50 protein-coding genes and 3 tRNA genes (2 of these 53 only partly in view) are annotated in these 57269 nt (G+C 66.9%); 16 read left to right on the forward strand and 37 right to left on the reverse strand.

Annotated elements, in window-relative coordinates; translation table 11 throughout:
- The 5 genes from HNR11_RS12180 to HNR11_RS12200 form a co-directional block, all read right to left on the reverse strand.
- Window positions 1-331: the start of a nucleotide sugar dehydrogenase gene (locus tag HNR11_RS12180; protein WP_179442608.1), read on the reverse strand. The gene continues 947 nt to the left of window position 1, outside the view; only the first 331 of its 1278 coding nucleotides appear in the window; its start codon is at window positions 329-331; its stop codon lies off the left edge, out of view.
- A 135-nt stretch (window positions 332-466) separates the two neighbouring features.
- A complete protein-coding gene (locus HNR11_RS12185; protein WP_179442609.1) occupies window positions 467-1720 on the reverse strand; it encodes an ATP-grasp fold amidoligase family protein in 1254 nt (417 codons plus the stop codon).
- Between the two features lie 7 nt (window positions 1721-1727).
- On the reverse strand, window positions 1728-2873 hold the full coding sequence (locus HNR11_RS12190) for a hypothetical protein (protein WP_179442610.1): 1146 nt from the start codon (window positions 2871-2873) through the stop codon (window positions 1728-1730).
- Between the two features lie 44 nt (window positions 2874-2917).
- Entirely contained in the window at window positions 2918-4138 is a 1221-nt protein-coding gene (locus tag HNR11_RS12195) for a hypothetical protein (RefSeq protein ID WP_179442611.1), read from the reverse strand.
- 37 nt (window positions 4139-4175) lie between these two features.
- Window positions 4176-6302 (reverse strand): acyltransferase family protein, encoded by a 2127-nt coding sequence (locus tag HNR11_RS12200; protein WP_179442612.1) that lies wholly within the window; start codon window positions 6300-6302, stop codon window positions 4176-4178.
- Between the two features lie 166 nt (window positions 6303-6468).
- Here HNR11_RS12200 and HNR11_RS12205 point away from each other — a divergent pair, with 166 nt between their 5' ends.
- From HNR11_RS12205 to HNR11_RS12215, 3 genes are all read left to right on the forward strand, one after another.
- Window positions 6469-8595, forward strand: a complete 2127-nt coding sequence (locus HNR11_RS12205; protein WP_179442613.1) for an SGNH hydrolase domain-containing protein — start codon at window positions 6469-6471, stop codon at window positions 8593-8595.
- Between the two features lie 145 nt (window positions 8596-8740).
- Entirely contained in the window at window positions 8741-9679 is a 939-nt protein-coding gene (locus HNR11_RS12210) for an ABC transporter permease (protein ID WP_179442614.1), read from the forward strand.
- Window positions 9676-10695 (forward strand): ABC transporter ATP-binding protein, encoded by a 1020-nt coding sequence (locus HNR11_RS12215; RefSeq protein ID WP_179442615.1) that lies wholly within the window; start codon window positions 9676-9678, stop codon window positions 10693-10695. Before HNR11_RS12210 ends, HNR11_RS12215 begins: the two co-directional genes overlap by 4 nt.
- A gap of 139 nt (window positions 10696-10834) precedes the next feature.
- Here the strand turns inward: HNR11_RS12215 and ndk are convergent, their stop codons facing one another.
- The 4 genes from ndk to ileS form a co-directional block, all read right to left on the reverse strand.
- Window positions 10835-11248 carry a nucleoside-diphosphate kinase gene (gene ndk / locus HNR11_RS12220; protein ID WP_058889049.1) on the reverse strand — a complete coding sequence of 138 codons (414 nt, stop codon included), beginning with the start codon at window positions 11246-11248 and terminating at the stop codon, window positions 10835-10837.
- On the reverse strand, window positions 11241-11720 hold the full coding sequence (locus tag HNR11_RS12225; RefSeq protein ID WP_058889048.1) for a DUF4233 domain-containing protein: 480 nt from the start codon (window positions 11718-11720) through the stop codon (window positions 11241-11243). Before HNR11_RS12225 ends, ndk begins: the two co-directional genes overlap by 8 nt.
- An 82-nt stretch (window positions 11721-11802) precedes the next feature.
- Complete coding sequence (locus HNR11_RS12230) at window positions 11803-13179, reverse strand: bifunctional folylpolyglutamate synthase/dihydrofolate synthase (RefSeq protein ID WP_179442616.1); 1377 nt, start codon at window positions 13177-13179, stop codon at window positions 11803-11805.
- Complete coding sequence (ileS, locus tag HNR11_RS12235) at window positions 13176-16550, reverse strand: isoleucine--tRNA ligase (RefSeq protein ID WP_179442617.1); 3375 nt, start codon at window positions 16548-16550, stop codon at window positions 13176-13178. Before ileS ends, HNR11_RS12230 begins: the two co-directional genes overlap by 4 nt.
- A gap of 668 nt (window positions 16551-17218) precedes the next feature.
- On the opposite strand from ileS, the gene HNR11_RS12240 reads away from it, so the two are divergent.
- From HNR11_RS12240 to HNR11_RS12245, 3 genes are all read left to right on the forward strand, one after another.
- Window positions 17219-18958: a sodium:solute symporter family transporter gene (locus HNR11_RS12240; RefSeq protein ID WP_179442618.1), complete on the forward strand. Its 1740-nt coding sequence runs from the start codon at window positions 17219-17221 to the stop codon at window positions 18956-18958.
- Entirely contained in the window at window positions 18955-19086 is a 132-nt protein-coding gene (locus HNR11_RS13895; protein WP_218849701.1) for a putative transporter small subunit, read from the forward strand. The genes HNR11_RS12240 and HNR11_RS13895 overlap by 4 nt, the downstream gene beginning before the upstream one ends.
- 81 nt (window positions 19087-19167) lie before the next feature.
- A complete protein-coding gene (locus HNR11_RS12245) occupies window positions 19168-19875 on the forward strand; it encodes an MgtC/SapB family protein (protein WP_179442619.1) in 708 nt (235 codons plus the stop codon).
- A 113-nt stretch (window positions 19876-19988) separates the two neighbouring features.
- Here HNR11_RS12245 and valS read toward each other — a convergent pair whose 3' ends face one another.
- Window positions 19989-22676 (reverse strand): valine--tRNA ligase, encoded by a 2688-nt coding sequence (valS, locus tag HNR11_RS12250; protein WP_179442620.1) that lies wholly within the window; start codon window positions 22674-22676, stop codon window positions 19989-19991.
- An 81-nt stretch (window positions 22677-22757) separates the two neighbouring features.
- On the opposite strand from valS, the gene HNR11_RS12255 reads away from it, so the two are divergent.
- Window positions 22758-23522 carry an SDR family oxidoreductase gene (locus tag HNR11_RS12255; RefSeq protein WP_058889041.1) on the forward strand — a complete coding sequence of 255 codons (765 nt, stop codon included), beginning with the start codon at window positions 22758-22760 and terminating at the stop codon, window positions 23520-23522.
- 120 nt (window positions 23523-23642) lie between these two features.
- Here HNR11_RS12255 and HNR11_RS12260 read toward each other — a convergent pair whose 3' ends face one another.
- Both HNR11_RS12260 and HNR11_RS12265 read right to left on the reverse strand, forming a co-directional pair.
- Window positions 23643-24245, reverse strand: coding sequence for a mycothiol-dependent nitroreductase Rv2466c family protein (locus HNR11_RS12260; RefSeq protein ID WP_179442621.1), 603 nt, complete (start codon window positions 24243-24245; stop codon window positions 23643-23645).
- Between the two features lie 249 nt (window positions 24246-24494).
- Window positions 24495-25943, reverse strand: coding sequence for a mycothione reductase (locus HNR11_RS12265; protein ID WP_179442622.1), 1449 nt, complete (start codon window positions 25941-25943; stop codon window positions 24495-24497).
- Window positions 25944-26103: 160 nt separating this feature from the next.
- On the opposite strand from HNR11_RS12265, the gene HNR11_RS12270 reads away from it, so the two are divergent.
- Both HNR11_RS12270 and HNR11_RS12275 read left to right on the forward strand, forming a co-directional pair.
- On the forward strand, window positions 26104-26433 hold the full coding sequence (locus tag HNR11_RS12270; RefSeq protein WP_179442623.1) for a putative quinol monooxygenase: 330 nt from the start codon (window positions 26104-26106) through the stop codon (window positions 26431-26433).
- Between the two features lie 65 nt (window positions 26434-26498).
- Window positions 26499-27284, forward strand: coding sequence for a ParA family protein (locus HNR11_RS12275; protein WP_058889458.1), 786 nt, complete (start codon window positions 26499-26501; stop codon window positions 27282-27284).
- 91 nt (window positions 27285-27375) lie between these two features.
- On the opposite strand, the gene HNR11_RS12280 is transcribed toward HNR11_RS12275, so the two are convergent.
- The 14 genes from HNR11_RS12280 to HNR11_RS12345 form a co-directional block, all read right to left on the reverse strand.
- Entirely contained in the window at window positions 27376-27981 is a 606-nt protein-coding gene (locus tag HNR11_RS12280) for a MerR family transcriptional regulator (protein WP_343050675.1), read from the reverse strand.
- A 192-nt stretch (window positions 27982-28173) separates the two neighbouring features.
- Window positions 28174-28677 carry a bifunctional nuclease family protein gene (locus HNR11_RS12285; protein ID WP_179442624.1) on the reverse strand — a complete coding sequence of 168 codons (504 nt, stop codon included), beginning with the start codon at window positions 28675-28677 and terminating at the stop codon, window positions 28174-28176.
- A gap of 14 nt (window positions 28678-28691) precedes the next feature.
- The gene (gene ftsR, locus HNR11_RS12290; RefSeq protein WP_083504901.1) at window positions 28692-29450 is read right to left on the reverse strand and encodes a transcriptional regulator FtsR; all 759 of its coding nucleotides are present in this window, start codon (window positions 29448-29450) and stop codon (window positions 28692-28694) included.
- 91 nt (window positions 29451-29541) lie between these two features.
- On the reverse strand, window positions 29542-29985 hold the full coding sequence (locus HNR11_RS12295; RefSeq protein WP_179442625.1) for an FHA domain-containing protein: 444 nt from the start codon (window positions 29983-29985) through the stop codon (window positions 29542-29544).
- A gap of 36 nt (window positions 29986-30021) precedes the next feature.
- Complete coding sequence (gcvH, locus tag HNR11_RS12300; RefSeq protein WP_058888990.1) at window positions 30022-30408, reverse strand: glycine cleavage system protein GcvH; 387 nt, start codon at window positions 30406-30408, stop codon at window positions 30022-30024.
- A 143-nt stretch (window positions 30409-30551) separates the two neighbouring features.
- Entirely contained in the window at window positions 30552-31799 is a 1248-nt protein-coding gene (locus HNR11_RS12305) for an ABC transporter ATP-binding protein (RefSeq protein ID WP_058888989.1), read from the reverse strand.
- Between the two features lie 21 nt (window positions 31800-31820).
- Window positions 31821-32672, reverse strand: a complete 852-nt coding sequence (locus tag HNR11_RS12310; RefSeq protein WP_058888988.1) for a carbohydrate ABC transporter permease — start codon at window positions 32670-32672, stop codon at window positions 31821-31823.
- Between the two features lie 2 nt (window positions 32673-32674).
- Window positions 32675-33685, reverse strand: coding sequence for an ABC transporter permease subunit (locus HNR11_RS12315; RefSeq protein ID WP_179442626.1), 1011 nt, complete (start codon window positions 33683-33685; stop codon window positions 32675-32677).
- Window positions 33682-34992, reverse strand: coding sequence for an extracellular solute-binding protein (locus HNR11_RS12320; RefSeq protein ID WP_179442627.1), 1311 nt, complete (start codon window positions 34990-34992; stop codon window positions 33682-33684). The genes HNR11_RS12315 and HNR11_RS12320 overlap by 4 nt, the downstream gene beginning before the upstream one ends.
- Before the next feature lie 136 nt (window positions 34993-35128).
- Window positions 35129-36421 (reverse strand): ATP-dependent Clp protease ATP-binding subunit ClpX, encoded by a 1293-nt coding sequence (clpX, locus tag HNR11_RS12325; RefSeq protein WP_179442628.1) that lies wholly within the window; start codon window positions 36419-36421, stop codon window positions 35129-35131.
- Between the two features lie 124 nt (window positions 36422-36545).
- A complete protein-coding gene (locus HNR11_RS12330) occupies window positions 36546-37214 on the reverse strand; it encodes an ATP-dependent Clp protease proteolytic subunit (protein ID WP_179442629.1) in 669 nt (222 codons plus the stop codon).
- A 66-nt stretch (window positions 37215-37280) separates the two neighbouring features.
- Window positions 37281-37889, reverse strand: coding sequence for an ATP-dependent Clp protease proteolytic subunit (locus tag HNR11_RS12335; protein WP_058889456.1), 609 nt, complete (start codon window positions 37887-37889; stop codon window positions 37281-37283).
- Between the two features lie 205 nt (window positions 37890-38094).
- The gene (gene tig / locus HNR11_RS12340) at window positions 38095-39495 is read right to left on the reverse strand and encodes a trigger factor (protein WP_179442630.1); all 1401 of its coding nucleotides are present in this window, start codon (window positions 39493-39495) and stop codon (window positions 38095-38097) included.
- Between the two features lie 40 nt (window positions 39496-39535).
- A tRNA-Pro gene (locus tag HNR11_RS12345) sits at window positions 39536-39609 on the reverse strand.
- Between the two features lie 292 nt (window positions 39610-39901).
- Here HNR11_RS12345 and HNR11_RS12350 point away from each other — a divergent pair.
- A tRNA-Lys gene (locus HNR11_RS12350) sits at window positions 39902-39974 on the forward strand.
- A gap of 105 nt (window positions 39975-40079) precedes the next feature.
- On the opposite strand, the gene HNR11_RS12355 is transcribed toward HNR11_RS12350, so the two are convergent.
- Complete coding sequence (locus HNR11_RS12355; RefSeq protein WP_179442631.1) at window positions 40080-40598, reverse strand: hypothetical protein; 519 nt, start codon at window positions 40596-40598, stop codon at window positions 40080-40082.
- Between the two features lie 88 nt (window positions 40599-40686).
- On the opposite strand from HNR11_RS12355, the gene bcp reads away from it, so the two are divergent.
- The 5 genes from bcp (at window position 40687) to HNR11_RS12380 (ending at window position 45544) form a co-directional block, all read left to right on the forward strand.
- Window positions 40687-41154, forward strand: a complete 468-nt coding sequence (bcp, locus tag HNR11_RS12360) for a thioredoxin-dependent thiol peroxidase (protein ID WP_179442632.1) — start codon at window positions 40687-40689, stop codon at window positions 41152-41154.
- A gap of 179 nt (window positions 41155-41333) precedes the next feature.
- Window positions 41334-41417 (forward strand) — tRNA-Leu (locus HNR11_RS12365).
- A gap of 58 nt (window positions 41418-41475) precedes the next feature.
- Complete coding sequence (locus tag HNR11_RS12370) at window positions 41476-43122, forward strand: ABC transporter substrate-binding protein (RefSeq protein ID WP_179442633.1); 1647 nt, start codon at window positions 41476-41478, stop codon at window positions 43120-43122.
- A gap of 118 nt (window positions 43123-43240) precedes the next feature.
- A complete protein-coding gene (locus tag HNR11_RS12375) occupies window positions 43241-44752 on the forward strand; it encodes a malate:quinone oxidoreductase (protein WP_179442634.1) in 1512 nt (503 codons plus the stop codon).
- Window positions 44753-44755: 3 nt separating this feature from the next.
- Window positions 44756-45544 carry an alpha/beta fold hydrolase gene (locus tag HNR11_RS12380; protein WP_179442635.1) on the forward strand — a complete coding sequence of 263 codons (789 nt, stop codon included), beginning with the start codon at window positions 44756-44758 and terminating at the stop codon, window positions 45542-45544.
- A 7-nt stretch (window positions 45545-45551) separates the two neighbouring features.
- On the opposite strand, the gene HNR11_RS12385 is transcribed toward HNR11_RS12380, so the two are convergent.
- From HNR11_RS12385 to HNR11_RS12395, 3 genes are read right to left on the reverse strand one after another with little or no spacing between them, the layout of a single operon-like run.
- The gene (locus tag HNR11_RS12385; RefSeq protein WP_179442636.1) at window positions 45552-46934 is read right to left on the reverse strand and encodes a hypothetical protein; all 1383 of its coding nucleotides are present in this window, start codon (window positions 46932-46934) and stop codon (window positions 45552-45554) included.
- Window positions 46931-50119 carry an AAA family ATPase gene (locus tag HNR11_RS12390; protein WP_179442637.1) on the reverse strand — a complete coding sequence of 1063 codons (3189 nt, stop codon included), beginning with the start codon at window positions 50117-50119 and terminating at the stop codon, window positions 46931-46933. The genes HNR11_RS12385 and HNR11_RS12390 overlap by 4 nt, the downstream gene beginning before the upstream one ends.
- Window positions 50116-51303, reverse strand: coding sequence for a metallophosphoesterase family protein (locus HNR11_RS12395; protein WP_179442638.1), 1188 nt, complete (start codon window positions 51301-51303; stop codon window positions 50116-50118). Before HNR11_RS12395 ends, HNR11_RS12390 begins: the two co-directional genes overlap by 4 nt.
- Window positions 51304-51370: 67 nt before the next feature.
- Here HNR11_RS12395 and HNR11_RS14135 point away from each other — a divergent pair, with 67 nt between their 5' ends.
- Window positions 51371-52285 carry an ADP-ribosylglycohydrolase family protein gene (locus HNR11_RS14135; RefSeq protein ID WP_179442639.1) on the forward strand — a complete coding sequence of 305 codons (915 nt, stop codon included), beginning with the start codon at window positions 51371-51373 and terminating at the stop codon, window positions 52283-52285.
- A gap of 1 nt (window position 52286) precedes the next feature.
- Here HNR11_RS14135 and HNR11_RS12405 read toward each other — a convergent pair whose 3' ends face one another.
- The 7 genes in view from HNR11_RS12405 to clpS are tightly spaced (at most 18 nt apart) and all read right to left on the reverse strand, a layout consistent with a single transcriptional unit that may run on beyond the window.
- A complete protein-coding gene (locus HNR11_RS12405; protein ID WP_179442640.1) occupies window positions 52287-53372 on the reverse strand; it encodes an exonuclease domain-containing protein in 1086 nt (361 codons plus the stop codon).
- Entirely contained in the window at window positions 53369-54007 is a 639-nt protein-coding gene (gene rdgB / locus HNR11_RS12410; RefSeq protein ID WP_179442641.1) for an RdgB/HAM1 family non-canonical purine NTP pyrophosphatase, read from the reverse strand. The genes HNR11_RS12405 and rdgB overlap by 4 nt, the downstream gene beginning before the upstream one ends.
- Complete coding sequence (gene rph / locus HNR11_RS12415) at window positions 54004-54744, reverse strand: ribonuclease PH (protein WP_058888972.1); 741 nt, start codon at window positions 54742-54744, stop codon at window positions 54004-54006. The genes rdgB and rph overlap by 4 nt, the downstream gene beginning before the upstream one ends.
- Entirely contained in the window at window positions 54741-55574 is an 834-nt protein-coding gene (locus tag HNR11_RS12420; protein ID WP_058888971.1) for an MBL fold metallo-hydrolase, read from the reverse strand. The genes rph and HNR11_RS12420 overlap by 4 nt, the downstream gene beginning before the upstream one ends.
- 18 nt (window positions 55575-55592) lie before the next feature.
- A complete protein-coding gene (gene murI / locus HNR11_RS12425; protein WP_058888970.1) occupies window positions 55593-56480 on the reverse strand; it encodes a glutamate racemase in 888 nt (295 codons plus the stop codon).
- The gene (locus HNR11_RS12430) at window positions 56477-57151 is read right to left on the reverse strand and encodes a DUF2017 family protein (protein ID WP_179442642.1); all 675 of its coding nucleotides are present in this window, start codon (window positions 57149-57151) and stop codon (window positions 56477-56479) included. The genes murI and HNR11_RS12430 overlap by 4 nt, the downstream gene beginning before the upstream one ends.
- 3 nt (window positions 57152-57154) lie before the next feature.
- On the reverse strand, window positions 57155-57269 hold the final stretch of the coding sequence (gene clpS, locus HNR11_RS12435; RefSeq protein ID WP_179442643.1) for an ATP-dependent Clp protease adapter ClpS. 197 nt of this gene lie beyond the right edge of the window; 115 of the gene's 312 nt are visible here — the last part of the coding sequence; its start codon lies off the right edge, out of view; it ends in the stop codon at window positions 57155-57157.

Here is a 57269-nt window from a genome sequence, read left to right on the forward strand (position 1 = left end):
CGAGAGCACGTGCAGCGGCCTCCACAGCCCGAAGGTCAGGGCCTCCGCCGTCGTCAAGGGGAGTGGGAACTGCGATGATGGCGAAGTCGGCGGCGCCGAGTACGGCCGTATCGGCGGAAGCTTCATAGCCTGCTGCCAGCATCGACTTGAGCTGGTCGTCACTGAGATCATCGATATGTGACTGGCCGTTGTTTATCGTCTCGACTCGAGCGGGATTAATTTCGAAGCCATAGACCTTTGCTCCGCTTTCGACCACCGCCTCGGCCAGGGGCAGACCCACGTACCCCTGTCCCAGCACGACGACGACGTCGCGTCCTTCTGTTGAATTCATTGCAGCTCTTCCAATTCGGGGTAGGTGTCGGATTCGAGTGCCGGGACCAAAGATCCGGCGACACCGCAGACTTGAAATTCTATAAAGGACTAACGCCATTCTCGGGCTGAAATCGCCGAGCCTTGCTGATCTCGTTCAGGAAACGTCGAGTGCTCCCGGGCCGCGATCACCATGAGAATCAGCAGCGCACCACTGGGAGCATCGCCCCATCCGTCTCGTCCAATTATCGGGATGATGCATATTTGTTTTGTCCTGCGCTTCGGGATACATCCAGGCGAAGTCAGCGTCGCCGTAGAGGGTTCCGAACGGACGTCCCAGCATCAGATCTCGTTCGAGAGCCGCGGCGGCGTTCACCCAGGCCTGACCCATCAGCTGATCATGGTCCTGCGTGTAGCTCTGCTTGCCTCCGCTGGGCACAGAAGTCAGCTCGCCCAGGACTGGCCCATTGCGGGTGGCGTACATGTCTACGCGAATGAAGGGCAGTCCGACGGCGCATGAGAGATGCCGCGCGGCCTCGACCAGCTCTGGAAGCTGCCTCGGCGCATCGATCCCAGTGTCATACCGGAGCCCCCGACGGATCTCATCGAATGGCTCTCCGTCCGCGTCGAAGAAGCGACTCGAGAAGTTCTGGCGCACCATATTGCCGTCGCTGGAGGACCTCATCACGTAGACCTGCAACACCTGCCCGTACGCGCAATAGAGCTTCACGTCCTCAGGGATGGTCCACCCACTGGGGCTCTCCAGGAACTCCTCCGCAAAGAAGGGAGCGCGGGCTCTGCCCAAGGGTCCCAGGACCTCCGGAGGTGGAACGTCGCCGGTGAAGCGGATTCCGCCGTCCAAGGATCGCCATCCATCGCTGGTGCGCTCAAGCGGAAAGACTCCCTGGGCGCTGTGGCCACCATCTCCCTTGAGCACGATGCGCTCCGAGGAGACTTCGCTGAGCGTGACCTCGTTCGCGACGCTCCATACACCCGAGATCCTAGGCGTGCGGACCCCGTGGCTTTGAGCGAGGGAGTAGTTGCGCAGCTTGTAGGGGACCTGCGCCATCGGGCTGTGGCTGCGGTCGCCGAGCCTGAGCGCTGCCTTGTGCTGGGCCGCGTATGCAGAGAGAAGTGCCTCGAAGGAGGGAGCACGACGTCGCAGCCGTTCCTCCCGGGACAGCTGCTCGGCCGCTTTCAGCTCCTCTGAGAGGCGCGCCGCTCGAGACACCGCCTCGGCCGTCCCGCCGCGACTTCTCGCAACCTGATCGCGCGCGTCGTCCAGCTGCTGCGTCAACTTCCTGCGCTCGGCCTCTACGCCGGCGAGTCTGGTTTCCAGGAATTCAAGCTTGCGGTCTCGCCAGGAGATTCCTGGGACTCGTTGCAGCATCTGGCTGCGCAGGTTCTTCATATGCTCCCTAGGCTCTCTGGATGAACTGATCGACGATCCCCCGGGCGAGGTTCCGCGAGGCGCCGAAGGTCGGGTAGAGGTGTAGGTGCTGACTGGCCCGGTCATTGACTCCGATGACGACGCCCGTCGAGGACGAGATCCTGGGCACCGAGATGTCGATGCCAGCTGCAAACATGGCAGGAATGGCCCATCGGGCTTCGACCGCGAGCTCCCGGATAGCCGGGTCCAGCCGGTCGGTGACATCCAGGCTGAGCCCACCACGCTGCACGCTCGGCCCCTCTTGAAGTCGGCATACCTGGCCCTGCGTCAGGATTGTCTCCGGGGTGAGTTCGAGTCGTCTGAGGCGTCCTTCCATGACACTCTCTCGCGGTGTCAGACGCCTGAGCAGCACGTGCCGGTCTCGCCAAGTGTTCAGCTCCTCGATGAGCTCACCCAACGAGTGAATCCCGTCCCCCACGACGAACATCGGCAGTCGGACCACCGCTCCGAGGACGCTCTCTCCCGTCACGAACACCCGAAGCGCGAGTCCGGCGTCATGCGGCTCCACCAGTATCTGGTCACCAGACTCCCCTGCCGGTGACGCTGGATCCCAGGGACGCGGCGGTTCGGCTTTGGTCGCGGCAGCCACCGCCGAGCGCCAAGCGGCGCGAAAACGACTCTCGTCGTGGACTTCGGTGGAGACGCCTGCGCCTGAGGTACGCCCGTTGGGCTTGACCACGGCGGGACCCTGAAGCGACTTGGCGTACGCCAAAGCGCCATCCCCGTCCCCGGCTGCGAAGACGCGTCCGTCAGGCACCGGAAGCCCGGCACTCGCGAGATGCTGTTTGACAGAGCTCTTCGTGAGCAGTATTCGCTCGGCCAGGTCACTGGTCAGCGAAGTCGCATCTCCGTCCCGGCCGCCGATGACCTTACCCTCCCGGGTATATATTCGGCATCGGTCACTCACCTTGGCTCCCTTGACACCGCGACTCTTCAGCGGCGTCCAGAAGATTCCCGACGTGTCCAAGGTCTTGGTCGGGCGATTGACCGCGGAGAGTCTCGGCAGGATCTCGTCTGCGATGACCGTCTCCAATGGACTGTGTCCAGCTGCGCCTGACGCGGCCACGAAAGCGGGCCAGGACAGTGCGGGCTCATCGGTGAGGGTCTCGGGCATGGGCTCCATGCTAGTTGCCTGAGCGCCTGAGACCGGGAACCGGCTCAGTGTCTCCGGCCAGGGAATCCAAAGCGGCGCTTCCACGAAGGCCGCTCTTCGGCTCCATCAGCAGCAGGCACCAGTTCGGGAGATCCGTTCTGCTGCGCCTGCGAGGAATTCTGGGCGGACAATGCCCGGACCAGGAGGGCCGCCGTGTGCCGTGGCCTGCCGTAGGCCGGGGCGTCGTGGACCAGAAGATTGGGGCTCGTATTGACCTCGATGACGCTCGCACTGTGCGCGGTCCGCAGGTCCGGCATCAGTACATCGACGCCGGCGAAGTTCAGTCCAGGGACCGCCGCGGCGGCGGCTTCCGCCAGCGCGAGTGCATCTGCGGGGATCGTGTCTGTGAGATCCACAGCCACACCGCCCTGCGACAGGTTGGCGGTCCCATTGAGGAACTGTACGCTTCCAGCGGCTGGCACATCACTGAGGGCGGCATGACAGCGCTGGAGATAACGGTCGTCCACCTTCAGCGCTCGGTCCCTGAGGTACACATGTCCTTCCCGGGCGAGCTGCAACTGGTCGATCAGTTCCTGGATAGAGCGTTCGCCGTCGCCTATGACGAAGGGCGGGATCCTTGTCGCCGCAGCCACCGCACGACCGGCGACGATGAGAATACGTACATCCACCCCGGGCACTTCTTCTTCGATGAGGACGCGCCCGCTCTTGGAGTGTTCCATCGCGCGGGCCCACGCGGTTGAGAGATCTTCCGGGGTGACGACTCCGGTGGTGATGCCAAGCCCCTGACGCCCGTCCGCGGGTTTGACCACCTGGCGCCTGCGCGCTTGCGCCTCAAGGTAGGCCAGGGACGGGGTCCAGTCCGATGCCCCGAACTGTTTCGCTGGCGGAGTCGGCAGCCCCGCCCGGCACAGGACAGATTTGGTGAGGTTCTTCGAGGCTGCGACCAGCTGTGCGAAGCTGCTGTTCATCGAAGGAGTCGCGCCCATGAGACCACCGACGCAGCGCCCGCCATCGAAGAGCAGCACGTTCTTGCCCGAGCGCTGGGAGACGAGACCTTGTTCGGCTGCGGCCGCAAGAATCGCTTCCGTGTGGGCCAGCGGCTGTCCACCTTCACTGAACTGCAGCCATCGATCCCGAAGGTGCTCCTCCACGAAGGTCACGTTGACCGACTCGGGGGTCGCTCCTTCGATGTCAGTTGCGTGATCCATATCATCCCTCCTGAGGATCGTTGCCGGTGCAGACTCCGTGAGCTGGGTCCGGTTCAATCGATGAGTCTTGATGAACGCTGTCTGGACGCAGTCGTCAGTCTCTGCGGAACCGAAGTTCGTCTCCTTGCCGGAGCTCTTCTTCCATGTGGGAGGAGAGAGAGCGGGCATAGGTCGCCGTGAGATGATGCGAGTCCCTGTAGACCAGGACCGAACCGATGATCGGCGCACACTGCTGCTCCGGGCAGATCGCCTCGTTGAGATCCACGGGAGTCGCCCCGCTGGACTCCGCGGCCGCTCTCTGTTGGCCATAGCCGCTCGCGTCGATCGCCTGTTCACGGTCAACGGCGCACTCCTGAAGCTGTTCAGGGTGCTCTGCGACGCATTCGGGAAGGTCAATCTGGATTCGGGGAGCATCCAGCAGCACGGTCACCGGGATGGCGGCCTCTTCCAGATCCCGCCACACCTGCGAGTACCCATCTTCCACGCTCCCCGTAGGCACAGACTCCGGTGCGTCTTCCGCGGGGTTGTACCGAGATGCGCTCACGATGACGTGGTCCAGGTCGGAATGTTCGCGCAGCGTCTCCATCATCCGCTGTCCCCACTCATGACACTCCTCATAGAAGCCCTCTTCACCTGCCAGGGCAACCCCATTCAGTGAACATGCAGATTTCGTGTAGGTCTCCAGTCGCCAGCCGTTCGTCTCCGCTATCGGCAAGAGTCCGGGCAGCCAATGCGCGGCGTGGGAATCGCCGACCAGTGCAACGACATAGTCGGAGTCTGCGTCACCGAAGACACATGGTTCTACGCCAACTTCGCTCTGTTCTTGGTGGCACCCGCCGTCGTATAACGAGGGGATGTCGTCGACAGCCTCCTCGACACGGGGCTCGAAGGAATCCACTGCGCTGACCACCGCTCCCGCCGAGCTATCTGTCCGCAACGCTTCGGCCCCGAGCGCGGGGGAAGAACCTTCTGCGTCGTCGTCGCTCAATGAGCTCACTGCCACCAGGAGCGCGACGCCGAGCGCGGCAGACGCGAGCATCATGGCGAGGCCCACCTTGATGGCCCGCCAGGGCTTGCTCGCCACGTAATTCCACTGCCTGAATGGGGTCTCGATATAGGTGTAGCTCAACCACGCAGGAACCAGCGCGAAGACGAGGATCAGGAGCCCATACCGGAATCGCAGCTCATCCCCCAGCAGCTGCGTGCCTAGGACGATCAACGGCCAGTGCCACAGGTAGAGCGAGTAGGACACGTCTCCCACCCAGGTCATGGGTTTGAGCACAAGAAGCTTCGCGGCCCCCGACTCGGCGCGTCCTGCCATCCCCCCGACGATGACCGCTGCGGCACCCAACGTCGGCAGCATGGCCGCGATCCCGGGGAAAGGCGTGGCGCTCGAATACACCACCGCCGCAGTGCCGATGCACAACAGGCCACCGAGCTGCAGGCCGGAGCGCACCTGCGAGGGAAGACGTTCCAGGTAGACCGCGAAGACCGCGATGCCCGCCCCGATGCCGAGCTCCCACAGGCGAGTGGTGGTCACAAAATAGGCGCGTGCCGGTTCAGCGGCGGTCCAGTAGACGGACCAGGCGAGCGAAGGCAGGATCATCAGGGCAACGCCGAGCTCCAGCGATCTGCGGATTCTTCGCTGATCCAGCTCTGAGGACTGCGGCAGTGCGCTCACATCACGAAGCTTCTTGACTGCGAAGAGCAGGCCCACGATCAGCAACGGCCAGAGGATGTAGAACTGCTCCTCCACCGCAAGGGTCCAGAAGTGCTGCAGCGGGCTGGCCACGGTTTCCGCATTGAGGTAATCGGTGTTGGCCGCGAACACCCAGTTCGCGTAGTAGAGGGCGCTCCCGATGAGATCGTGTCCGATGTCCTCCCAACGGGTTCTGGGAAGGATCAGCAGTGTCGCGATTGCGGTGAACACGAGAACGACGGTCGCTGCTGGCAGGATCCGACGGATACGACGCGCGTAGAAGTCCGCAAGATCGACACGACCGGTCTCGATGCTCTGACGCAGAAGCATGCCCGTTATGAGGAACCCGGAGATGACGAAGAAGACGTCTACCCCGACGAAACCTCCTCCGAGAAAGGGAGCGCCGGCGTGGTAAAGCAGGACCAGACAGACGGCGATGGCCCGCAGACCCTGTATGTCGGGCCGATACTTCGAGGGGGCGTGCGCCATTGGTGCGACCGGTGTGATCACGGCTGCGGTCATCGGATTGCTCCTTGAACAAGTTCTAGCAAGAGAGCCTCCGGTCGGCAGGCATCGGTTCGGGTCGCTGCGCCAGGTCCAGCCTGGCGTCCATCGGATAGCCTAAAGCACGATGTCTCGAACGTTCCCCACCCCGCCTCCGCGCGCCTCCAGAGCAGGCGGCCCTGTCGTGGGCGCACTCCCCGAGCGTCGCTACCGCCCCGAGCTGCACGGGCTGCGCGGACTCGCGATCGCCGGCGTCGTGCTGTTCCACCTCTTCGGTGCGGGCCGGGTCTCCGGGGGGATCGACATCTTCCTGGCGGTCTCGGGCTTCCTGTTCACCGCCATGCTGCTGCGCGAGGCCGGCACCACGGGCACGATCGATTTCCTGCGCTACTTCTCACGCCTTGTCAGGCGGATCCTGGCGCCTGCGGCCCTGGTCATCGCGGTCACCACGCTCGTGGGCCTGATGGTGCTGCCGCTGACCCGGCACGCCCAGCTCATCACCGAGGCGCGAGCCTCGCTGCTGTACTTCGAGAACTTCGAGCTGGTCCGCTCCCAGCTCTCCTACGAGGCGGCCGGGGCGGAGACGAGTCCCTTTCAGCATTTCTGGTCCCTCTCCGTCCAGGGGCAGTTCTACCTGATCTGGCCGGCGGTGGCGCTGCTCGCCGTCGGCCTGGCCCGACGATCCCGGCTCTCTCCCACCGCCGCCATGGCGGCCCTGATCGGGCTGCTGATGCTGGCGTCCTTCGTGACGGCCGTGCTGCTGCAGCAGCACAACCAGGCCGAGGCGTACCTGCTCACCCAGACCCGGATCTGGGAGCTCGGTTTCGGCGGCCTGCTCGCCCTGCTGGGAGCAAGGCTCACGCTCCCGCGCCGGCTGCGCACTACTGCTGGCTGGCTGGGCCTCGGGCTGATCATCAGCTGCGGCTTCGCACTGGACGGCGCGGCGCTCTTCCCGGGCCCCTGGGCGCTCTGGCCGCTGGCCGGCATGGCACTGGTCCTCGCCTCGGCCACACCCCAGGAAGCAGGCCAGAGACCAACCCGCCCGGATCCATCTGGGGCGGGTTCAGCACACCACCCTCCTCGGCGCCAGAGTCCAGAAGGTCCCGGCTCTGCGGCCGGTCTGCTGGCCACGGCGCCGTTCACCAGACTCGGTGACATCGCCTACGGCCTCTTCCTCTGGCACTGGCCGCTGCTGATCTTCACACTTGAACTCCGAGGCACCACCGACCTGACCCTGCCCGATGCCGTCCTGGTGCTCGCCTCCTCGCTGCTGCTGGGGTGGCTGACCTTCCGCTTCCTGGAACGTCCCCTGGCCCGCGTGCCGACCACTGCCGCCCGTCCCCAGCCGGGCCGCGCCGGACGCATGACGCTGCGCCTGGCCGCCGGGACACTGGTCATCGGCGGCGTCGGCTCCACGGTCTATGTGCAGATGACCACCGCCCCCCAGCAGGACGGCTTGGCGATGGCGGGGGTGGACCGCGCGCTCTACCCCGGCGCGGACATCATCCGGGCTGAAAGCTCGACCCGCGAGGTCGAGTTCTATCCCGAGCTCAGCGGAATATCGCACCGCGTTCCGGCATACGCCCGGACCGACTGTCATCAGCCCACCGGGGATCAGCCGGGCTCCGGCGAGGTGCTGGTCTGCGAGGATGCCGCCTCCCCCAGCGACCCTGAGGAGACCATCATGCTCGCCGGCGGCTCCCATGCCGGGCACTGGCACAACGCGTGGATCATCCTGGCCGAGAGGCACAACTGGGAAGTCCTCGTGTCCACCAAGGGGGGCTGCGTCTTCCGAGCCAACGACCCGGATAAGCCCTCGACCTGCGACGAATGGAACGACGCGTTCCCCGAGATGCTTCAGGCGCGCGGACCTGACCTGGTGGTCACCCCTGGCACGGCGATCCCCCGGGAGGATGGAGAAGAAGAAGTCCACGACGGCGCGCCGAAGCGTTGGGAGGAGATCACCCGGACCGGGACTGATCTGCTTCTGCTGCGCGGGACCCCGCGAACAGAGTCCAACATCCCGGACTGCCTGGCAGAGGGCGGAGACGAGCTCTCATGCGCCCCGGACGTCGGAAAATACGCAGAGCGTGACCCGTTGAGCCAGCTGGACCTCCCGGAGAACACCTACAGCATGGACCTCACGGAGCACTTCTGCCCCCAGCAGCAATGCTCGGCGATCATCGGCAACGTGCTGGTCTACCGGGACAGTCATCATCTGACCAACGAATACGTCGAGACCATGGTCCCGCATCTGGAGCAGGCGCTGCAGGAATCGCTCCCACACCTCTTCACACCCCAGCCCAGCTAGCCGAACGACACCCGGTGGCACCCATGGACGCTGATAGACTCGCAGGCGCTCAGCCGGTATTCATCCTCCTGCGGATCGAGGGAGGACCGGCAGCGCAAGCGAGACGGCATTCCCGCCGGATCGATGCACCAGGAAGGAAATGACCATGGCCGCACCTGCTCTAGAGCGCGCCGATGAGTCCCCCGAGTCCGGTGAGGCCCGACGGGTTGCCCAGCTTGATGGCAGCAACCTGATCCGGGTCGGCGCGCGTCCCGGCCTCTTCCGCTACATCCGCGAAATCTGGGACTTCCGGCATTTCCTGTACTACGACTCCCACTCGCGGGTCTCCTCCGCCAACAGCTACGACTCGCTGGGCCGAGTGTGGATGATCCTGAACCCGGTCCTCTTCGGGACCGCGTACTTCTTCGTCTTCGGATTGATCCTGCAGACCGGTCGCGGGATCGACAACTTCATCGGCTACCTGATCATCGGCGTGTTCACCTTCCGCTTCTTCACCGCCGCCGTCACCGGCGGCGCGAACGCCATCGCCGGCAACCAGAAGGTCGTCCAGGCGTTCAACTTCCCCCGGGCATGTCTGGTGATCTCCACCACGGTCCGGGAACTCTTCTCCAGCATCCCGATGTTCTTCGTGATGGCCCTTCTGGTCCTGACCATCGGTGACATGCAGCTCGGCGACGCTGAAGAGGTGCCGATCAACCTGACCTGGCACTGGCTGCTCTTCTTCCCCTGCATCCTGCTCGCCCTGATGGTGATGCTGGGGTGGTCCCTGGCCCTGGCGCGCGCGGTCAACGCGCATAACGACATCAAGCATCTGATCAGCTTCAGCACCCGGATCCTGTTCTACACCTCCGCCGTCTTCTTCTCCGCAGATCGCTACTCCGACCTCGGGGTGAACTGGCTGGACACCGTGATGAGCCTGAACCCGCTGTTCTGCGTCCTCGACATCCTGCGCCATGCCTGGCTCTACGACGCCGCCGCCGATCCCTCCCGGTGGATCGTGCTGGGCTCCTGGGCGGCGGGTTCCATGCTCATCGGGTTCCTGATCTTCTGGCACGGTGAAGAGAGCTACGGGAAGGAACGATGAGCACCTCGACGTCCCGCGTCTCGCCCCGGCAATCCGCCTCGGAGTCTGACCTGATCGCAGAAGACCTCGCCATCGCGTTCGACGACGCCGAGCAAGCTCCTCACGACGACGACGGCGACGACCGCTCCTTCACTCAGCCGGCCCCCGTGGTGCACAGGATCGACCCCGAGAACGTGTGCATGGTGGTCGACGATGCCTCGATGACCTACCGAGTGCGCTCCTCCTCGGGGAATCGGGACTCCGGGGGTCGCATCGCGCGCGGCCTCAAGCGGATCACCGGGTCCGGGTGGGCTGAGGTCCATGCCCTCTCCAACCTGAGCTTCATCGTCAATCGGGGTGAATCGGTCGGCGTGATCGGCACCAACGGGTCCGGCAAGTCCACCTTGATGAAGCTGCTCACCGGGAAGGTCCGCCCCACCAGCGGCGAGGTCTACGCGACCTCAACCCCGGTCATGCTCGGGGTCAACGCGGCCCTGGTCAAGGAGATCTCCGGGCGGGAGAACATCCGCCTGGGCTGCCTGGCCATGGGGCTCTCCCCCGAGCAGACCGCGGCGAAGTACGATCAGATCGTCGAGATCTCCGGGCTCTCCGATGCCCTGGAGATGCCGCTGAAGACCTACTCCTCAGGCATGTCCTCACGCCTGCAGTTCGCCATCGCGACGTCCGTGGACCCAGACATCCTGCTGATCGACGAGGCGCTGAACACCGGTGACGCGCAGTTCCGGGCGCGCACCAAGCAGCGCCTGGATGAGGTGCGCGCCAATGCGGGCGCAGTCTTCTTAGTCTCACACTCCCTGGGCACCATCAAGCAGATGTGCACCCGAGTGATCTGGATCGAGCAGGGCGAGATGCTTGCCGACGGGGACCCGCAATGGGTCTGCGAGCAGTACGAGGAGTACACTTCGCACAAGTCCAACGGGCGGATGCGCGCGGCCAAGGTGGTCTACGAGCGCACCCGACTGCAGCTGGATCCGGTGACCATCGATTTCACCGGAGGATCCCGGCCCAAGAAGTAGCGGGTAGGCAGTCATCGCCGCGCCCAGTACAACGGCGGCCCCAGCACAACGGCGGCCCCGGGATCATCATCCCGGGACCGCCGTTGCTGTCTCAGCTCACCTGCTGGGCTGATCAGCCCTGATGAGCCACTGATGTGGTTCAGCCGAACCAGATGCCGATCTCGCGCTCGGCGGACTCCACCGAGTCCGAGCCGTGGACCAGGTTCTTCTGCACCTTCTCGCCCCAGTCCCGGCCGAGGTCTCCGCGGATTGTGCCTGGCGCCGCCGTCGTCGGCTCGGTAGTGCCGGCCAGGGAGCGGAAGCCTTCGATGACCCGCTCGCCCTCCAGGACCGCCGCGACCACCGGGCCGGAGAGCATGAAGTCCACCAGCGGCTGGTAGAACGGCTTGCCCTCATGCTCGGCGTAGTGCTGCGCCAGCTGCTCGGTGCTCGCGCTGAGCTGCTGCAGCGCGGTGACCCGGTAGCCCTTGGCCTCGACGCGCCGCAGGATCTCACCGGTCAGTCCTCGTGCAACACCGTCGGGCTTGACCAGGATCAGGGTACGTTCAGTCATTCTTGTTCTCCTCACTTGTGGGGTTCTCTGCCAGGGCCTCCTCGGCCCGGAATCTGTCGAGCTTCTCATCATCGAGCTGGGCGCCCTTGTTCAACGCGTACCACCAGCAGGCCATGAAGGCCACGCCGGGGATCGCCGCCAGCGGCACGATCAGACCTTCAGCAGTCACCAGCGCCACCGCGATGAAGCCGAAGAGCATCAGGAACTGCAGCACCCAGCCGAGGATGTATCCGCCGGGGCGCTGCAGAACGGCGCAGGTGAGGACCAGCACGACGGCCAGGGCCAGCGATCCGCCGAAGAGCCACCAGGCGTAGGACTCGTTCTGGTTCAGCCCCCAGGCCATCAGGCTGAAGAAGAACATCAGCACCGCCTCCAGGCACAGCACGGTGGAGGCGAAGAGCGTCTTCACCGACCGGGGTGGCTTGACCTGTCCGGGGCGCCATTCGCGCTGTGCGCGGGTCTGTCTGGGCATCCTGTGCTCCTGCCGTGGTTCCGTGCTGGGGGTGCTGCCGTGTGCTCATCCCTGTGCGGTCGCGCTGCTCAGCGCACCGGGATCAGGTCCTCTCGGGGGCGCCCAGCAGCGTGCGGGCCTCCCCCACCAAGGTGATGGATCCGGTGATCAGCACGCCGCCGATCAGCCCCGGATCCGCCTCGTCGGCGCGTCCGACCGCCCAGTCGATCGCGTCGTCGAGGCGTTCGGTGACGTAGATGTCCTGCTCCGCGTAGCCGACGTCGAGCGCCAGGCTGCCCAGCTCCCCGGCGGGGATCGCCCGCGGCGAGGTGGACTGCGTGAAGCAGATCTCCTCGACCAGCCCCTCGTACTCCTTGTACAGCGCGGTGAGCATCTCGCGGGCGTCCTTGTCCTGCAGGATCCCGACCACCAGGACCAGCCGGGAGAGCCCGAAGCTCTCCTTCAGCGCCTGCGCGCTGGCGGTGACCCCGGCGGGATTGTGCGCGGCGTCGACGATGATGCTCGGGCCGGTGCGCAGAGTCTCCAACCGGCCAGGCGCGCTGATGTTCTCCGCGGCCAGGCGCAGGTTCTCGATGTTGAGCTCCTGGTCTCCCCCTCCGATGAACGCCTCCAGCGCCGCCACCGCCACCGCGAAGTTCTGCGCCTGGTGGGCCCCGTGCAGCGGCAGCAGGATCTCTGGGTAGCGCCCTGCCAGCCCGGAGACGGTCAGCTGCTGACCGCCCACCCCCGGGACCCGGGATTCGACGCCGAACTCCACGCCTTCGAAGCGGAAGGGCACCCCTTTGGCGCGCGCCTCGGCGAGCAGCACATCGGCCGCCCCCGGGACCTGCGCGGCGGAGATCAGGAACCCGTCGGTCTTGATGATCCCGGACTTCTCCAGGGCGATGTCACGCTCGTCGTCGCCGAGCAGATCGGTGTGGTCCAGGCTGATCGGGGTGATCACGCTGACCGAACCATCGGCCACGTTGGTGGCGTCGGTGATGCCGCCGAGGCCCACCTCGAGCACCATCACATCCACCGGAGCATCGGCGAAGACCGCGAAGGCCAGGATGGTGAGGCATTCGAAGTAGGTCAGCGGCACCTCATCGCGCTCGGCGAGCGAGGCGTCGACCATGCTGATGAACGGGCGCACCTCGTCCCAGATCCGCACGAAGGTGGCGTCGTCCACCGGGCCCCCATCCAGGCAGATGCGTTCGGTCACCGAGGTCAGGTGCGGGGAGGTGTAGCGTCCCACGCGCAGATCGTGGGCCAGGAGCCCGGCCTCGATCATCCGCGCCGTGGAGGTCTTGCCGTTGGTGCCGGTGATGTGGATGACCGGGGCGGTCCGGTTCGGCTCCCCCAGCAGGTCCATGGCCTCGACCATGGGCTGCATCCGAGGTTCCATCTTGTTCTCCGGGGCCCGGGAGAGCAGCTCCGCGTAGACGCTGGCCACTGAGAACTGATCAAGATCCTCGCTCATGCTCGAGCTCCTTCGACGACTGAGACATGGATGCTCGGTTCGGTGGCAGTCTCGCAGGCCACCGGGTGCAGATCCACTGTGAGGGTCTCCTCGCAGACCAGATCCCGGTGGGCCTCCAGCGCCGCCACCACCTCGGGGGACGCGGTGACCGTGGTCTCGATCCGGTCCGAGACCTGGAGGTCGGCGTCCTTGCGGGCCTGCTGGATGCTGCGGATCAGGTCCCGGGCGGTGCCTTCAGCGATGAGCTCTTCACTGAGCGCAGTGTCCAGCACCAGGAATCCACCCGTGGTGTCCAAGACCGTGACGGCCTTCTCCCCGTGCTGCTCCGAGACCGTGGTGCTCAGCGTGTATTCGCCCTCGAAGAGTTCCAGCCCGCCGGCGGTGACCACGCCCTCGACCACCGACCAGTCACCGGACTTCGCACCCTTGATGGCCTGCTGGACCTGCTTGCCCAGGCGGGGCCCGACGGCGCGGGCGTTGACCACCAGCTGCTGGCCGATGCCGAAGTCGGCGGCCTCGGTCTGCTCCGCGTCGAGCAGCTGGACCTCCTTGAGGTTCAGCTCATCGGCGATGATCTGCTGGTAGGTGCCTTCAAGCGCGAGCGCCTGAGGCACGACCACGCTGAGCTTGGCCAGCGGCTGACGCACCCGCAGGTTCGCCTGCTTGCGCAGCGAGGACCCGGCGGAGCTGACCACCCGGGTGAGCTCCATCAGCTCCACGGCGCGCTCATCGCGCAGGTAGTCCTCCGGGTTCGGCCAGTCGGCCAGGTGCACCGAACGGCCCCCGGTCAGACCGCGCCAGATCTCCTCGCTGATCAGCGGCAGCAGCGGGGCCGCGACTCGGGCGAAGGTCTCCAGCACGGTGTAGAGCACGTCGTAGGCGGCGAAGTCCTCGGCGTAGAACCGCGTCCGGGAGCGCCGAATGTACCAGTTGGTCAGCGTGTCGGAGAACCGACGCAGCGACTCGCAGGCGGCGGAGACGTCATAGGCGTCCAGCGAGGCGGTGACCTCGCGGACCAGGTCACCCGTGGCGGCCAGGATGTAGCGGTCCAGCGGGCTGGCGACGTCGTCGGCGCCCACGGACTTCGCCTGGTAGCCGGCGCCGTCGTTCGCGGTGTTGGCGTAGAGGCCGAAGAAGTGCCAGGCGTTCCACATCGGCAGCAGCACCTGGCGCACGCTCTCCCGGATGCCCTCCTCGGTGACCACCAGGTTCCCGCCGCGCAGGATCGGAGAAGACATCAGGAACCAGCGCATCGCGTCGGAGCCGTCGCGGTCCAGCACCTCGGAGACATCCGGGTAGTTCTGCAGCGACTTGGACATCTTCGCCCCGTCCGAGCCCAGCACGATTCCATGGCTGATCACGTTGGTGAAGGCCGGACGGTCGAAGAGCGCGGTGGCCAGCACGTGCATGGTGTAGAACCAGCCGCGGGTCTGCCCGATGTACTCCACGATGAAGTCCGCCGGATGATGATCGGCGAACCACTCCGCGTTCTCAAACGGGTAGTGGACCTGGGCAAACTGCATCGACCCGGAGTCGAACCAGACATCCAGGACGTCCTCCACCCGGCGCATGGTGGACTTCCCCGTGGGGTCATCCGGGTTCGGCCGGGTCAGCTCATCGATCCAGGGACGGTGCAGGTCCGGCTCGCCTGCCGCGTTGCGCGGGTAGTCCCCGAAGGCCTGCTTGAGCTCCTCCAGTGAGCCGTAGACCTCGGTGCGCGGGTGTTCCGGGTCATCGGAGACCCAGACCGGAAGCGGGCTGCCCCAGTAGCGGTTGCGCGAGATCGACCAGTCCCGGGCGTTCTCCAGCCACTTGCCGAACTGGCCGTGCTTGACGTTGCCCGGGATCCAGTTGATCTGCTCGTTGAGCTGCAGCATCCGCTCCTTGACCTGGGTGACCGCCACGTACCAGGAGGTCACCGCCTTGTAGATCAGCGGGGTGCGGCAGCGCCAGCAGTGCGGGTAGGAGTGCACATAGGAGGCCTCGCGGACCAGCCGGCCGGAGGACTTGAGCTCGTTGATGATGGTGCGGTTGGCCTCGAAGACCTGTACACCGGCGATCGCGGCCAGCGGGCTCGCACCGCTCGGGGTGGGCTGGGCGAACATCGGCAGGAACCGGGCCCCCTCGTCCACGGAGAGGATCACCGGGATCCCGGCCTCCTCGGAGGAGCGCTGATCCTCTTCACCATAGGCCGAGGCCTGGTGGACCAGACCGGTGCCGTCGGTGGTGGTCACGTAGTCCTCCACCAGCACCTGGAACGCATGCTCGGTGCCCCAGGTCTCAGCATCGGTGTAGTAGTCCCACAGCGGTGCGTATTCGATGCCGGCCAGCTCGGTGCCCTGATAGCGGGCGACGACGGCGGCGGCTGCGGCCTCGGCGGCGGTGGTCGGGGCGGCGTCGTCGCCCTTGCTGTTGGCTTCGGTGGCGCTGTCGGTGTCGCTGTCGCTGAAGCCCAGATCCTTCGCGTAGGCGCCGAGCAGCTCGGCGGCGATCAGATGCCGGCCGGGAAGCTCGGACTCGGCCGGCGCCTGGACGACCACGTATTCCACCTCAGGCCCGACAGCCACGGAGAAGTTGGTCGGCAGCGTCCAGGGCGTGGTGGTCCAGGCCAGCAGGTTGACCCCGGCGAGCGCCTCACCGTGGGCGCCACCGCCGGTGATCGGGAAGGCCACCGTGACCGACGGGTCCTGGCGGTCCTTATAGACCTCGTCGTCCATGCGCAGCTCATGGTTGGACAGCGGGGTCTCGTCCTTCCAGCAATAGGGCAGCACCCGGAAGCCCTGGTAGGTCAGGCCCTTCTCGTGCAGCTGCTTGAAGGCCCAGATGACCGATTCCATATAGTCGACGTTGAGCGTCTTATAGTCGTTCTCGAAGTCCACCCAGCGGGCCTGACGGTGCACATAGGACTCCCACTCGCCGGTGTACTTCAGCACCGAGGCCCGGCAGGCGTCGTTGAACTTGTCCACGCCGAAGGCCTCGATCTCGGCCTTGTCCGTCATGCCGAGCTCCTTCATGGCGGTCAGCTCGGCGGGCAGCCCGTGGGTGTCCCAGCCGAAGCGGCGCTCCACCCGGGAGCCGCGCTGGGTCTGGTAGCGGGCCACCAGGTCCTTGACGTAGCCGGTGAGCAGGTGCCCGTAGTGCGGCAGACCGTTGGCGAAAGGAGGCCCGTCGTAGAAGACGAACTCGTTGGCCTCACCGGAGGAGTCTTCGGTGGGGCGGTTCTCGATGGAGGCCTGGAACGTGCCGTCCTGCTCCCACTGCGCCAGCACCCGCTCTTCGATCTTCGGGAAGCGCGGTGAGGCGGGGATCCGGCGCGCGCCGGATTCGGCGGCTGATGCGCGGGGATACACGGGAGAGCTGTTCTCGGTCATGGAGATCCGTCCTGCTGTGGTGCTGAGCAATGGTCTGACGCACTCACAAGGACGCCTGCCGGGCGCGGTACCACCTTGCTTGCCCTGCCGAGGACTCCCCTGCCCCGCGAACGAGGTGGGGACCCGCCGTCGGGCCGCTCCATGACTGCTGTGACGGGCTTACCCGTCCGGCTCTACTGAGGCCTGCCAGCGGATGCCGCAAGGCCTGTTCTTCCGGAAGCTCACCGGTGATGGCCGGGTCAAAGCTGCTGGGGACAGTCTACTGGGTCCTGGCTCGAGGAGCCATCCACGCGCCATCCGGGGCGCGCACCACTGCCACCTGCCCGACCCGGGCTGGAAATTCCCGTGTGTTACGGTCTACTGCTTGTGGCCGGGTTCACCCCGAGGCAAGACCCCCTGCGAGCCAGATGTCATGAAAGACCGCAGGTCATCAGGGGTGCTGCCCGGCTGGCACGAGGGGACCGTGCGGGGACACCGCCCTGCGCCGCCTGCAAAGCTCCGCCGAGGCTGACGCGTCAGCCCGCGTATATGAGCCGCACGTGCGGCCCCGGTCCATCGCAGCACCACGCAGCGTCGCCACGACGCCTGGTCTGCCCGCGCCCTGAGAAGCACGCGCCCTGAGATGCCTGCAGCGAGAACACTGATACTCAACGAGGGGAACACAGAACGTGAACGAAGCTAGCGCAGTCCAGTTCAGCGCCATCACGGTGGTGCTGCTGCTGGTGGCCTTCTACGGAGGCACCTATCTGATCTCGCATCGGATCAGGAAGAAGAAGGAGAACGCCGACGCCTACATGACGGCGGGGAACAAGATCGGTTTCGGGATCTCGGCGGCGTCGATGACCGCCACCTGGATCTGGGCCTCCTCGATGTACGCCTCCGCGGAGGCCGGCTACACCTACGGGATCTCCGGGCCCATCCACTACGGGCTCTGGGGCGCGCTGATGATCTTGTTCATCTACCCCTTCGGCAAGCGCATCCGGGCGGTGGCGCCTCAGGCGCACAGCATCGCCGAGGTGATGTACGCCCGGCACGGCCGCTCCAGCCAGCTGATGCTCGCCGGCTCCAATGTGGTGGGCAGCCTGATCTCGCTGATGTCGAACTTCATCGCCGGCGGGGTGCTGATCGCGATGCTCTCCCCGTTCACCTTCATCCAGGGCGTGCTCACCGTGGCCGCCGGGGTGCTGCTCTACACGCTGTGGTCCGGCTTCCGCGCCTCGGTGCTCACCGACTTCATCCAGGTCATGGCGATGTTCGCAGCGGTGGCAGTGATCATCCCGTTCATCTTCATCGCCGCAGACTTCCCCTCCGCCTTCGAGACCGGGGCGCAGAACCTCTCCGCCGAGCAGCAGAGCTTCTTCTCGTCCGAGGCGTTCCTGAACCAGGGCGCCCCCTACATCGCGGCGGTGCTGGCCTACGCCGTCGGCAACCAGACCATCGCGCAGCGGCTGTTCGCCGTGCGCAAGGACCTGATCAAGCCGACCTTCATCACCGCGACCATCGGCTATGGCGCGATGGTCATCGGGGTGGGCATGTTCGGCGTGCTCGCGCTCTACCTGGGCTTCGAACCCACCGACGGCGACGCCAACAACATCATCCCGGAGATGGCGGCCAGCTACCTGCCCGCGGTGCTGCTGGCGGTGTTCTTCGTGATGATCATCGGCGCGCTGTCCTCCACCGCAGACTCGGACCTGGCCGCGATGTCTTCGATCATGATGGCCGACGTCTACGGACAGAACGTGGCCGGCAAGGGCCGAGCCAACCCGAGGACCATGCTGCTGGTGGGCCGGGTGACCATGCTGCTGGCCACCGCGGCGGCGGTCAGCTTCGCGAGCCTGCAGCTGAGCATCCTGGACCTGCTGGTCTTCGTCGGCGCACTCTGGGGCGCACTGGTGTTCCCCGTGCTGGCCAGCTTCTACTGGAAGAAGGTCACCAATAAGGCGTTCACAGTCTCGGTGCTCGCCGCGCTGGCCTGCTTCGTGCCGGTGCGCTTCGAGTGGTTCCCGCTCTCCGGGGCGCTCGGGATCCTGGTGGATCTGCTCTCCGTGACCGGGATCGCCGTGATCCTGGGTCTGATGTGCTTCGGCTTCTTCGGGATCAAGGTCGCAAAGGTCGTGGCGGTGATCGCCGGCGTGGTCTCGGCGCCCTTCGTGATCGGCTTCCTGCACGACTACGCCACCCTCAGCGCCTCGCTGGTGGCCTACGCGGTGAGCACCGTGGTCTGCTGGGCGATGTCGGTGCGCGGCACCGCAGAGTTCGACTTCGCGCTGATCGCCCAGCGCACCGGCAACTTCGACGACGACGGCGCCGCCCCCGGCACCGCGACCGGTGCTGCCGCTGACGCCGACGCCCCCGGTGCAGCCAATCCTGAGAACTATGACACGACGACTGTGGGAGACACCCGATGAGCACCCTTGCGCTGACCCTGTACACCCTGATGTGGCCGATGATCGTGCTGGTCGTGATGGGCGTGATCGGCTACGCCTTCTTCACCGACTTCAAGGAGGCCCGCAGGTCCGGGAAGGACATCATCTGAGACCAGACAGGCTGGTCACCGGGGCTGTCCGGCCCCGGTGACCCCGCTATAGGCTGATCGGGCAGCCCGAGAGGAGCCCCGGTGAGCATCGACGTCTGGCCCGAGACGGCCCCGACCCAGATCCTGCTTCTGACGCTGGCGTTCGTGTTCTCGGCGGCCATCGGGATCGAGCGCGACATCCGGCAGAAGTCCGCTGGTGCGCGCACCCACATCCTGGTCGGCATGGGCTCAGCGTTGTTCACCCTGGTCTCCGCCTATGGGTTCTCGCATCTGATCGGTGGGGATGTCGTCCTGGACCCGTCACGGATCGCCGCGCAGATCGTCAGCGGGATCGGCTTCATCGGCGCCGGTGTGATCTTCGTGCGGCAGAACGCCGTCTCCGGACTGACCACCGCCGCCTCGATCTGGGTGACTGCCGCCGTGGGGATGGCCTGCGGTGCGGGGATGCCGCTGCTGGCCGGGCTGACAGTGGTGTTCTACATGCTCTCCGTCACCCTGGTGACGACGCTGGTGCGTCGACTCCCCCGCCGGGATCGCACGGAACGCTATGTGGTGCGCTACGCCGACGGTCGCGGGATCCTGCGTGAGATCCTCGGGGCCGCCTCGCAGCTGGGATATGAGACCCGCCTGGTGCGCACCCGGCGGATCGAACGCGCCGAGGGCTTCGCGGTGGACGCCACCATGATCTTCACCCGCACCCAGCGCGTGGGCCGCGAGCAGCTCTTCGAGGCGCTGCAGGAGCTCGACGGCGTCGTGGAGGTGCACACCGTCACCGTGGAGAACGACTGAGGGATCCGGTCCCGCCGCTGATCCACAAGTCGTCGAGCGTGTCCAGAGAATCGTAGAGCTGCAGCCCGAGGATCGGCTGCAGCTCTACGATTCATCGGCGGGCGCGGGGAGGGTCAGACCTGGGCGGGCTGTTCCTCCTCGGCGAGCTGCACCTCGGTGACCAGCACCGCCTGGGTCCCGTCGGTCTGCGCCACGAGTTCCAGGGCGCGGGACCGGGTGGCAGCCTGCACATCGGCGATGGCCGCATCGATGTGGGCCAGGGTCGCCTCGGGCGCGGAGATCGTGGCGGTGAGCACCTCGGTGCGCTGTTTGACCTTCGCCTCGGACTTGACCTTGCGCAGACCCGAGAGGACCTGAGCCAACGAGTCCAGCATGCCGGCCGAGCCCTGCACAGACTCCAACCCGGCGGTGGACGGCCACTGGGTCGAGTGCACCGAGCCGTCGCGCCACCAGCGCCAGACCTCGTCGGTGACGAAGGGCAGCACCGGGGCGAAGAGCCGCAGCAGGGAGTCCAGGGTGGTCGCCAGGGCGGCGAGCACCGAGTCCTGCGCCTGTTCGCCGCGGGTCCCGTAGGCGCGGTCCTTGACCAGTTCCACGTAATCATCGGTGAAGGACCAGAAGAAAGACTCCACCAGCTGCAGCGCCCGAGCGTAGTCGTAGTCCGCGAAGTGCTTGGTGGCCTGGTCCACCACGGTGCGCAGCTCGGCGATCAGGGCGCGGTCCAGGGCTTCGGTGAGGACCTCGGCTCCGGCGTCGTCGGTGATGATGTGGGCCTCGGTCACGCCCAGGTTCAGCGCGAACTTCGAGGCGTTGAGCAGCTTGATCGCCAGGCGGCGCCCGATCTTCATCTGCGCCACCTCGTAGGCGGTGTCCGCGCCCAGCTTGGCCGAGGCCGCCCAGTAGCGCACCGCGTCGGAGCCGAACTGCTCCAGCGGCTCGGTGGGCACGACCACGTTGCCCTTGGACTTGGACATCTTCTTCCGGTCCGGGTCCAGGATCCAGCCGGAGATCGCAGTGTTGGTCCAGGGCACGGAATCGTTGAGTGAGTTCGCGCGCACCGCGGAGGCGAAGAGCCAGGTCCGGATGATGTCATGGCCCTGCGGACGCAGGTCGAAGGGGAAGACCTTGTTGAAGAAGTCGTTGTCCTTCTCCCAGCGGCCTGCGATGTGCGGGGTGATCGCCGAGGTGGCCCAGGTGTCCAGGACGTCGGACTCACCGATGAAGCCTCCGGCCGCCCCACGCTGGGACTCCTGGAATCCGGCGGGGACCTCCGAGGCGGGATCCACCGGCAGCAGCGCCTCATCAGGGAGCAGCGGGTTGTCGTAGTCCGGTTCGGCGTCGGCGTTCAGCGGGTACCAGACCGGGATCGGCACGCCGAAGAAGCGCTGCCGGGAGACCAGCCAGTCCCCGTTGAGGCCCTCCACCCAGTTCTCATAGCGGGACCGCATGAAGCTCGGGTGCCAGGAGATCTCCTTGCCGCGGGCGATCATCTTCTCCCGGCGTGCCGCGTCGCGCCCACCGTTGCGGATGTACCACTGCCGGGAGGTGACCACCTCGAGGGGCTTGTCGCCCTTCTCGTAGAAGTGCACCGCGTGCATGATCTTCTTCGGCTCGCCCTCGAGCAGCTCCGCGGCCGCGAGCAGCTCCACCACGGCCTCCTTGGCGGAATGCACGGTCTTGCCGGCGAGCTGGTCGTAGTTGGCCTGTCCCTGCGCAGACCTGATCCACTCCGGGGTCTCCCGGGAGAACCGCCCGTCACGCCCGATCAGCGCGCGGGTGGGCAGCTGCAGCTCACGCCACCAGGTCACATCGGTCATGTCACCGAAGGTGCAGATCATCGCCGCGCCGGAGCCCTTGTCCGGCTGCGCGAGTCCGTGCGCCTTGACCTCGACCTCGACGTCGAAGAGCGGGGAGATCACGGTCTTGCCGAAGAGGTGCTGGTAGCGCTCGTCCTCGGGGTGTGCGACCAGCGCCACGCAGGAGGGCAGCAGCTCAGGTCGGGTGGTCTCGATGAAGACCTGCTCCCCGGTGTCCTTCACGGTGAACGGGTACCGGTGGTACGCCCCGGGGTGCTCCTTGGCCTCGAGCTCGGCCTGCGCCACGGCGGTGCGGAAGGTGATGTCCCACAGGGTCGGGGCCTGCGCGGTGTAGGCGTTTCCGGCGTGAATGTCGCGCAGGAAGGCTCGCTGGGAGGCGGCGCGGGAATCGTCGTCGATGGTCCGGTAGGTCTGGCGCCAGTCCACCGAGAGGCCGAGCCGGGAGAAGAGGTCCTCGAAGACCTTCTCGTCCTGGACGGTCAGGGTCTCGCAGAGTTCGATGAAGTTCGCCCGGCTGATCGCGTCCCAGTCCCGCTGGTTCTTCGCCGGCTTCTCCGGCGGGGTGTAGTCGGGATCGTAGGGCTGGGCGGGGTCGCAGCGCACCCCGTAGTAGTTCTGCACCCTGCGCTCAGTGGGCAGGCCGTTGTCGTCCCAGCCCAGCGGGTAGAACACGTTCTTCCCGGTCATCCGCATGAAGCGTGCCATGACATCGGTCTGCGTGTAGGAGAACATGTGGCCCACGTGCAGGGACCCGGAGGCAGTGGGCGGCGGGGTGTCGATGGAGTACACCTCGGCGCGCTCGGTGTCCTCGTCGAAGTGGTAGATCTCCTCAGCCTGCCAGGCGGTGTGGAGCTTCTCCTCGAGGCCCTCCAGCGCCGGACGGTCCGGGACCACCGGGGTCTTCGGCGCGGTGGTGCCGTGGGAGGAGTCTGCGGAAAGGGTCTCGGTGGCGGGCGCGTCTGTGCCCGGGGTCTGATCAGCCATGCTGGTCATTCTCTCACGACGGAAGTGTCACATATTGAACCCCCGGTTCTCTGCAGAGACCGTGCTCACTAGGCTGAGCCCATGATTCAGACTGATGTCTCCCCCCGCAGCGCCTTGGTCACCGGCGCCTCCTCCGGGATCGGCGCGGCCACTGCGCACCGTCTCACCACCGAGGGGTGGCGGGTCTTCGCCGTCGCCCGGCGTGCCGAGAAGCTCGAGAGCCTCGCCGAGCAGGAGGGGATCATTCCGATCATCTGTGACGTCACCGATCCCGAGCAGGTCGCCGCGGCCCTGGAGGAGGTCACTGCGGCCGGCGGCATCGACACGTTGATCAACAACGCCGGCGGGGCACTGGGGATAGACCCGGTGGCCGAGGGCAGGCCCGAGGACTGGCGCTGGATGTATGAGGTCAATGTGCTCGGCGCGCTGAACATGATCCAGGCGTTCATCCCGATGCTGCGCGCCCACGGCGAGGGCACGATCCTCACCGTGACCTCCACCGCCGCCATCACCGCCTATGAGGGCGGGGCGGGGTACAACGCGGCGAAGTTCGGCGAGCACGCGCTCACCGGGGCGCTGCGCCTGGAGGAGGCCGAGCACAACATCCGCGTGATCGAGGTGCTGCCCGGCATGGTCGCCACCGAGGAGTTCACCGCCAAGCGGCTGCGCGGAGACGTCGCGGCGGCCCAGGCGGTCTACCGCGGGGTCAAGCGGCCGCTGCTGGCCGAGGACATCGCCGAGGTGATCGCCGGCGCGGTCACGCTGCCCCACCACGTGAACCTCGACCAGGTGGTGGTCCGCCCGGTGGCCCAGGCCGCCCAGCACAAGGTGATCCGCGAAGAGTGATCACTCCCCCGGCCTGAGCCCACCAGAACCGACGACGACGCCGGCGCGAGCCTCTGAGCCCGCGCCGGCGTCCTCGTATGGTGCCCTCTGCTGAGCTTCCTCGCAGACGGGAGGCGTGGATCAGTCGAAGGCTGGGGACTCCGTGCGGGAGCGCTTGAGCTCGAAGAAGTACGGGAACTGGGCCAGGGCCACCGCGCCGTCGAAGACCACGCCGGCATCCTCGCCGCGCGGAATCCGGGTTAGCACGGGCCCGAAGAACGCGGTGCCCTGGAAGGCCACGATCGGGGTGCCCACGTCCTGACCGACCAGGGAGATGCCCTTCTCGTGGGAGGCGCGCATCTCGGCGTCGTTCTTATCCGTCTTGGCCTCTGCCAGCAGGTCCTCGTCCAGGCCCACCGCGCGCAGTGCGCTGAGCGTGGCGGCTTCGAAGTCCTTGTTCCCGTTGTTGTGGATCTCGGTGCCTGCTGCGGTGTAGAACTCACCGACCTTGTCCTCGCCGTGCTTGAGTGCGACGGCGGTGGCGGTGCGGGCCGGGATCCAGCGGGAGAGCTGCTCGGGGTCCTCGGCCGGTGCGGGGTTCTTGTCCTCGTTGAGCACGCCGAGGCTCATCACGTTCCAGTGGACCTCGATGTCGCGGACCTTCTCGGCCTCCAAGATCCAGCGCGATGTCACCCAGGCGAAGGGGCACAGCGGGTCAAACCAGAAATCGACGCGTTCAGCCATGAAGGGCTCCTCTCGGCGCGGGGCGCTCGGCCGCCGCGCACGGATCAGTGTTCGTTCGGATCAGCTGCGGCGCGCATCCGGAAGACGCCTGCCCCGCAGCTGGTGCTTCTCATCCTGCCAACCGGGTCCGCGCAGATTCCATTCCTGGCCCAGCCTGTGGGGACGCACCGCGTGGCCGTGCGGGCGGCACCCGCCGCGTTCGCCAGGCAGGTCAGGAGGCAGATCAGCAAGCAGATTGGACCGGCAGGGTCAGAGCGGGGCGTCCTGCGGGATGGGGACCTCAAGACCCAGCAGCGCGTTCTCGGTGACCTCCATCAGCGCGGGATGGATCCAGTACTGGCCGCGGGCGGCGGTATAGGCGTCCTGGCCGAAGCTCATCGCCTGGATGATCGGCTGGATCAGGTTCGAAGCCTGGTAGCCCATGACATGGGCGCCGAGGATCTGCCCGCTGCGACTGTCTGCGATCACCTTGAAGATGCCGTGCCCGTCCTCCATCGCCCAGCCATAGGCGGTGTCGCCGTAGTTCTGGACCTTGGTGGTGACGTGGTCCTCCCCGATCGTGTCCACCGCCTGGGCCTCGGTGAGACCGACCTGGGCCATCTCGGGGAAGGAGAAGATCGCCGAGGGGATCACGTCCTGCCGAGACGCCCGGATCCGCTCGGGATGCTCCAGATTGTGAGCGACCACCCGGGCCTCGTGGTTCGCCACATGCTTGAGCATCGCCTCGGAGCTGATGTCACCCAGGGCGTAGAGACCGGCCACCGGTTCACCCTGGATGAGGACCCGCTGGTACTCATCCACCGCGAGGCGGCCATCGGGGTGCAGGTCGAGCCCGGCCTCTGCCGCGCCGATCAGGTCGGTGTTCGGGGTGCGGCCGATGGCCACCAGGACCGCGTCCACGTCGTGGTGCTCGACCCGGCCGTCGGAGCTGACCAGCTCGGCGCGCAGTCCTGCTCCGTGCTCGACGATCCTGCTCAGCGTGCGCTCGTAGTGCACGGTCCAGTTCCGCTCAGCCTCTGCGGAGAAGGCTGTGGAGATCTCGGTGTCCATCGCCTTCATCAGCCCGTGGCTGCGATTGACCTGGATCACTTCGGTGCCCAGGCCGGAGAAGATCCCGGCGAACTCGCAGGCGATGTAGCCCCCGCCGATGATCAGCAGCTTCTGCGGCTGCTGCTCGATGCGCATGACGCTGTCTGAGGTGTGCACCCCGGGCAGCTCGATTCCGGGGACCTGGGGCAGCGTGGGCCGGGACCCGGCGGCGATGACCAGCTGATCGGCTTCGGCGCGGACACCAGAGTCAGAGACGAATGCAAAGGGCGGCTGGCGGAGGTCCCCGGTGAGCCTGACCTGCTCGGCCACGAGGTCCACATGCTCTAACTCCACCTCCCGATAGTGCCGTCCACCCGACGAGATGGCGTCGACGCGGGAGAAGATCCGGTCCCGCATGGCGGGGAAGTCCACCGCGGTGGTCTCCTGGGTCAGGTTGAGCCGGGCGGCCTCCTCCGGGCCGCGGGCCAGCGCCGCGGGGCGGACGAACATCTTCGTGGGGATGCAGCCCACGTTCAGGCAGGTGCCGCCGAAGGCCGCCGTGCTCCCGGAGCCCTTGTCCGCCAGGACGACGCGCTTGTCATCCCAGAAGGGCGTGATCAGGGAGTTCCCGGAGCCGGAGCCGATGATGGAGAGGTCATAGTGGGCCATGCGGTAATCCTAGACTCCCCCGCTGGGCGATCTGCACGCCGGCCGAGGCGGGAATCCCTGCACCTTCTGCTCGGTTGTCCTGGGAGGGCCCCCGGGGCTGCGCGGATCCGCCGCAGCGACTGGGGCCCGTCACCCGATTCGCTATACCAAGGAGCAGTCCGTGATCTTCATCGTCGTGAAATTCCAGGTCAAGCCGGAGTTCGCCGAGCAGTGGCCGGCCATCACCGCGGAGTTCACCCAGGCCACCCGGGCAGAGCCGGGCAATAAGTGGTTCGAGTGGTCCCGCAGCGTGGAGGACCCCAACGAGTACGTGCTCATCGAAGCCTTCGACGACGACGCCGCCGGCCCGCACGTGGAGTCTGCGCACTTCCAGCAGGCCGTGAGCTCCGAGGGGGCCATGGCGCAGGCCCTGGTGTCGACCCCGAAGATCATCTCGCGCCAGATCGACGGTGAGGGTTGGGAAGAGATGGGTGAGATGCAGATCAACTGATCTGACCTGCACCGCGCGGAGCGCCGGGGTGAGGAACACCGCAGATCATCCCTATGATGGGTACCGTGCAGATCTTGAGTGTTTCCAGTCTGAAAGGCGGGGTCGGTAAGACCTCGGTCACGATGGGCCTTGCCTCGGCCGCTCTCCATCAGGGGGTGCGAACCCTTGTCGTCGACCTCGACCCTCACGCGGACTCCACCACCGGACTTGCGGTCACTCGGGGCACCGGCACCGAGGCCGGACAGCTGTTACGTGACGCCAAGCGCGCGGACCTGAACGACCACGTGGTGCGCTCCGGCTGGGTCGACCTGCTGCCCAAGGAGCACCGCGCCCAGGCCACGCTGGACGTCGTCGTGGGCTCCGCGCTGTCCGCGGCCTTCGACCGTCCAGACATCCGGCCCCGCGACATGCGCCGGCTTCGGCTGCTGTTGGACCGGGTCACCGGATACGACCTGGTCCTGATCGACTGCCCGCCCTCGCTGGCTGGGCTGACCCGGATCGGCTGGGCGGCGTCCAGCGGCGTGCTGCTGGTGGCCGAGCCGAGCCTGTTCTCCGTCGCCGGCACCGAACGCACGATGCGCGCCATCCGGATGTTCTCCAATGAATACGCCCCGCAGCTGAAGTCGGCCGGTGTGGTGGTCAACCGGGCACGGGCGGATTCCACCGAGCATGAGTACCGGCTTCTGGAGATGGAGCGGCTCTATAAGGACAAGCTGATGCTGCCCGTACTGGAGGAGAACCCCTTCTGGCAGCAGATCCAGGGCGCCGCATACCCGGTGCATCAGTGGCCCGGCGACCAGGTCCGGGACCTGGCCAAATCCTTTGATCAGCTGCTCACCCAGCTCGCCTGAGCTCCCGTCACCGCAGCTGATACAGAAAAAGGACCGCCCCTCAGCGGGGCGGTCCTTTTTCTGTGTCCCCAGAGGGGAATGAGGATGAGGTCTAGGAGGCCTGGGAGCGGCGGGCCCTGAGCTGGGCGAGTTCATCTCCGGCCGAGCCGAAGGCCTCGAGCTCTGGGATCGCATCGGGTTCGGTGCGCTCACGCGGGAGCTCCACCAGGCTGGCCTCCACCTCGCGCCAGACTCGACCCACAGCAATGCCGAAGACGCCCTGGCCGCCCTGGACCAGGTCGATGACCTCGTCGGCGGAGGTGCACTCATAGACCGAGGCACCATCTGACATCAGGGTGATCTGCGCGAGGTCATCCACGCCGCGCTCACGCAGATGCTCGATCGCTGAGCGGATCTGCTGCAGGGAGACCCCGGTGTCCAGAAGCCGCTTGACCACCTTGAGCACCAGGACGTCACGGAAGGAATAGAGCCGGGCGGAGCCGGAGCCGGCGGCGTTGCGCATCGAAGGCTGTACCAGCTTGGTGCGAGCCCAGTAGTCCAGCTGACGGTAGGTGATGCCCGCGGCGGCGCAGGCCACGGGACCGCGGTAGCCCAGCTCCTCATCGAGCTCGGGCAGGCCGTCGCTGAACAGGGGCTGCTGGGCAGCCGCATGTCCTGGCCGTACACGCTCATGTTCCGCGTGTGATTCTGGACCCACCTGGTAGCCTCCTGAAGTGCTGGACTCCGCTGGGGAAGCGCATCCCATACCGCGAGGGCGGCGCGTGGGGTGCACGCGGAAACCTTGTCCCCTGACGGTATTCCTGCAGGGGTGCAGGGTCAAAGACATTCGAAATTTACTCTACGGCGTGTCGTGAGATTGCACTAGTCATACCCCGGCCATAGGCCGGTTTCACTCGAAATCCTCCGGCTCCGCACTATCCAGGAACCGGCGGAACTCCTTGATCTCATCCTCAGAGATGGGACGCTGACCGGTGGCCGCGGTCCTCGGCGTGATCCCCACCCGGGTGAGCATCTCCCGGTCCATGGTGACCAGGCATTGCACCCGGACCGCCACTGCGATGGCATCTGACGCTCGAGCATCGAAGCTGCGGCCATTGCCCAAGAGGATGGTGCCCCGGTAGGTCGAGGCATCCAGCATGCCGATCTCCACCGACCGGACCCCCGAGCCGAGTCTGGCGATGACCTCCGAGAGCAGATCATGGGTCATCGGGCGGGGCGGGACCTTCTTCTCCATGGCCATCGCGATCGCATTCGCCTCGGCCGGTCCTACCAGGACCGCCACATGGAGGTTCTCAAGGCCCGGTTCAGCACCCCGGAGCACCACGACAGGCTGCTTCGATGGGAGCTCGATCCGAACCCCCACGACATCCAGCGGCACCAGCTGGCTCTCCATGGCTTAAGTCTAGGTCAGTTCTTGTCCAACTGCTCGACTGAGGTGTCCATGATCGAGGCGCGCAGGTCCTTCAGGCACTGCAGCATCTCCTTGGAGGACTCTGCGACCCGGGCACGGGCGGCAGTGTCCTTTCGAGCGGCATGCGGAGCCATGGCCCGGGAGATCAGGTCCAGTTCGTTGTCCGCGGAGCGCCGGATGTTGACCAGGTGCTTCGGCTCCAGCCCGTAGCGGGCCAGTACACGGACGGCCTTGACGGCCTTGAGGTCGTGATGGCTGTAGTTGCCGTCGCTGTCCGCCTGGATGATCCGAAACTTCTCCAGGGTGTCGAGCATGCCCCGGGTGGCGCCGGAGTGCGCGCGCAGCTCTTTGCGAGACATCGGCCGGATCCGCCCGGTGATCTGGGCGGCCATCTCCTCGGTGACCTCACGGGGCCCCACCGGTGCGGCCTGCGGCAGCGCCTCGGCGGTCTCGCCCGAGTCGATGGCATCCATGGTCTGCTTGATGACATCCAGCGGCATGTAGCGGTCGCGCTGCAGGGCCAGGATGAACCGAAGCCGCTCCACATCGGCGGCACAGTACTTGCGGTACCCGCTCGCAGTGCGGGCGGGCTCGACAAGGTCGCGTTCCTCGAGGAAGCGCAGCTTCGACGCGGTCAGGTCCGGGAACTCGTTCTGCAGCTCACGCAGCACCTCGGAGATGGTGAAGACGTGGGTGGCGGCGCGCGCGGTCGAGGTCGTCGCCGGTTTCGGCTTCGGCGCGGGTGAAGCACTCACTGCGGGGCCTCTTTCGAGCTGCGGGGAAGGAACGTCATCGCCATTAGGATAACGTTCCCCAACGGTTCGCCCTGGGATCTCGGATCACCGGTCAGTCGGATTCTCTGGATCCGGCGTAGAAGGTGAGCCGGAACTTCCCGATCTGCACCTCATCGCCGGGCTTCAGCGTGTACTCGTCCACACGATCGTGGTTCACGTAGGTGCCGTTGAGGCTTCCGAGATCCCGTACCTGAAAGCTCACTCCCTGGCGGGTGAGCTCCACGTGGCGCCTGGAGACGGTGACGTCATCCAGGAAGATCCCTGCCTCCGGGTGCCTCCCGACGGTGGTCACATCCTGGTCCAGCAGGAACCGGGCTCCTTGGTTGGCCCCGCTGTGCGCGATCAGCAGCGCTGAGTTCCTGGGCAGCGCCGCAATGGCCTGCTTGTCATCATCTGAGAGATGAGGCTCGCCCGAGTGGGCATCGGCTGGTGGCAGCGAGATGCTCGTCGTCTCGGCAGCACTCTGCCCGTTCTCATGTTCTCGCGTGTTGTCCACGTCGCCTCCTCTCGCCGGCCCGCATGCTGGCGGCCTTCAGCCTACTTGCTTCTTATAGTCCTCGGCGGAGAGCAGCGAGTCCGTCCCTGCGGATTCTGCCAGCTTGATCTCGAAGAGCCAGCCCGCCGCATAGGGGGCGGAGTTCACCGCACCGGGATTCTCATCGAGGTCGGCGTTGACCGCCACGATCTCCCCCGCCACCGGCGCAAAGATGTCTGAGACCGACTTGGTGGACTCGACCTCCCCGACCACATCTCCGGCCGCCACACTGGCCCCAACCTCGGGATGCTCCACGTAGACGACCTCGCCGAGGGCGTCCTGGGCGAAGTCGGTGATGCCCACCCGCACCACCTGGGCATCCGCGGTGGTGCCGATCCACTCGTGTTCGGCGCTGTACTTGAACTCTTCGGGCACGGTGCTCATGGTGGCGCTCCACTCTTGGGCCGGTGATGGTGGCGTGACAGGTCGGTCCGCCATCGGCGGGCCGACCTGCTGGGCCTCAGGTCTGTCTGCGAATAACTTAGCACCCCGGACTGGCCTGGGGGTATGACCAGGCCTGGCTCAGCTCAGGCCTGCTTCGCGATGAACCTCTCGGCGTCGCGCTTGCGATCCTCGCGGGCCTCGCGTGTCAGCTCGGCGCCGGCCTCCGCGTCTCGGGTCAGGTTCTCACCGGTGGCCGGGTCGAAGAGGTGCATCCGACGGGTGTCGAGCCAGAGCTCGGCGGTGTCCCCGCTGCGGAACCGAGAGGTCGCATCGACCTCCACCACAAGCTGGGTGCGCAGCTCATCGGCGTCCATCTCCTCGGCCAGGTTGCGCAGCGTCTCCTGCACCCGTTCGTCGGTCTCATAGGAGACATAGGCGTACTGCTCGTTGCCCATCCACTCGCTGTGGCTGATCTCCGCGGTGAAGGTGGTGCCCTTCGAGAGCTGCGCCTCACCGAGCTGGGAGGCGTCGTCGAAGAACTCCGGTCGGATGCCCGCCAGGACGATCTCGCGTCCGGCGCCGGCCTTCGCCGCCCGGTCCGGGATCTCGATCTTGCCCAGCGGGGTGGAGAAGATGTTCCCCTCCACGGTGCCGGGCAGGAAGTTCATCGAGGGCGAGCCGATGAATCCGGCCACGAAGAGATTGGCCGGCTGTTCGTAGAGCTCCCGCGGGGAGGCGATCTGCTGCAGCAGGCCCTTCTTCAGCACGGCGACCCGGTCCCCCAGCGTCATCGCTTCGGTCTGATCGTGGGTGACGTAGACGCTGGTGGTGTTCAGCTCGCGCTGGAGCCGGGCGATCTCCGCGCGCATCTGCCCGCGGAGCTTGGCGTCGAGGTTGGACAGCGGCTCATCGAAGAGGAAGGCATCGGCCTCGCGCACGATCGCGCGACCCATGGCCACGCGCTGCCGCTGACCGCCGGAGAGGTTCGCCGGTTTGCGCTCCAGGTGCTCGGTGAGCTCGAGCATGGTCGCCGCGTGGCGCACCTTCTCGTCGATCTGTTCCTTGGTGAACTGCCCCTTGGTCAGGCGCATCGGGAACGCGATGTTCTCATACACGGTCAGGTGCGGATACAGCGCGTAGCTCTGGAACACCATGGCGAGGTTGCGTTCCCGAGGTGCCTTCTCATTGACCCGCTCCCCACCGATGAGCAGGTCCCCCTCGGTGATGTCCTCGAGGCCCACGATCATGCGCAGCAGCGTGGACTTTCCGCAGCCGGAGGGCCCCACCAGGATGATGAACTCGCCGTCCTCGATGTCGATGGAGATGTCGTTGACGGCCGGGAAGCCGTCGTCGTATTTCTTGACGAGATGCTGCAGTGTGATGGATGACATTTCAGTGGAGTCCTTATCTACTCAGCCCTTGACGGCGCCCTGGGTCAGTCCGGAGACGATCTGGCGCTGGAAGAGCAGCACCAGGACGACGACGGGGATGGTCACGATGATGGCAGCGGCGGAGATCGCGCCGGTGGGTTCCTCGAACTGGGAGGCGCCGGTGAAGAAGGCCAGCGCCGCGGGCACTGGTCTGGCGGCTTCGGTGGAGGTCAGGGATATCCCGTAGACGAAGTCGTTCCAGGCGATGAAGAAGGCGATGATGGCGGTGGTGAAGACCCCGGGCATGGCCAGCGGGACGATGGCCCGGCGGAAGGCCTGCCACTGGGTGGCGCCGTCCACCTGTGCGGCCTGCTCCAGGTCCCAGGGGATCTGCCGGAAGAACGCGGCCAGGGTCCAGATGGAGATCGGCAGAGTCAGCGACAGGTACGGGATGATCAGGCCGAGCCAGGTGTCGTAGAGCCCGATATTGCGCCAGAGGTTGAACAGCGGGGTGACCACCGAGATCACCGGAAAGATCGACACCGCCAGGGCGGTGCCCAGGATGATCCGCTTGCCGGGGAAGTTGAGCCGGGCGATCGAGTAGGCGCACAGCGTGGCCAGCACCACTGCGATGAAGGTGGCGATCAGTGTGATCCCGATCGAGTTTCGGAAGGCGGTGAGGAAGAGCTCCTGCGCGTCGCCGACCAGGATCATCCGGTAGTTGTCCCAGGTCCAGTTTGTGGGGAGGAAGGACGCGTTGCCCAGGTCAGCCTGAGTCTTGAAGCTGGTCGCCAGAATCGCGGCCACCGGAAAGAGCGCGTAGACCAGGACGACGACGGTCAGCACGGTCCAACCCAGGCGCTGCTTTCCGGTGAGCTTGCCGTTGGCGGCCATCTCTACTTACCTCCCTTTGCATCGGTGCCGCTGGCGAGATCGACCTTGAAGAACTTGATCGCGATGAAGCAGATCAGCAGGACACAGACGAAGAGGATCACCGAGACGGCGGAGCCCAGTCCGATCTCGAGCCGCCCGATGGAGGTCCGATAGGCCAACAGAGAGAGCACCTCCGTGTTGGCGGCACCATTGGTCATGATGAAGACGTTGTCGAATATTCGGAATGCGTCCAGTGCGCGGAAGAGCACCGCGACCATGATGGCGGCCTTCATGTTCGGAAGAATCACCCGGGTCATCTGCTGTCGCCAGCTGGCACCGTCGACCTTGGCGGCTTCGACCAGCTCATCGGGAACCTGCGCGAGTCCGGCCAGCAGCAGCAGCGCGATGAACGGGGTGGTCTTCCAGATCTCCGAGGCCATGATCACGGTGATGGCAGTGCCGAAGTTGGCGAACCAGTCGAGGTCGCTGTCGATGCCTGGGACCCAGCCGAACCAGTTGTTCACGAAGCCTGAGTTGATGTCGAACATGTAGTACCAGGCGAAGGCTGAGACCACGGTGATGATGCCGTAGGGCACGAGGATTGCGGTGCGCAGCGGTCCGCGGATCCGCTTCAGCGCCTTGTGCATGACCAGCGCCAGAGCGAAGCCGAGCACCAGCTCCACCGCCACGGTGACCACAGTGACCAGGACCGTGACTCCCAGTGCAGACCAGAAGACCTCCGTGTCAGAGAGGATCGTCATGTAGTTCTGCAGAAAGACGAAGGATCGGTCATCCGGCGATGTCAGTCGGAAGGAGAACATCGAGTCGTAGATCGCCTGGGCGATCGGATATGCGGTGACCGCGAGCATGATGAAGAATGCCGGTCCGGCGATGAGCCAGCCCAGACGTGCCTCGGACTTCGCCCGGTTGGTCCGCTTGGCGCCGGCGCCGTTCTTGCGATCGGCGGCCTTGCCGTTGGACGATGCGGCGGCTTCGCGCCTCTGCCGCCGCGAGGTTTCAGGTGCGGTTGTCACAGGAGACGCTCCCCTCGGAGGACTTCAACGATGAATGCATCGGTCTGGGCGGGAGTCTGTTCTGCGCTGACCCCGGAGATGGGGGTGAATTCCTGCTGGATAGCGGTGGAGATCTCGTTGTAGAAGGGGGTCTGCGGCCTGGGTGCCGCGTTCTCCAGCGCCTCCCGGATGGCGTCGGCCATCGGGAAATCGTCCTCGAGGGCAGGGTCTTCATACGCTGCCTCAGAGGATGGCGGGTTGCCGTTGGTGATGAAGTATTCGGTCTGGTTCTCTGGAGCCACGATGCACTCGATGGCCTCGAAAGCGAGCTCCTGATTCTCCGAGTCCGCGCCCACGCCGAGGTTGATGCCGCCCAGCGGAGGAGCTGAGGCGGTGTCCTCGACCACCCTTGGATACTGTGCCCAGCCGATGTCGTCGACGAGCCCCTCGTCCACCACGCCTTCCTCGGCGGCGGCGTTGGTCGCGGCCCAGACGAAGGGCCAGTTGACCATGAAGGATCCGGAATCCCCCTGGAAGAGCAGCATCGACTGGTTCTCATCCATGGAGGCCACACCGGGGCCGGCCAGGCCTTCGCTGCCGATCAGGGAGATCACCTCTGCCGCACGGCTCCCGACCTCGGTGTCCAGGTTGGTCTGAAGATCCACTGCGGGAGCCTCGGGGTTGGCCAGGATCGACTCGCCCTGGGACTCCACCAAGGCGTTGACCCACACGGTCATGGATTCGGCGCGGGTCCCTTGGACGCCGAGCAGCTTCTCCTGCTCCATCGCGGTCTCGATCACCTGGTCCCAGGTGACCGGTTCGTCCATATCGAGTCCGGCTTCTTCGACCACGGATTCGCGGTACCAGAGCAGCTGGGTGTTGGCCCAGAACGGAACGGTGACGAGTTCGTCGTTCCACATCGCCCCGGCGAGGGCACCCTCCAGGGTGTCTTCGGTGGTGCGCTCGGCGACATCCTCCGGGACCGGTGCGAGGAACCCGGGCTCTGCCAGTTCGGGGATGAACGGCGGGTCCAGCGACATGATGTCCAGCGAAGAGTCGTTGGCCGCGAGACGGCGGGCCAGCTGTTCGCGCTGGGAGGGTGCGTCGGCCGGCAGCAGCGAGGTGCGGATTTCGTAGGCACCCTCGGCCTCCTCGGTGCAGAGCTGCGCGAGGGTGGCCTGGCCGCCGTCGTCGGGGTTGATGTACCAGGTGAGGACAGGTACGTCCCCACTGTCGGAGCAGCCGCTCAGCAGGAGGGCCGCCGCGAGTGCGGTGCCGGCTGCCCGAACCTTCCGTCCCCTGCGCGGGGAGCCCTGCGATTCGCCCATGAATCTTCCACCTCTCGTCACCCGGCGCAGTGGCCCGGTCACTTGATGTGGCCTAGGCCACTACGTGTGATCGAGCCTACACCTCAGCTCCTGTACAGCAAATAGACAGGCTCTGAGAAGAGAGGGAAGAGGCAGGTCAGGCAGACTTCTTGCGGAACTTCTTGGCATCGGAGAGGGTGACCAGCTCGGCCTCGGCACCCTCACGGACGACCTCCCCGGTGATGGTCACCGAGGCGATGTCATCCCGCGAGGGAAGCTCAAACATCACAGGTCCCAGCACGTTCTCCAGGATCGAGCGCAGGCCGCGGGCACCGGTGCCGCGCAGCTCGGCCTGCTCCACCACGGCGCCAAGGGCCTCCGGGGTGAACTCAAGCTCGATCCCGTCGATGGAGAAGATCTTCTGATACTGCTTGACCAGCGCGTTGCGCGGCTTGGTGAGGATGTCGGTGAGGGCTGCTGCGTCCAGCTGCTCCACGGTGGCGATCACCGGGAGCCGCCCGATCAGTTCCGGGATCAGCCCAAACTTATGCAGGTCCTCGGGTTCCACGTCGGCATAGCTGGCCTCGCTCTTGGTGATCGTGGACAGCGGTGCGCCGAAGCCGATCCCCTTGCGTCCAGCGCGGGACTCGATGAGCTCCTCGAGGCCGGCGAAGGCACCGGCGACGATGAACAGGATGTTCGAGGTGTCGATCTGGATGAACTCCTGCTGCGGGTGTTTGCGCCCGCCCTGCGGAGCCACCGAGGCCACGGTGCCTTCCAGGATCTTCAGCAGCGCCTGCTGGACCCCCTCACCGGAGACGTCCCGGGTGATCGAGGGATTCTCGGACTTCCGGGAGATCTTGTCGATCTCGTCGATGTAGATGATCCCCTGCTCGGCCTTCTTGACGTCCCCATCCGCGGCCTGGATCAGCTTCAGCAGGATGTTCTCCACATCCTCACCGACATAGCCGGCCTCGGTGAGGCTGGTGGCGTCGGCGACGATGAAGGGCACCTGCAGCTTCCGGGCCAGCGACTGGGCCAGGTAGGTCTTCCCGGAGCCGGTCGGGCCCACCATCATGATGTTGGACTTGCCGATCTCGACGTCGTCCAGGGGGCCCTTCTCCAGGGAGGTGGTCTTGGTCGCCGAGCCTGTGGCCTGGATGCGCTTGTAGTGGTTGTGCACGGCCACCGAGAGAGTGCGCTTGGCCCTGTCCTGACCGACCACATACTCGTCGAGGAACGCGTAGATCTCGCGGGGCTTCGGCAGCTCGAAGTCATCGGGCTCCTGGACCTCGTTGAGGTACTCCTCGATGATCTCATTGCAGAGCTCGATGCATTCGTCGCAGATGTAGACGCCGGGCCCGGCGATCAGCTTGTACCGGACCTGCTTCTGGCTCTTGCCGCAGAACGAGCACTTGAGCAGATCTGCGCTCTCACCGATGCGTGCCATGGACGTGGGATCCCCTTAAGAACTGATGTGCATTCAAGATATAGCGTACTTCAGGGCACTGACACGTTCGGGGACGTTCCTATGGAACGTCCCCGAACGGGTGTCGTGATTCAGCGTGAAGGCCTCAGAGCGGAAGCTTGCGCGAGGCCAGGACCTCATCCACGAGGCCGTAGTCCTTTGCGGCCGCTGCGGAGAGGAACTTGTCACGATCGATGTCCTCGGCGATCTCATCCGCGGACTTCTTCGTGAGGTCCCCGAGCACCTCTTCCATCCAGGTGCGGATCCGGCGGACCTCGTCGGCCTGGATCTGCAGGTCGGTGGCGGTGCCGCGAGTGCCCCCGACGGCGGGCTGGTGGATCAGCACGCGTGCGTTGGGCAGGGCCAGGCGCTTGCCCGGGGTGCCTGCGGCCAGCAGCACCGCCGCGGCGGAGGCTGCCTGTCCCAGGCAGACCGTCTGGATGTGCGGCCGGACGAACTGCATCGTGTCGTAGATGGCGGTCATGGCCGTGAACGAGCCGCCCGGGGAGTTGATGTAGAGCGTGATGTCGCGCTCGGAGTCCATCGACTCCAGCACGAGCAGTTGCGCCATGATGTCATCGGCCGAGGCGTCGTCGACCTGGCTGCCCAGGAACACGATGCGGTCTTCGAAGAGCTTCGCGTAGGGGTCCTGACGCTTGAAGCCGTAGGGCGTCCGCTCCTCGAAGGAGGGCAGGATATAGCGCGAGTCCGGCATGCCGGGGCGGCTGGGCTGAGCCGAGGGAAGGCCGGGGGCCGAATGATCAAGGGGGTTCATATCAGATGTGCTCCTGTGGTCCTGGTGCGAATCGTGGGCTGAGGCTGGTCTGCTCCCGTCAAGGGATCAGACTCCCCCGCCGCCGGAGACGGTGGAAGACCGCTGGGCGATCTTGTCGAAGAAGCCGTACTCCAGGCCGTCCTCTGCGGTGAACCACTTGTCACGCGCGTTGTCCCGCAGGATCGTCTCGAGGCTCTGACCGGTCTGTTCGGCGGTGAGCTCCGCCATCACCTGCTTCATGTGCTGGATCAGCTGCGCCTGGATCCGAACGTCGGACTCGGTGCCGCCGATGCCGCCGGAAGGCTGGTGCATCAGGATGCGTGCATGCGGAGTGGCGAAGCGCTTGCCGGGCGTGCCCGAGGACAGCAGGAACTGCCCCATCGAGGCGGCCAGGCCGGTGGCGACGGTGACGATGTCGTTCGGGATGAACTCCATGGTGTCGTAGATCGCCATTCCCGCGGTGACGGAGCCGCCCGGGGAGTTGATGTAGAGGTAGATGTCCTTCTCGGTGTCCTCGGCGGAGAGAAGCAGCAGCTGGGAACAGATGGCGTTGGCGTTGTCATCACGAACCTCTGAACCGAGCCAGATGATCCGTTCTTTGAGCAGACGGTTGTAGATGTAGTCGTCCCGGGACGCGGGATCCACGCTGGACATGCTCGGCAGGCTCTGGGTCATGGACTCATCCTCCACTGGTGGGTCAAACTGGGTCGGCACGTGCAGTGCCCTCGGCAAGAACATTACTGGTTCACCCGGTCAGTGAGAGCCCCTGGTGCGGGACTGTTCGCTGTTGGCACACGGTTTCGACTCAAGAGCAGAAGGCTCAACGCACAGCGGGGCCCCACCGATACGGTGGGGCCCCGCTGTGCAGTCAGGAGCTGGATCAGCTCTGCTTGGTGTCCTCTGCGGCCTCGGACTTCTCAGTCTCGGTCTCGCCGGCCTCGACCTCAGCGTTCTCCGCTGCTGCCGGCTCTGCCTCGTACTCGTCACCGGCGGGGGTCACGAAGTCGGTCAGGTCCACGACGTTGCCCTCAGTGTCCTTGACCACCGCGAGCTCGAGCACCTTGGCCAGTGCTTTGCGACGGCGCACCTCGCCCATGATCATCGGAACCTGCCCGGCCTGATCGAGCATCTGGGCGAACTGGTTCGGCTCCATGCCGTACTGCGAGGCGGTGGAGACGATGTACTCGATGACCTCGCTCTGCTCGACGCCGATCTCTTCCTTCTGCGCGATCTCGTCGAGGACGAGCTCATTGCGGAATGCGTCAGCGGTCTGCTTGGAGAGCTCCTCGCGGTGCTCCTCGGTGTCGTGATCATCACCGGGGGTGTGTCCCTGGGAGGCGAAATGCTGCTCCACCTGCTCGGCGACCACGGACTCTGGCACAGGAACCTCGATGAGCTCCATGAGCTTCTCCAGGACCTTGTCGCGCGCCTCGATGCCCTGCTCCACGACGAGGTTCTCCTCAGCCTTGGACTGCAGATCGGCGCGCAGCTCCTCGATGGTGTCGAATTCCGAGGCCAGCTGGGCGAACTCGTCGTCGGCCTCGGGGAGCTCGCGCTCCTTCACGGCCTGCAGCGTGACCTTCACCGAGGCGGTCTCGCCCGAGTGCTCGCCGCCGGCCAGGGTGGTCTCGAACGTGGCGTCCTCTCCGGCGGAGAGGCCTTCGAGGGCCTCGTCGATGCCCTCGAGCATGGTTCCCGCGCCGACCTGGTAGGACAGACCCGATGCGGTGTCGACCTCTTCCTCGCCGACGGTGGCGATCAGGTCGATGGTGACGAAGTCATCCTTCGCGGCCGGGCGCTCGACGTCCTTGAGGGTGCCGAAGCGGCCGCGCAGCTCATCGAGCTGCTCCTGGACTGCGGACTCGTCTGCCGAACGGGACTCGACCTCGACCTCGAGGCCGGAGTACTCGGGCAGCTCGATGACGGGCTTGATGTCCAGCTCGCCGGTGAACTTGAGCACACCTTCGTTGGTCTTCACGTCCGGGATCTCTTCGATCTCGACCTCGGGACGGGAGAGCGGCGCGAGGTCAGCCTCGGCCAGGCCCTGCTGGTAGAAGTCGTTGAGACCATCGTTGATGGCCTGCTGGATGACGTACTCGCGACCGACGCGCTGGTCGATGATCGGAGCCGGCACCTTGCCCTTGCGGAAGCCTGGGACCTGGACCTGCTCGGCGATGCTCTTGTACGCCGCCTTGATCTTCGGTTCCAGCTCCTCGGAAGTCACCTCAACGGTGAGCTTGACGCGGGTCGGATTCAGATTCTCTACGGTGCTCTTGACCACGTGTGGGGCTCCTGATCGATGACTGGTGAATCGTCTGCTGTCGGGGTGACAGGATTTGAACCTGCGGCCTCACGCTCCCAAAGCGCGCGCTCTACCAAGCTGAGCTACACCCCGATCGACTGCCCGTCCTGTGATGTGACTGCCGGTAGATGGCAGCCCTGCATGAGGACTTCAGGCGGACCGGTCTACACTACCGTGTCCTCCCCCAGGGCGGCGAATCCTGCCGCTGCGGGCCCCCGATGAACCGGTGAAGCGCCCGTGCCGCGCCGAGCACTGGCGGGCTCGCGAGGTGAGACCACGGTCACTGCCCGCGGATTGGCGTGCCCGCCGACCTGGTGCTAGAGTTCTATGTCGTTGCCCTGCAGAGATGCGGTGCGGCGAAAGTGAATACAGCGCTTGTCTTCAAGGGCCTCTAGCTCAATTGGTAGAGCATCAGACTCTTAATCTGCAGGTTTCGGGTTCGAGTCCCGAGGGGCCCACTTTTCACGAACAGGCGCTGTATCAGGAACAGGCCGTCGGAGCACGAGTTCATCTCGCAGCCCGGCGGCCTTTTTCATGCCCCGGCAGCCTGACGGGCCCCGGCCCTAGGCCGCGTTCATCCGCTCCACGACATCCATGAAGTAGTCGATGAACTCATAGAAGTCCTCGACGTCGCGGCGCTGGTGCAGCGCTATCTCAGGGAACTGGTCGAATCGCACCTGCCCATGCAGGTCGAGCTTCATCCGACGACCGGTGGAGAGGGTCACCTCCACGACATTGTCCTGCGACGCCATGCCGGCAAGGTTGGTGAGGTTGACCAAGGTGGGGACGGCGCCTGCGGCAGGACCTGGTTCTATCCCCTGGCGCAGCAACCGGACCCGGTCCAGAGCCTCGTCGAGATCCACAGGACACAGCACGATCTCCACCGGCTCACGCCGGTAGCCCACCAGCAGCAGGGAGCCGCCCCAGGCCCGTGCAGCGCCCTCCTTGGCCGGGACCCCCAGCCGGTCCACCGTGCAGAGGATGTTGTAGGACCCGAAGTTCATCACCGAGGCGTCGAAGCTGACCCGCAGGGCGTCGACCAGGTGCTGTTCCGGCTGGCTGCGCTCGGTGACGATGACCATGATGCCTCTACTCTCGCGGGGGCTTGGTTGAACTAGTCTACGGATAGGCCGATTCCGGCGCATCAGCACTCCCTTTGAAAGGACTTCGATGAGCATCCGACTCGAAACCGGCGATCAGGCTCCGGACTTCACCCTCCCCGCCGCTGCAGGGGACTCCGTGAGCCTGGAGCAGCTGCGCGGAAAGAAGGTCATCCTGTACTTCTACCCGAAGGCGGCCACCCCCGGTTGCACGACCCAGGCATGCGACTTCCGAGATTCGCTGGACTCCCTGGCCGCCTCGGGCTACTCGGTCCTGGGGATCTCTCCTGACCCGGTCTCGGCCCTGGAGACGTTCACGCAGGACCAGTCGCTGAGCTTCCCGCTGCTCTCTGACGAGGACCACTCGGTCGCGGAGTCCTACGGCGCGTGGGGCGAGAAGAAGAACTACGGCCGCGTGGTCGAAGGCCTGATCCGCTCCACGATCGTGCTCGACGAGGACGGCAAGGTCGCACTGGCCCAGTACAACGTCAAGGCCACCGGTCACGTCGCCCGGCTCCGCGAGAAGCTCAACGCTTGAGCCCGTCCTGAGCTCTGCGTCACCCCCGGGGCCGGAAGCGTCGGCCCAGGGGCTGGGAGCCTCGGCCCGGGGGCTGCGGAGCACCCTCTGCGACGTGCCGCGCGGACCCGGTCCCGCGAGCAGGCGCTCCTGTAGACTGAGGCGTCGCCGAGCAGGTGGAGGCACCTCCGGCGATGACTGCGGGCGTGGCGGAATTGGTAGACGCGCTGGATTTAGGTTCCAGTGTCTTAGACGTGGGGGTTCAAGTCCCCCCGCCCGCACCACGAAGCCAGACCAGTCGCGGAGCTCCCGCCGGTCCTGCCCCGATCGAAAGGACCCGAGATGCGCTCACCCATGCAGCGCCGTCGCTTCCTCGGCGCCCTCGGGCTGGCCGGCGCCGCCGGCGCCCTGGACTGGCCAGCCTCTGAGCCCGCCTCGGGGGCGGCTGCCCAGCTCAGCGCCACGGGACCTGCCGAGGACGAGCTCCCGGGCGGCGTCGTGCTCTCCGCCGTGTCCTCTGTGGTCTCGATGGACCCGGCACTCGCGGTGGACACCGAGACCGAGCGGGTCTGCCGACAGGTGTTCGAGACGCTGGTCGGGGTCGATCGCGAGACCGGCGCCACCGTGCCGCTGCTGGCCACCGATTGGGAGACCAGCCGCGACGGACTGCGTTACACCTTCACCCTGCGCGAGGACGTCCTCTTCCATGACGGCAGCGCCTTGACCGCCGAGGTGGTGGTGGCGAACTTCCAGCGCTGGGGTCGCATGAACGAGATTCTGGGATCCGACGCTCCGGCCCGCACCACGCTGGCCTTCGAGTCGCTCTTCGGCGGATTCTTCGACGACCCCGACTGCCTGTTGGAATCCGCGGAAGCCCCTGACTCCACCACTGTGCGGTTGACCCTCTCGGAGCCGCTGGTCTTCCTCCCCGAGGCCCTGGCCATGCCAGCCTTCGGGATCGCCTCCGCCGAGGTGCTCTCGGAGAGCGAGCCGGATCTGCTGGCCCGAGAACCCCGCGGCACCGGGGCGTACCGGCTGAGCAGCGTGAGGGCCGACGAGGTGGTGCTCGAGGCGTTCGAGGACTATTGGGACGGCAGACCCGCTGCTGAACGGGCAGTGGTGCGCACCCTGCCGCGTTCCTTCGACCGGCTCCGCGAGCTGCAGCGCGGAGGCATCGACGTCTATGACTACATCACCGCCGAGAATCTGCGCTCCCTGGTCCAGTCCGGACGGCTGATCCTGCAGCGCGACCCATTCTCCGTGCTCTACCTCGGGTTCAACCTGGACCACCCCGTCATGGGAGATCCCGAGGTGCGGGAGGCCGCGGCGCGCGCTGTGAACCTCACCAGCTTGGTGGAGTCCTTCTTCCTCGAAGGCAGTCGACCCGCCTACCAGTTCACCCCCGCAGCCCTGGGTGTGCACTCGGAGCAGGCGCAGCGCTATAACTACAACGTCGAGGAGGCGCAGGAGCTGCTGACCGACGCCGGCTACGACGGCGAGCCGCTGCCCTTCTACTACCCGATGAACGCCACGCGCAGCTACTTCCCCCGACCCGAGGCGGTGTTCGCCTCGATCGCGCGGGATCTGACGGCGGTCGGCTTCAACATCACTCCGCGCCCGGTGTCCTGGGACAACGGGTATGTCGATGCCCTGCTCGACGATGATCAGCGGGCGATGCACCTGCTGGGACGCAACGGCGGGTACCGGTCCCCGCACTCCTTCTTCGGCCCGCTGTTCTCGCATCAGACCCCTGAGTTCAACTACGACTCCCCCGAGGTGCGCGAGCTGATCCGCAGTGCGCGCAGCGAGACCGAAGAGCAGTCACGCAATGACTTATACCGGGCGATCGCCGATCTCGTCGCCGAGGATCTTCCGGCGCTTCCGCTGGTGCATCCGATCTCCGGTGTGGCGCTGGGCCGCGGCGTCGCCGATTATCCGATGTCGCCGGTGCTGCACGAGCTCTTCAAGGACATCGTTCCGGCGGAATAGCCACCGCGACCGCCCGGCGGAGGATTTCCCGGGCCCGCGCGGGCGCAGGTAGAGTCGATTGACGGACAACACGTACCACCCCCGGGTCTCATCAGGGGGAACACTCAAGGAGAATTCTGTGGCCAAGTCATCGTCGACAAGCGCTCAGCAGTCCAGCGAAGGACAGAAGTTCGACGTCGTGCTCATCGGCGCCGGAATCATGTCCACCACGCTCGGCGCCCTGCTCAAGGAGCTGGAGCCGAACTGGTCCATCGGGCTGTTCGAGGCGCTGGACCAGGCAGGCCAGGAGTCCTCCGATCCCTGGAACAACGCCGGCACCGGCCACGCGGCGCTCTGCGAGCTCAACTACACCCCGCGCGGGGCCGACGGCAAGGTCTCCACCGCGAAGGCCCAGGGCATCAACGAGCAGTTCACCGTGTCCAAGCAGCTGTACTCGCACTGGGTCAAGTCCGGGACGATCGGCTCGCCGCGCACCTTCATCAACGGACTGCCGCACATCAGCTTCGTCTGGGGCGATAAGAACGCGCAGTACCTCAAGGATCGCTACGAGGCGATGAAGGCCCAGCCGCTCTTCTCTGACATCGTGCACACCGAGGATCACGCGGAGATCGCCGAATGGGCGCCGCTGCTGATCGAGGGCCGGGATCCCGCCCAGCGGATCGCCGCCTCCAAGTTCGACACCGGCACCGACGTCGACTTCGGCTCACTGACCCGCCAGCTCGCCACCCACCTCGGCGGCAACGGTGTGGATCTGCGCTACGGACACGAGGTCCAGTCCGTCAAGCGCGGCGTGGACGGCCGCTGGGACATCAAGGTCAAGGACAAGGCCACCGGAGATCGCAGTGTGGCCAGTGCCCGCTTCGTCTTCGTCGGTGCCGGAGGCGGTGCGCTGAGCCTGCTGCAGGGTGCGGGCATCGATGAGATCAAGGGCTTCGGCGGGTTCCCGGTCTCGGGCAAGTTCCTGCGCACCACCGACCCGACGGTCGCCGAGAAGCATCACGCCAAGGTCTATGGCCTGGCATCGGTGGGCGCTCCCCCGATGTCGGTGCCGCACCTGGACACCCGTTTCGTCGAAGGTCGGCGCACGCTGATGTTCGGACCCTACGCCGGATTCTCCACGAACTTCCTCAAGAGCGGCTCCTTCATGGACCTGCCGCTCTCGGTCCGTCCGCACAACCTGAAGCCGATGCTGCAGGTGGGCAAGGACAACACCGATCTGGTGACGTACCTGGTCAAGGAGGTCACCAAATCCTCCAGCTCGAAGTTCGAAGAGCTGCACGCCTTCTTCCCCAGTGCTGGCTCGGACGCCTGGGAGATGATCACCGCCGGTCAGCGGGTGCAGGTGATGAAGAAGAACGAGAAGGGCAAGGGCGTGCTGCAGTTCGGCACCGAGCTGATCTCCGCCAAGGACGGCTCCATCGCCGGACTCCTCGGTGCCTCCCCCGGCGCTTCGACGGCGCCGTCGATCATGTTCTCGCTGCTTGAGCGCTGCTTCGGGGCGCAGATGGACCGCTGGCGCCCCAAGCTGGAACAGATGGTGCCTTCCTTCGGACGGGCACTCAATGACAACCCGGGGCTGCTCTCCGAGGTCACCGCGGACACCGTCAAGACTCTGCAGCTGCAGCCCTGATCCATGCCCCGCCTGGAGTTCCCCGCCCCTGAATCTGTCCGCACCCCGTCCGGACTGACGCTGCACACCTGGACCCACTCCGAGCCCACCGGGGCGCCGGTGCTGCTCATCCACGGCTTCGCCAGCAGCACGCTCTACAACTGGGTGAAGACCGGATGGCTGGATCCGCTGGCGCGCACCGGACGCAGCATCATCGCCGTGGACCTTCCCGGTCATGGGGAGTCCCAGGACATCAATCCCGTCGATGTCCGGGTCGCAGACATCCTCGCGGATCTGGGCACCCACCTTCGGGAGCAGGGGCACCACCAGGTCGCGGTGCACGGATACTCCCTGGGGTCCCGCCTGGCCTGGGAGTTCAGTGCGGCCCATCCCGAGATGGTCACGCATCTGATCATGGGAGGATCCCCTACCGATGATCGTCTGGGCGCACTGAAGGCGAAGCAGGCTCGGCTCTGGGTGCAGGAGGGCGTGCGCCCGGTCGACGATCTGACCCGGAACCTGGTGACCCTGGCCGGCGCGCTGCCCGGCGCGAATGTGCCCCATACCGTGGAGCTGCTGCTGAGCCTCTCGGTGGACTCCTATGACCCCGCCGCGACCGTGCCGCCGGTGCCCACGCTGGTGGTGGCCGGATCGCAGGATGAGATCGCCGCTGAGGCGGCCTCCCTGGTGCCGCTGGTCACCGCCCAGGGCGCCGTCGCCGCGTTCGTGCAGATTCCCGAGCGCGATCACATCAACGCGGTGACCTCGAGGGACTATAAGAAGGCAGTAGTCAGCTTCCTGCAGAACGCCTGAACCGGGGTCATTCACCGCGCGGAAGGACAGCGGCTGTATCCCTGCGGGACTCCGGGCTGCCCCAGAGCTGACCCGAGAACACCACGACGGCGGCCAACAGGCTGCCCGCGGTGACCACTGCGGCCGCGGCGCCGAGGCCGATCTCGTCGGCGGCGATCCCGGCGAGCGTGAGCCCCAGGGCGATCCCCAGCAACACTCCCCCGGCAACCGCCGGGGTCGCGACGGCGAGCCGACCGGTGGGCACAGAGATCGCCAGCCCGGCGTAGAGTCCCCGGATGAGCCGTCCCAGAGCGGCCGATTGCAGCACCGCGAGACCGCTGAGCGTCACCAGTGTCCACGTCCCAGGCGGCAACAGCGTCGCCAGCACCACCATCAGCAGACTGAGCACCACCAGCAAGAGGACATGCAGCCGCCGTCGACGCAGGGTCAACGGGTCGGTGAATCCCGCTGGTCTCCAGCGGGCACAGAGCACCCCTGCAGCCGCCATCAGTCCGATGGCCAGGGCGAACACGCTGGGTCGGCTCAGGGGCTGCGCCGCATCCAGCACCGAGATCCAGAGACCTCCCAGGACAAGTCCCAGTGCGGCGGCCAGGGTGATCCCCGTGCTGAGGCCTCGCGCCCAGCCGGGATCGGATTCCGCTGCCGGAACGCCCGCTCCCGGCGTCGGTGCAGCTGACTCGGGTCTACGTGCCGCTGACCCGGATGTCTGCGCTGCGGACGCAAGTCCATGGTGTTCCAGAAGAAGCTGCTGGGCGGACTCGGCTCCCGCCAGGGGCAGCCGCGCGGATTCCACGGGAGCCTCGGTGAGGTGTGCACGCTCCACCGCGTACAGCGGCACCGCCACCGCTGTGAGCACCGCGGAGCTGAGCAGTCCGACGGTGGGCCCCACGCTGAAGCTCAGCACGGTGAGCAGAATCGGCGCTGCCACGAGGGCGGCGTCGTCGAGCCGACCCTGGACACGCAGCCCGTGCCGCACCGAGATGCCTGCTTCCCCGGCCCAACTCCCGGCACGGCTGAAGGTGGCCACCGCGGGGGTGCTCAGGCCCGCGATCAGGGTGAAGATCAGCAGCAGCGTGTAGATGGTGGCGTTGGAGGCGAGCGTGTCACCTCGGGTGAGCCGATCGACGCTGCTCACCATCAGCACCAGCATCAGCACATGCACGATGGCGCTGACCAGCAGCACGTTGCGCGTGCCGAAGCGCTCCGCGCCTGCGCTGGCGGCCGGGGCGGAGATCGAGAGGCCGATCAGCCCGGCGGCGGTGAGCGTGGCGGTGGTGAACATCGAACCGGTGCTGGCCGCGGCGGCGGCCATGACCCCCACCGGCAGCATGGGCCCCGGCATCCGCGCGGCGAGAGAGACGGCCGCGGCCCAGGGAGGCGGGCCGCTCACGGGATGACCATCTCGGTGGTCGATCCGGCGCGATGCCGGTGGATGCGCAGCTGGGTCGGGATCGCGCGGTGCATCTCGGTGACATGGCTGACCAGCCCCACCCGGCGACCCTCCCCCTGGAGTCGGTACAGCGCGCTCATGACGTGTTCCAAGGTGTCTTCATCCAGTGAGCCGAACCCCTCATCGATGAACAGGGACTCCATGCCGATGCCACCGGACTCTGATTGGACCACCTCGGCCAGGCCCAGCGCCATCGCGAGCGAAGCCATGAAGGTCTCCCCGCCGGAGAGCGAGGAGGTGGGCCGCTCCACGTCGCTGTGGTCATCGTGGACCTTCAGCTCCAGTCCGCGCAGCCCGCGTCCGCCTGCCTCATCGCTGTGGTGAAGCCGGTACCTGCCCTCTGACATGGTGGCCAGGTGCCGCGTGGCTGCTTCTGCCACACGTTCCAGGCGCGCGGCCAGCACGAAGGTGGTCAGCGTCATCCGCAGCGTGTTCTCCGGGCCTGCCCCGTTGATGGTGGCCGCCAGCTCGCTTCTCCTGCGCTGCTCGCCCAGGGCGGAGTCGCGGTGGCGCAGAGCCGACTCGAGTTTGCCGATGTGGTCCTCGACGGTCTCGCACTGGGCCTGGAAGCGCAGCTGAGCGGCTCCCGCATCATGTAGGGCCCGCGCCGCGGCGGCACTGAGCTCCCCCGCGCGGTGCAGCTCCTCGGCGTCGGGACGGGTCTGCCCCTCCAGCTGACGACGCCGGCCGGCCTGGACCGACTCCTGCTCAGATTCGTAGTCGAGCTGGTGCTTCAGCTCGTCCCAGGCCGTGACCGTGTCTTGATCGCGGTGCAGCGTCGCCTGGTCCAAGAGCGCGGCCCCCAGCTGGGCCTGCTCGGTGAACTCCGAGCTCTCGAGCTGGGCGGAGGCGCTGGCCTGCGCGCGGTCCCGGTGGGACCGCTGGAGGGTTGCGGCCTCGAGCCGTGTCAGGGCGAATCGCAGCTCGCCGAGCACCTGCTCAAGGGACTCGCGGCGCAGGGCCAGGGAGTCGTAGTCTCCGCGCAGCCCCGTCAGCGCCGCTTCCAGCTCGCTGACCTGCGCGCGCTGTTGGACGAGCGCGGCCTTGGCCTGCTGGGCACCGTGCCGGGCCTCGAGCAGGCGGGTCTGCACGCGCTGCCGCTGCGCGGCGTTGGCGTCGAGCTGGCTGCGCAGCTCGCGCTGGTCGGACCTGCGCCGCTCGGCGGCCTCCAGCGCCTCCTGCGCCCGAGCCAGCTCGGCCTCGGTGTCGGTGACGCTGAGCTGCGCGTGCTCGGCAAGCTCGGAGTGCACCGCCTCAAGCTGTTCGCTGAGGCTGCGCAGTTCGATCTGGGCCTCGCTGAGCTCGTCTCGTGCTGTCTGGAGCTCCAGCTGAGTCTGTTCCACCTCTGCCTGGGTGATGGAGGAGTCTTCGTCCACGGCTGGATGCGGGTGCTCGGTGGACCCGCAGACCAGGCACGGCTCTCCAGCTTCGAGCTCTCCGGCCAGCTGCAGGGCGAGGTTGCGCAGGTAGCTCGCCAGGCGCTGCTGGTGCCGAGCCTTCGCCTGACTGTGGGCCTGCTCGCGCTCGTCCTGGCGTGCCCGCCACAGCTCGCAGCGAGCTGAGATCTGGTCTCTGGTGCGCTGGGTCTGCAGCCGTTGGGTCAGCGAGCCGGTGGCCGCGCGCGCCAGATCCCGCGTACTTTCGAGCTCTTCGAGGTCCTCCAGCTGTGCCTGCAGATCCTGATGCGTGGCGTCCAGCGCCTGTTGCTGCCCGGTCAGCTGCGCGGCCTCGGCCTCTGTCTGCTCCTGCTGCTGCTCGGAGCCGGAGATCTGCGCGGAGACTTCGGTGAGCCGAGCCTCGAACTGACCGGCGTCTTCATCGGAGAGCCGGGCGCGCAGTGCGATCAGCTCCTCCACCGCAGCGGTGAGCTCCGCAGATTCCGGCTGGGCACGGTGCTGCGCATCGTGTTCTCCGGCGAGGAGCCTGCGGGCGGAGATCTCTGCCGGCTGCCGCGCCGCGAAGACGCCCAGGGCGGACTCGGCCGACTCGGTGGCGGTGACGGCGGCGTCGACGGCGCGTCGGTGGTCCTGCACCGCCTCGGCGGCGGCCGTGAACCAGCTCTGGATGAGCTGCGCGGATTCATGCCGTCGCAGCGCATCCCGCAGCGCTGCCACCCGTGGCGCCTGTTCCCGATGCGCCGCCAGCCGTGCCTCATGCTCGGCGAACCGGCGCAGCTCCTCCTCCTGGACTCGCAGCTCCGCGTCCGCGGCAGCCGCGGCCTGCGCGGCAGAGTCGGCCTGCGCGGAGTCCTGGTGCAGCTGGGCGCGTCGAGCCTCGATGGCTTGGGTGACGCGTTCGGTCAGCTCTGATTCGGGCAGCTCCGTCAGCTCCGTCTCGGTCAGCTCGGTCAACTGCGTCTCGGGCAGCTCGTTCAGCTCAGCCTCGGGCAGCCCGGGAAGCTGCTGCTGCCCGGCAGAGTCGTCCGCGGCTTCGGCCCGCTCAGTGCCGGGGAACATCGCCAGCGCCGCCTGGCTGAGGTTCTCGCGGTGGGTCTGGATCCGGGTGTCGCTGTCCTTGAGCTGCTGCTCGGCCTCCCGGGCGAGTTCGCGCAGGTGCTTCTCCAACAGGGTGAACCGATCGGTGTCGAAAAGTCGCTCCAGAAGCTCCTGCTTGTCCTTGCTGCTGGCATGCAGGAAGTGCGCGAAGGCGCCCTGCGGAAGCAGGATGACCTTGGTGAACTGGTGCAGGTCCAGGCCGAGCAGACGCTGCATCTCATCGTTGGCCGCCTGAATCCCGGAGGTGTAGGGCTGCCAGCTGCCGTCCTGGAAGAATTCCACGACGATGCGCTGCCCCACCTCCCGCTGCCGGCTGGCGTCTCGCTTCTGCGGACGTCCGTGCTGCGGGGAGCGCCGGACCCGGCAGCGACGCCCGCCCTGGGTGAACTCCAGCTGCACGTAGGGCTCGCTGTCTGCGGGCGCGTGGGTGCTCTTGAGCTGGGTCTTGTCCCGCTGCCCGGGCACGTCGCCGTAGAGCGCGAAGGTGATGGCGTCCAGGATCGAGGTCTTGCCCGCTCCGGTGCGCCCGCGCAGCAGAAACACCCCATCGGCGCCGAGCCGGTCGAAGTCGACGACTTCGGTCCCGGCGAAGGGGCCGAAGGCGTGCAGGGTGAGCTGGTGGAGCTTCATGGCCGCACCGCCTGGAGGCCCTCAGCGATCAGCTGGGCTTCTTCGGCGCTGGCTCCGCGTCCGCCTCGGACGTGCTCCAGGAAGCCTTCGACGACCTCGGTGTCGGTGCGGGCGCGCTCCACCTTCGCCGAATACGTCCTGTGCGGGGCGTCGTGGCGGCCGGTGTGCGAGAACGAGGCCATATAGGGGTAGACCTCCTGCAGGCGTTGGAAGGCGCGCGCCGGCCGGATCGGATCGGTGAGCTTGATCTGGAGATAGGACTCCCGGTGCAGCTCCACGGTCTCCGGGGCGAGCAGCTCCTCCAGGGGCAGTTCCAGCTGAGCCAGAGGTCGACCGATGCTCCAGTCCAGAGGCTGGGCCGGCTCCACCGAGCCGGAGTCCCAGAGCCAGGCTCCCTTGGCCTGCCTGGTCTCGGAGAAGGAGAGCCGCAGTGGAGAGCCGCTGTAGCGCACGGTCTCGGACAGCCGCTGGCGCCCATGCAGATGGCCCAGCGCCACGTAGTCGAAACCCTCGAAGAGCTCCAGAGGCACCACGGCGAGACCCCCGATGCTCTCCTCGTGATGCTCCGGCCGGTCCCCGGCGGCCGCGTCGACGCCGATGTTGCGCTCCGAGTCCGAGGCCGCGCCAGCCGCCGCGAAGAGATGGGCCATCAGGACAACTGTGGGCTCCGAGCCGCCGACTCGACGTCGTTCCACGTCTTCCCAGATCCGGCGGATCACCTCGGCGGTGACGCCGGTGTGGTGGCCCCCGTCCAGCCCCAGACTGGGCGCGAAGAGCTGAGGCTCCAGATAAGGGATGCCGTAGACCAGGGTCTGCCCGCCATCGGACTCGGTGACCTCCACCGGGGTCCACGCCTCACTCAGCGCGCTGCGGATGTGCACCCCGGAGCCGCGCATCAGACCGCGCCCGAAGCCCAGACGCGCGGCGGAGTCGTGATTCCCAGGGGTGATGATCACCTGGGTACCGCCCTCGGTGATGCGCTGCAGCGCCTCCTCCAGCGCCGCCACGGCCCATTCCGGCGGCAGTGCGCGGTCATAGATGTCTCCGGCGATCAGCAGCACGTCCACCTGGTGCTCGGTCACCGCGGCGCAGACCGTCTCCAGCATCTGCTCCTGCTCGGAGCGCAGAGAATGACCATGGAAGCCGCGACCGAGGTGCCAGTCCGAGGTGTGTAGCCAGCGCATGCCCCCACGCTATCGGCTGGCACGGACATGGCCGGAGCACCACCCCGCAGGAGACTATTCTGAAGGGGTGGAAACCGCCGAGATACTGATCAGTCGCTTCGGCCCGGTGCTGGCCGCCGCCGTGGAACCCTCGACACCGCGGACCTCCGCGTCGCCTGCGGCCTCGGGCAATGCTGCCGCCGAAGCCTCTGCTGTGGCCCTGCACGCCGAGGTGCTGCACCAGATGTGCACCGCGGACGGCCTGCTCGAGCTGCTGGACTGGAGCCGCCAGGGACTCGGCGCCGATCCGCTGGCCTGCATGTGGCTCGGTTCGCTGCGCTGGTACCGACTGATCACCGGGTCCTACCCGGAGCAGGCCCCGCAGCCGCCCGCCCGCCGGCTGGACCAGCAGCTGCAGCAGCTGCGCGGACAGCGCCGGCTCACCGTCCGGCACGGATCTGGCGCGATCAGCCTGCGCGGACTCAGTCAGGGACAGATGTCCTATCCCAGTGCCCCGGCACAGCCAGAGACCACCGATGACACGGCGCTGCTGCGCGCGGTGCCGATCGGTCTGGTCCCCTATATCGACGCGTCGATGCGCAGCACCTGGACGCGGCAGGCCCTCTCGCTGACCCACGGACATCCGGATCTGCTGGAGAAGGCCGCGGCGCTCGCGGATCTGGTGCACCGGCTCGCCACCGACGCCGCGGCACCGGAGTCTCCGGAGACCAGCGAGCGGGAGCGGCGGGCGATCACCGCCGGACTCGACGACGACGTCGCCGCCATCCTGGAGCGCCAGCTGCTTGCTGCGGCCGGGATGGACGCCGGGGCAGCGCCCTCAGCGGCAGCGCCGTGGTCAGGCGCGTCCACGGGAGGCGCATCGTCGTCGGCTGGTTCACCTCTGGGTCGCCATGACAGGGTCACCGATCCCGCGACCCCGGATGTCTACTCGGTGATCGGCGAGCTCGCCCGGGACTGGGAAGAGGTCACCCGCGCGCGCTGACTCACCGGTCCGACTCAGCCGGTGCAGCCGCCGTGTCCTGGGCGGGGGCGGGCACCGGCCAGTCGGGTCCCAGCAGCGCGCGGAACTCTTCCTCGGCGATGAGCCGCAGCGGCTGGCCCTCGGCCTGTCGGCGCAGCGCAGCCCGGGCCTTGCTGCTGCGCAGCGGAGCGGACTGCTCCGGCGTGCTGAGCTCCCAGGCTTCGAACCCGTCCCCCACTACCAGCAGCGTGGTGCCGGCGGTGACCCGGGAGGCAGTCGCCGCACCCACTGCGGCGACCAGTTCCTTGGCCTCGGCGCGCGGAATCGAGAGGTTTCCGGTGAAGGCGATCTGCTGGGAGAACAGCGGGTGCCCCGGGTCGGCCACGGAGGATGGCGGGAGGTTCTTGCCCTCATCCTGCCAGCGCATCAGGTCGGGCATATGGCGCGGCGGCGGTGCCGGGAGTCGGGCATCGAAGAGGTGCGCCATGGTGCGCACCTGCCGGGTCGCCCGCGATTCACGGGGGCGCCGGCCCTGCCAGGACTCCATGGTCCGTGGCTCGATCCCGCAGTCCTTGAAGAGCCGGTGGGTGGACCCGACGGCGCGCCGGCTCGCGATGTCGCAGACCACAGCGGCCGAGGCCCGCGCGTCGTCCAGGGCGTAGTGGTGCGCGGTGAGCTGATACCCGGCCTCCGCGGCCGCCTTGGGAAGCGCGTGGGAGGGAAGCTGGTAGTTCGCCCGGGAGAGCCGGACCGAGCACAGGCAGCTCAGTCCCGGGGAGTCCAGTCCGCTGACCTCCAGCGCGGCTTCGAAGACCTCGATGTCGAAGGCCGCGTTGTGTGCGACCAGCACGTCCTCGCCGATGAAGCGGTGGATCTGCTCGAAGAGCTCCCCGAAGCGCGGGGCCTGAGCCACCGCGTCCGGGGTGATCCCATGGATCGCGACATTATGCGGATCGAACCGGTCGAAGCCCTCCGGTGGACGCATCGCAGAGTAGAAGCTGCCGACCTCCTGGCCGTCGCGAATCTTGACCAGACCGATGGCGCAGGGCGAGCCGCGGAAGCCGTTGGCCGTCTCGAAGTCCACGGCGGTGAAGTCCAGACCTCTCACGCGCCGAGCGCCTCCACCACGTGCTCCCGCAGCGCCGCGAAGGCCTTGCCCCGGTGTGAGATCGCGTTCTTCTCCGGCATCGAGAGCTCGGCGGTGCTGCGGGTCTCCCCCGCCGGCTGCAGGATCGGGTCGTAGCCGAAGCCGCCCAGACCCTGCGGCTCGCGCAGCAGCGTGCCCTCCAAGCGTCCGGTGGTGGTGAACTCCCGCAGCGGGCCACCCTGTGCGTCGGGGATCACCAGCGAGGCCACGCAGACGAAGGCGGCGCTGCGGTGTGCCGGTGCGATATCGGCGAGCTGCTCCAGCAGCAGCCTCAGGTTGGCCTCATCGGAGGCACGCGCCCCGGCCCACCGGGCGGAGAAGATCCCTGGTGCCCCGCCGAGGACCTCCACGGCGAGTCCGGAGTCATCAGCCACCGCCGGCAGGCCGGTCTGTGCGGCGACGGCGCGGGCTTTCAGCAGCGAGTTCTCCTCGAAGCTGAGGCCGGTCTCCGGGATGTCGGGACAGCCTGCGGTCGCGGCATCGATCACCTCAGCGTCCAGATCCCGGCCCTGGAGCTGCGGACTGGCACTGAGCAGGGCACGGAACTCCCGCAGCTTGCCCGGGTTGCGGGTGGCCAGGACGATCCTTGCGGTCACTGGGCCAGCGCCTCCCGCTGCAGCTGCGCGAGCCGGTCGGTCCCGCCCAGGGCGAGATCGAGCAGGCGATCCAGCTCCTCGCGTTTGAACGGCGCGCCCTCGGCGGTGCCCTGGATCTCCACGAAGTCCCCCGAGCCGGTGACCACCACGTTCATGTCGGTCTCTGCTGTGGAGTCCTCCGAGTAGGGAAGGTCCAGCACGGCCTGCCCGTCGGGGAGCACCCCGACCGAGATCGCCGCGATGGAGTCCTTGAGCACCTCCGCGCGCTTGGAGACGTGACCTTGCTGCCGCGCCCACTCCACCGCGTCGACCAGCGCCACGTAGGCGCCGGTGATCGCGGCGGTGCGGGTTCCGCCGTCGGCCTGCAGCACGTCGCAGTCCAGGGTGATCATGTTCTCGCCCAGCGCCTTGGTGTCCACCACGGCGCGCAGCGAGCGACCGATCAGCCGGGAGATCTCGTGGGTGCGCCCACCGATCTTCCCCCTCACGGACTCCCGCCCGGAGCGGGTGTTGGTGGCCCGCGGGAGCATCGCATACTCGGCGGTGACCCAGCCGGAGCCCTGCCCCTTGAGCCAGCGCGGCACGTTGGACTCGAAGGACGCGGTGCACAGCACCCGGGTCCCGCCGAATTCGATCAGCGCGGATCCCTCCGCGTGCGCGTTCCAGTTCCGGGTGATGGTGACCGGGCGCAGCTCATCTGCTGCGCGTCCGTCGGTCCGAAGGGTGGTGATGCTCACTGCTTGGTCTCTCCCTGGTGGTGGGTGGTGGTCGCGCCGATCTCATAGGTGACACCGGCGACGGCGACGGCGAGGTCGCCTGCGTATTCTTCGCGTGCCTTGGCCAGCAGCACCCGCTGCGAGGTCCAGACCGGGATGTGGGTCAGCAGCAGCCGCCCAACCCCGGCGGAGCGTGCCATGACTCCCGCGCGGTGCCCGTTCAGGTGCACGCCCTCGATGTGGTCGTCGCGGCCGTCCTCGAAGGCGGCTTCGCAGAGGAAGACATCGGCGTCCCGAGCTGCTTCGATGAGCCCGTCACAGGCGTCGGTGTCACCGGAATAGGTCAGCGTGTGCTCGCGAGCATCCGCCGAGGCCTCGGCGGCGATGTCGATCCGCAGCGCGTAGGCCTCCTCGATCGGGTGGCGCACCGGGACCGGGGTGATGGTGAAGGGCCCGATGGTCTCGGCCTGCCGCGGCCGCCAGGTCTGGAAGTCGAAGTCAGGGTGCATCCCGGGGTTGGGGTCCATGCCGTAGGCACTGGCGATCCGTTGATCCGTGGTGGAGGGTCCATAGACCGGGACGTGCTTGCCGGGCCAGCCGCCGGGTCGCCAGCGGATGGCCACGTGGAGTCCGCAGAGGTCCATGTAGTGGTCCGGGTGCAGGTGGGACAGGCACACGGCGTCGATGTCTTCCAGCGCGAGGTGCTGCTGCAGTTTGCCCAGGGCACCATTGCCCAGATCCACGACGACCCGCCAGGTCCGGCCCTGATATTGGGCGGTGAGCAGGTAGCACGAGGCCGGGGACTCCGGGCCGGGGAAGGACCCGCTGCACCCGATGATGGTGAGTTTCATATGCTGGCGGGCTCCCCTTCAGTCATCCTGCGCTCCGGCCAGCATAGCGGGAGAGATCCGGGCGATCACACCGGTGGGATAGGCCTCCCGCACATGGGCCACCTGTTGCACGCTGCGCACCTCGGGACCCAGGAAGCGTCGGGCGAGCCGGGCGAACGCCGCTGCGTCGCCGGTGGCGAGGAAGGTATGTCCGGGCTCGGCAGGCGCGGCGGCTCGGCGCTGCAGATCCTGGCGGGTCAGCGCGCGGTAGAGGTCCTTGGCGGTCTCCTCCGCGGAGGAGACCAGGGTGACCTCCTGACCCATCACGAAGGAGATCACGCCGGTGAGCAGCGGGTAGTGCGTGCAGCCGAGCACCAGTGTGTCGACGCCGGCGCGCTTCAGCGGGGCGAGGTACTGCTCTGCCGCGGCGAGCAGCTCGTCTCCGGTGGTGACGCCGCGTTCGACGAACTCCACGAACCGCGGACAGGCCGCGGTGGTGATCTGCAGCGCCGGGGCGGCCGCGAAGGTGTCCTCATAGGCCCCGGAGCTCACCGTGGCGGAGGTCCCGATGACCCCGATGCGACCATTGCGGGTGGCCGAGACGGCGCGGCGCACGGCGGGCTGGATGACCTCGACCACGGGGATCCCGCGCCGATCGGTGTAGCGTTCCCGGGCATCGCGCAGCACGGCCGCCGAGGCGGAGTTACACGCGATGACCAGGGCCTTCACACCGGAGTCCACGAGCTCGTCCATGACACCGAGCGCATGGGCCCGGACCCGGGCGATGGGCAGCGGACCGTAGGGGCCGTGGGCGGTGTCCCCGAGATAGGTGATCGACTCCCCCGGAAGCTGGTCCAGCACGGCGCGGGCCACGGTGAGTCCGCCGACACCGGAATCGAAGATCCCGACCGGAGCAGCGGCGCTCATCGAGACGATGTCCCGGGTTCCGGGAGGAACTCGGTCATCGCGCTGAACAGGGTCTCCTGCAGCCAGGTGATGAAGGTGTAGATCTCCGCCATGAAGGACTCGGTGTCCTTGCTGCTCGAGCCGCCGGCCAGCCGGTGGACACGTTCCGCGTCCTCGGCGGTCTCCAGCCGGAGCCGGGTCGCCAGGGTCAGCCGCAGATCGTTGAGCGCCCGGCCGAAGACCGGGGCGAGATCCTCGTCCACGCTGATCGGGGTGCTCTCCAGCAGCATCCGCGCGGTGCGCAGATCGGCGATCTTCGCGCCGCGCAGCGAGTTCTCGCTGAGCCGGCGGAACTGCCCGGCCTGCTCCGGGTCGCTCGAGGCATCGGGCAGCAGTCGCCGCAGGACCTCATCCTCCGGCGGGGTCAGCGGCTCCTCACTGCCCAGGCCTGCGAGCTCCGCCCGGAAGTGCGCGAAGGCGGGATCCTCGGCGGGAGCCGGGGCGGCCTCGGCCGAGGCCGTCTCAGACGCAGCGGTGGTCTCAGGGGCAGGGTTCGTCTCGAGCGCAGAGTCCTCCTCGCGGCTCTCGAGAAGCTGGATCACGTCGGCGCAGAGCGAGCTGAGCAGCCGTCGTTCATGCTGTTCCAGATCTGCGCGGTATCCCTTGGTGGTGGCACGGAAGGCTGTGGCCACGGACTACTCGACCTCTTCCAGGGTGGCCTGCAGGCCGTACTGGTGCATCGCCGTCACGTCCTGCTCGGCCTTCTCCCGCGGACCGTGGGAGACCACGGCGCGGCCCTCCTGGTGGACC

This window comes from Nesterenkonia sandarakina, assembly GCF_013410215.1.
GTDB lineage: Bacteria > Actinomycetota > Actinomycetes > Actinomycetales > Micrococcaceae > Nesterenkonia > Nesterenkonia sandarakina.

What these genes read in the sequence shown, in the direction of transcription:
- HNR11_RS12185 (WP_179442609.1), bottom strand. Translation starts at nt 1,720, where the DNA reads ATGAAGAACCTGCGCAGCCAGATGCTGCAACGAGTCCCAGGAATCTCC.
- HNR11_RS12190 (WP_179442610.1), bottom strand. Translation starts at nt 2,873, where the DNA reads ATGCCCGAGACCCTCACCGATGAGCCCGCACTGTCCTGGCCCGCTTTC.
- HNR11_RS12200 (WP_179442612.1), bottom strand. Translation starts at nt 6,302, where the DNA reads ATGACCGCAGCCGTGATCACACCGGTCGCACCAATGGCGCACGCCCCC.
- HNR11_RS12210 (WP_179442614.1), top strand. Translation starts at nt 8,741, where the DNA reads ATGGCCGCACCTGCTCTAGAGCGCGCCGATGAGTCCCCCGAGTCCGGT.
- HNR11_RS12215 (WP_179442615.1), top strand. Translation starts at nt 9,676, where the DNA reads ATGAGCACCTCGACGTCCCGCGTCTCGCCCCGGCAATCCGCCTCGGAG.
- ndk (WP_058889049.1), bottom strand. Translation starts at nt 11,248, where the DNA reads ATGACTGAACGTACCCTGATCCTGGTCAAGCCCGACGGTGTTGCACGA.
- HNR11_RS12225 (WP_058889048.1), bottom strand. Translation starts at nt 11,720, where the DNA reads ATGCCCAGACAGACCCGCGCACAGCGCGAATGGCGCCCCGGACAGGTC.
- HNR11_RS12230 (WP_179442616.1), bottom strand. Translation starts at nt 13,179, where the DNA reads ATGAGCGAGGATCTTGATCAGTTCTCAGTGGCCAGCGTCTACGCGGAG.
- ileS (WP_179442617.1), bottom strand. Translation starts at nt 16,550, where the DNA reads ATGACCGAGAACAGCTCTCCCGTGTATCCCCGCGCATCAGCCGCCGAA.
- HNR11_RS13895 (WP_218849701.1), top strand. Translation starts at nt 18,955, where the DNA reads ATGAGCACCCTTGCGCTGACCCTGTACACCCTGATGTGGCCGATGATC.
- valS (WP_179442620.1), bottom strand. Translation starts at nt 22,676, where the DNA reads ATGGCTGATCAGACCCCGGGCACAGACGCGCCCGCCACCGAGACCCTT.
- HNR11_RS12255 (WP_058889041.1), top strand. Translation starts at nt 22,758, where the DNA reads ATGATTCAGACTGATGTCTCCCCCCGCAGCGCCTTGGTCACCGGCGCC.
- HNR11_RS12260 (WP_179442621.1), bottom strand. Translation starts at nt 24,245, where the DNA reads ATGGCTGAACGCGTCGATTTCTGGTTTGACCCGCTGTGCCCCTTCGCC.
- HNR11_RS12265 (WP_179442622.1), bottom strand. Translation starts at nt 25,943, where the DNA reads ATGGCCCACTATGACCTCTCCATCATCGGCTCCGGCTCCGGGAACTCC.
- HNR11_RS12285 (WP_179442624.1), bottom strand. Translation starts at nt 28,677, where the DNA reads ATGGAGAGCCAGCTGGTGCCGCTGGATGTCGTGGGGGTTCGGATCGAG.
- gcvH (WP_058888990.1), bottom strand. Translation starts at nt 30,408, where the DNA reads ATGAGCACCGTGCCCGAAGAGTTCAAGTACAGCGCCGAACACGAGTGG.
- HNR11_RS12305 (WP_058888989.1), bottom strand. Translation starts at nt 31,799, where the DNA reads ATGTCATCCATCACACTGCAGCATCTCGTCAAGAAATACGACGACGGC.
- HNR11_RS12310 (WP_058888988.1), bottom strand. Translation starts at nt 32,672, where the DNA reads ATGGCCGCCAACGGCAAGCTCACCGGAAAGCAGCGCCTGGGTTGGACC.
- HNR11_RS12320 (WP_179442627.1), bottom strand. Translation starts at nt 34,992, where the DNA reads ATGGGCGAATCGCAGGGCTCCCCGCGCAGGGGACGGAAGGTTCGGGCA.
- clpX (WP_179442628.1), bottom strand. Translation starts at nt 36,421, where the DNA reads ATGGCACGCATCGGTGAGAGCGCAGATCTGCTCAAGTGCTCGTTCTGC.
- HNR11_RS12330 (WP_179442629.1), bottom strand. Translation starts at nt 37,214, where the DNA reads ATGAACCCCCTTGATCATTCGGCCCCCGGCCTTCCCTCGGCTCAGCCC.
- HNR11_RS12335 (WP_058889456.1), bottom strand. Translation starts at nt 37,889, where the DNA reads ATGACCCAGAGCCTGCCGAGCATGTCCAGCGTGGATCCCGCGTCCCGG.
- HNR11_RS12355 (WP_179442631.1), bottom strand. Translation starts at nt 40,598, where the DNA reads ATGGTCATCGTCACCGAGCGCAGCCAGCCGGAACAGCACCTGGTCGAC.
- bcp (WP_179442632.1), top strand. Translation starts at nt 40,687, where the DNA reads ATGAGCATCCGACTCGAAACCGGCGATCAGGCTCCGGACTTCACCCTC.
- HNR11_RS12370 (WP_179442633.1), top strand. Translation starts at nt 41,476, where the DNA reads ATGCGCTCACCCATGCAGCGCCGTCGCTTCCTCGGCGCCCTCGGGCTG.
- HNR11_RS12380 (WP_179442635.1), top strand. Translation starts at nt 44,756, where the DNA reads ATGCCCCGCCTGGAGTTCCCCGCCCCTGAATCTGTCCGCACCCCGTCC.
- HNR11_RS12390 (WP_179442637.1), bottom strand. Translation starts at nt 50,119, where the DNA reads ATGAAGCTCCACCAGCTCACCCTGCACGCCTTCGGCCCCTTCGCCGGG.
- HNR11_RS12395 (WP_179442638.1), bottom strand. Translation starts at nt 51,303, where the DNA reads ATGCGCTGGCTACACACCTCGGACTGGCACCTCGGTCGCGGCTTCCAT.
- HNR11_RS12420 (WP_058888971.1), bottom strand. Translation starts at nt 55,574, where the DNA reads ATGAAACTCACCATCATCGGGTGCAGCGGGTCCTTCCCCGGCCCGGAG.
- murI (WP_058888970.1), bottom strand. Translation starts at nt 56,480, where the DNA reads ATGAGCGCCGCTGCTCCGGTCGGGATCTTCGATTCCGGTGTCGGCGGA.